The following is a 57671-nucleotide window of genomic DNA, read 5'->3' as shown; positions in this document are numbered from 1 at the left end:
CCGCTGTTCGTTGGCGCTCTGCCGGTTGTAGGCCTGGCTGACCGTGACCCCGTTGAGGCTTTCCTGCATGTCGGCGTAGAGCACGGAGATACGTTCGCGCGCCACCAGATACGTGCGTGTGGACTTGCGCCCGAACACCGTGGTGGCCACCACCAGCGGAACCAGCACCACCGACACGGCCAATGCCAGAGCGGGATTGAACACCGCCAGTACCACCGCAATGCCACCGCAGGTCAGCAGACTGACGAGCGCGGTCACCAATCCCTGTTGCAGGAGTTGGGAGAACGCCTCCACATCGGAGGTCATCCGGGTCATGATCTTGCCGGCCTGGTGCTGCTCGTAGTAGCCCAGCGAAAGCCGTTGCAGATGTGCGAAGGTGCGCACGCGCAGGCCGAACAGCATCCGTTCGGCGGTCCACTGGGTGAAGAACGTCATGTACCGCTGGTTGATCCAGATGAACAGTTGCAATGCCAGCAACGACGCCACCACGGTGTAGAGGACCGCCATCGAGTCGCGGGCGACGCCGTGGTCGACGCCGAATCGGATCAATGCCGGCCCCGCCAGCGAGGCGAGCGCGTCGATCACCACCAGCAGCACGCCCAGCGCGAGCGGCCGTGCGAACGGCCGGAACACCGCGCCCATTGTGAAATGACTGTTCGGTGCGGTCTGCTGCGCCAGGTCGACCTCGGGTTCGCCGGTCAGCGGGGGTAGCGCGGCGACGGCCGCCAGCAGTTCCGGGGATTCTGTCACCAGACTGCCGAGCCGGGCGCTGTCGCTGCCCGGTCCCCCTCCGCCCGCCGATGTCCGGGCCAGTGCGTCGCCGGCGAAACTACTGACCTTGGCCGCGCCGTCGCGGGACACATCGGTGGGCCAGGCCACCGCGTCCACCGCACTCACCCGGACCTCGCCCGGTGTGTCGAGTGCGTCGGGTCCGGTCATCAGTTCCCGGAACAGTGCCGAGCGTTCCTGCAACTCGTCCGGGGTGCCCTGGTCGACGATGCGGCCGCCGTCGAGCACCACCACCCGATCGGCCAGTTGAAGTGTCGAATAGCGTTTGGCGATCAGGATGGTAGTGCGCTGTGCCAGCACCTCGTCGAACGAACTGTGGATGGCGTGTTCGGTGCGGGCGTCGATGGCCGATGTCGCATCGTCGAGGACCAGGATGCGCGGATTGACCAGGGCGGCCCGGGCCAGCGCGATGCGTTGGCGCTGCCCACCCGACAGGGTGTAACCACGTTCGCCGACGACCGTGGCGTATCCGTCGGGCAGTCCGCAGATGAAGCCGTGGGCGTGCGCGGCGACCGCCGCCCGTTCCACCTCGTCGGCACCGGCGTCGGACCGGCCGAAGGCGATGTTGTCGCCGATGGTGGTGGAGAACAGGAATCCTTCCTCGAACACCAGCCCCACCGCACGCCGGACCGAGGCCACGGTACAGTCCCGCAGATCCTGGCCGTCGACGCGGATCTGCCCGTCGGTGGGGTCGTAGAAACGGGCCAGCAGCAGCGCGAGAGTCGATTTTCCCGACCCGGACGCACCGACGATCGCCAGCCGCTCTCCGGGTTCGACGCGCAGGGTGATGTCGGTGAGCACCGGCTCGCCGCCGGGGTAGGCGAAGTCGGCGTGCTCGATCTCGACCAGGCCTGGACCGGGGCCGATCTCGGGGGCGTCGGCGGGCTCGGACACCGCGGAGGTCGCGCCGAGCAGATCGAGCAACCGGGCCACCCCGGCGCGCGCCTGCTGGCTGGTGGTCAGGATGCTCGACAGGAAGCGGACCGGCGTGACCAGTTGCAGGATGTAGCTGGAGAACGCCAGGTACACGCCGAGCGTGATGTCGCCGTGCATCACCAGCAGCCCGCCGAGCGCGAGAACCCCGACCTGGGTCAGCCCGGGGAAGGCGTCGAGCGAGGCGGAGAACTTGGCGGTGATCCGCGCTGCCCGCAGCCGGGACCGGAACAGGGTGCGGGCCTCGGCGTTGAGTGTGGTCTGTTCCTGCTCTTCCTGGCCGAACGCCTTGACCACCCGCACGCCGGTGATCGCCTCCTCCACGACACCTGCCACCGCTCCCTTGTACACGGCGTCGGTGTAGCTGGCCGGGAACGTCCGGGAACGGAATCGCGCCGCCACCGCGAGAAACACCGGTACCGCGATCACCATCACCAGCGACAGCATCGGCGACAGGTACAGCATCACCACCAGTGCGCTGACGAGCAGGGTGACATTGCCGGCGAGCAGGCCGAGCTGTTGCAGGAACATCTGGATCAGGGTGAGGTCGCTGGTCGCCCGCGACATGACATCACCGGTACGGAATCGGCCACGGGCCCCCGCGTCGAGGTGCTGCATGTGCCGGTGGACGCGTTCTTGCAGGTCACGCTGTCCGCGTGCGGCCGCCCGGAATCCCACCGACCGGCGCAGGTATTGCAGACCGAAGCAGATCACACCCACCGTCAGCAGAATGGTTATCCAGGTGCTCAGCGACCGCTGGTCGGTGACGATGCAATCATCGACGATCCGTTGCTGGATCAGTGGAATGGCGGCCAGCGTCATCTGCGCCAGTACGGACAGCACAATTCCGGCATGAATACGGCGCAGGTTGGCCCGCCCGAGCAATGGCGCCAGCAGTGTGAGCGTTCCCCGACCGTTCTTCACCTTCAAGCTCACAGACATCAATCCCTTCGAGCGCAAGAATCTTCGATGTGTCGACCTCGATGCCCACCTTCGGAAACCGACGAGTCGGGGGTCATCGGACTATTCGACGCATTGAGAAACGTTACCCGACGCCACTACGCGTTAAACGGAATACCCACTGCCCCCATATGATTGGCAAGAACTACTCAATCGATCCGTAATGAATCTTAATCAATCATCCTTCGCCGCGATGCCCCCGGATCAGCGGACGCGATACCGGAAAGACGCGAGCTTCGGACCATCACCGGCATCGAACCGTACGGTCACCTTCCATCGACCCGGCGCGGGCACGATGAGACCATCGCTGCGCCAACTCACTACGCCGTTGTCGAGCTGCCGGGTCAAGGTCACCGGAAGCCGCGCTATGTCGGCCTCGATCGAGGACAGGTCGATACTCACCTCGGGCGCACCCTCGGCCGCAACCACACCCCCCGATGCCGGCCGGTAGCGCACCACGATCGCCTGATCGCCTCGCCGTACGGTGTCGATCTCGACGGCCAGTCGCCTGTCGACGCCGAAGTCCAACCCCGCCGTCACCTGTGTGGTGTAGCTTTCGCGGGCCGGTGTCGTCGAGGACAGCACGGCCGTGGCCGACGCGATCACCACCGCGAGCACCAGCTCACCCATGATGATCCCGTGACGCCGATCAGACCGTACATATCTGCGGTAGACCACCCACCCGAGGGCCACCGCGGCGATGACCACGGCGACCTTCACCAGCAGGAGCACCCCGTATGTGGTGGTGACCAGGGCATGCACCGGCGCGACCTGCAGCACCGCCAGAATCACCCCGGAAGTCACGACGAGCGCGACGTGCCCGGCCGCCACCCGGTGCCATCGCGCGATCCGGGCCCGCACCGGGCCGACCAGCGCCAGCACCGCGACCCCGCCGAACCACACCGACACCGCATAGACATGCACGAGGGTGTCGATGAAGGCCACCGGCCATCGGGTCGTCGATCCGCCGTGCCCACCGAGAGTGACCGCGAGCCACGCCGTTCCGGCGGCCGCGTATGCGGCCCACAGCCCCCCGCACAATCGCGTGATGCCCAGCAGCACAGCCAAGTTCGCGATGACAGCGACCGCCGTCGACCAGCCCGCCCCCGTCGCCAGAACATCGCCGACCGTACCGCTGTCGATCGTTGCGATCCCACCGCCCCGCGCGGCGCACAACAACACGAATCGACCCAGCAGACCCAGCAGCAGAACTCCGGCGCCGATCTGGTGCGTACGCGCGAATCTGTTGCCGGACAGTACTTCCGGCCACACCATCCGCGCGGCGAGCAGCAGACCGGCACTCAGTATCACACCCAGGTAGACCGCCGTCCGGGCAAACCAGCCCCAGCGCAGGTACCCACGACCGGCGGCCGGCGCCGCCGGCACCCCGCTCAGATCAGTCACCGAACCGACGGTGAACCGGATCGACAGCGACACCACGTGCGTGTCCGCCGAGACCGTCCGGACCGTCGCCAGGTAGGCGTTGTCGGCCAGCCGGTCCGCCGGGACCATCACGAGCCTGCGGTTGCCGTTCTCCAGCCGCACGCCCGACAGGCGGATCCGGTCACCGGCGGGGGTGATCACCGCCGCCGAGTCCTCGACGACGGTGACCGGTTCGCTCAGATCGACGATCAGCCTGTCGGGCGGCTTGTCGAAGTGTGCTCCGTCGGCGGGCGAGCTGGAGACGATGCTCGCGTGCGCCGCCGCGGGTGCCGCCGACGCCACCAGCAGTGCGCCGGTCAGCAGCGTCAGGATCAGCGCGGCGGTGGCCCGCAGCGCCGTGGTCATGACCGGGCCGGATCGCTCTCCCCGGCACGGGCCGACACGAGGTCGTCGTCGGTGTTGCCGCGTTCATCGGGCGCGCGATCCCCTGCGGCACCGGAGCCGGCGGCCCTGGCCCGCTGCCACAACGCCCCGCCCGCGGCCGCCGCACCGAGCGCCACGATCAGGGCCACGATGCCCAGCGCCCGCGCAGTCCAGTCCGTCGAATCCGTATCCGCAGCAACGGTACCGGCGTCGCCATGCGCGCTCTGCCCGTGTCCGTCATCATGGCCGGACGACTCGCTGAGCAGTACGGTCGGCGCGGGATGTTCGGGCTCACTGGCGTCGTCGAGAGCCTCCTCGTTCCACTGGACGACACTGCCGTCGCTGTAGCGCTGTTCGGTGGGCAACGACACCGAGTCGACACCGGTCGGCCACTTGCCTCCGGAGAAGGTGAACACACCGAATTCCGTTGCGCCCAGACCGTTGTCGGGGCTGTTTGCCGTCCACTCGATTCGGCTGACCCGTTGTGCCGCGCCGCCGGACCCGGTACCGGCCGGTTCGGTGCTGACGGTGGCGGTCCAGCCGGGTACCGGCAGCGTCCTGGCCGATGCCAGATCGATGGACTCGGGAATGGTCACCGTCACCGCCGTGGTGCGCGCGGTATCCGATTCGGTGGGCACGATCAGCCTGACCTGACCGTATCCGCCCTGCGCGGGTTGTACCGCCGAATCGGCGGACACATGTGCCGACGCGGTCCCGGCAGCACTCAGGCAGGCCAGGCCGAGCAGGCCGAGCAGGCCGAGCAGGCCGAGTGTGGCGATGGTCGTGCGCAGTCCACGACGTGCGCGCGGCCGGCGGGATGATGAGTGTTCTGTGGACATGACCGTCGACGGCCCTTTCGTTGGTGGGGAGATCGGTTATGGTGCCGCAACGCTGCTGCGGACGCGGTCGAGGTCGGCGAGCACCAGATCGCCGATGACCGCCTCCACCAGCCGCGGGATTCCTGTCGGCAGACTCGGCACGTCGCCGACGGGCAGACCGAAGCTCGCGTTGGCACCGATCGAGAAGACATGGATATCGGCGAGCCAGGGCGCCCGGCCCGGTTCGCGTTCGGTCAACTGATAGCCGGTTCCGAGATATGGGACCACACCGAGGATTTCCGATTCCTGTCCCTCGGGCGGGGTGTAGCGGTCACGCCACAACGCGATGTGTCCGGCGATCGAGGCCAGCTCGGTGCGGGTACCCGGATCCTGCTGGTATCCGGTGCCTGCGATCACGAAATCGTAGGTGGCGGCACCGTCTTCGGCCTCCACGAGCACCGCGCCGGCGCTCTCGTGCGCCGACAGCCAGGGCGCCGAGACGTGCAGTCGGTAGTTGGCGAACAGCGCCACCCGTTCCACCGAGTCCGGGGGGACGCTGGCACCGGCGGTGAGCGTCGCCGTCCGGCGCCGCCACCGCTCGTGGTCGGGCAGTCGGGAGAACACGTCCTGCACCAGACGGTTGATCGGTCCTCCGGCCGGGTCCGGTATCACCAACTCCCGGCGCCGGGTGTACACGTCGACGCTCGCCGCACCGGCCTCCAGAGCCGTTGCCGCCGCGTCGAACGCGGATGCCGCCGCACCCAGCACGGCCACCGACTTGCCCGACAGCGCCGCGAAGTCGATGGTGTCGGAGGTGTGCGCGAACACGGCCGGGGACAGACCGGCGACCACCTCTGGGATCAGCGGGCCGCCGGTGCCGGATACCCCCGTGGCCAGGATCACCTTGCGGGTGGTCTCCACCCACCGTGCCGGACCTGACGTCTGCTCAATCAGGTCGTCGACTCCACCAGCGCCGTCCACTCGGCTCAGGTGCAGCGCGAGGAGACCGTCGGCGATCGGCTCGATCGACTCCAGACGTACGCCGCGGCGTACGTCGACGGCCACCTGCTCACGAAACCAGTCCAGATAGTCGGCCCAGTCCCCGGTGGGGATCCGGCCGATCTCCTCGAAGGCCCCCGGGCCGCGGACCGCGTCGTACCAGGCCCGGAACGACAGGGCCGGTACCCCGAGTTCGGGGCCGGCGAGGGTTTTGGGGGTACGCAGGGTCCGCATTCGCGCCTTACTGCGCCAGGCGAGGCCGGCCGGCGTGGTGGCGGCATCGATCACACTGATCCGGTGCACTCCTCGCCGGCGCAGCCCGAACGCGGCGGCGACACCGGTCTGCCCCGCACCGACGATCACCACGTCGTGGTCGGCGCCCGCACGTTCGTCGATCAGGTTCACGGTGTCGTGATAGCCCAGGAGACGCAGTGATTCCTGCGCGTTCTCCGAGGCCGTCGTGTCCGAAAGTCCCGGCCCAGAGGAATCCGACCCAGAGGAATCCGGCCCAGAGGAATCCGGCCCGGAAATGTTGTCAACAGTCATGAGAATCGACAGTAGGCACAGTCGGCCGGCGAACAACCAAACTTCTTCTACGTGAATCATTTAGCGTCACAATGTTGACCGGTACCCGCCGACGACCGCACGATGAGGCCACCGCACTTGACAACAATTTCTGGAGATCATTGTGACCGACACCATCGAATCCCCTACCACATCCGAATCACCCGCCGCATCAACAGAATCGGCACAATCAGCCGGATCACGCAGCGCCCCGCCCGCGATCGATTCGCCCGAATTGGGTGAGATCATCACCGAAATCGCCGATGATGCCAAGCGGCGCAGACAGAGCGGCGGCGGGCGACCCGAACTGGCCCTGCGGCTGATCCGGTCCCATCGGCTCGGCGCGGTTCGTCTGCCCGTCGACCTCGGTGGCGCCGGCTACTCCAAGCGGGATCTGTACAGCCTGATCATCCGACTCGCCGAAGCCGATCCGGATGTACCGCACATCCTGCGTATCCATTGGGGATTCACCGAGGACCGGCTGCGGCTGCGCGGTCAGGAAAGCGACCGCCGGTGGCTGGCCGCCATCGCCGACGGCGTCGTCTACGGCGGGGTGTCCTCCGAACTCACCACCAAGACGGTCGGCACCTACAATTACGACACCACCCTCACCGTCGACGGCGACGGTTTCCGGCTCAACGGCAAAAAGTTCTACAGCACCGGCAGCCTGTACTCGGACTACCTTCGTGTCACCGCCAGCGACGATTCGGGAACGCAGCGGGCCGCACTCATCCCCGCAGACAGGGAGGGCGTCATCCATGTCGACGACTGGGACGGCATCGGCCAGGCCCAGACCGGCAGCGGCACCACCATTCTCGACAACGTCTATGTAGCCTCGGACGAACTCATCAACTTCGACAGTCCCGAGGACCCGAAACGGCCACGCGGCTCGCAACCGCAGCTGATCCTGCACGCGATCGCCGCGGGCATCCTGCGGGCGGTGGCTGCCGATGCGGCCGAATTGCTGCGCACCCGCCATCGCACTTATGTGTATGCGGCAGCAACGAAGCCGAACGAGGATCCGCAGCTGCTCGAGATTGTCGGACGGCTCTCGGCGGCCGCCTTCGTCACGAAAGCGACCGTGCTCGCCGCCGCTGACGCCCAGGACGACGCGGCGGCGTACGCCATCGAACACGGTGCCGTCTGCGACCACCGTGAACAGCGGGCCTCGCTGCTGGCCGCCAAGACGAAGGTCGGCATCGAGGACCTGGCGCTGAAGGCCGCGGGCGATCTGTTCGCGGTGGGCGGCGCATCCGCGACCCGGTCGTCGGCACACCTGGACCGGCACTGGCGCAATCTGCGGACCCTGTTCTCCCACAACCCGACTCCCTACAAGGCGCGGGTGATCGGCGATCACGTGGTCAATGCGGCCCCGATCCCGAAGGCAGGCTTCTTCTGAGCACGAACCCCGGGGTGGGACACGGCAGATGTCCCACCCCGGGGTTGTGGCGTTTGCGCGGATTTGGAGGCAGGTAAGCGGGGTTCGGCCGCAGGCGGGCCGCGGTGCATCCCTCAGGCCACCGACACCCACGACCCGGTGATCGAGGCCTCCACCTCCGCCCCGATCTCCTGCAGCACACGCACCGCGGCAACGGCGTTCGGATCCTCCAGTCGGCCGGCCCGGGTGACCACCTCGATTCGCCGGCTTTCCAGATCCAGTCCCTCGACGACGAGCGGGGCGTGGCGCTCGGAAACCGCCAGTGCCGGTGCCACCGCGACGGCGATCCCGGTGGCGGCCAGTTCGCAGATATTGGCCGATCCCACGAGTTGGTGGGTGATCCGCGGGGTGAAACCGGCCCGGTCGGCGGCCCGTAACAGCGCGATGTGCAGCCCGGAATCGGGCACGCCGGTGGCCCATTGTTCCTCAGTGAGCGCGCCGAGCCCACGGCAGCGGATGGTCGCATGCAGATGGCGGGGGGCGAGCAGCACCAACGGCTCGGTCAGCAGCGGTACGCTACGCAGGCCGGTGAGCGATTCATGGCGGCCGAAATCGTAGTCGCAGGTGATCGCCAGGTCCGCCTCCCCCTGTCGCAACTGCCGCAACGCACCGGCACGATCGACCTGCCGAAGCTGCACATCGATATCGGATTGCTCGGCCCCGAGTCGGACTGTCATGGGGGCGGCCAACAGCCGCACGCCGAGGTTGAACGAGGCCACTATCAATCTGCCCGAGGTGCGGTCGGCCGTGGCCGCGACGGCGCTCATCGCCTGGTCCACCGCCCCGAGGACCCGCCGGGCGTGCTCGGCGAGCACCAGGCCACCACGGGTGAGGCCGAGCGTACGCCCCTCCCGGCGGAACAGTGTCGCTCCGGCCTCCTCCTCGAGCACTCTGAGCTGCTGAGAGACAGCAGAACTCGTGATCGAACGGCGATCCGCGACGGCTGTCACGGTGCCCAGCTCCGCGAGGTCGCAGAGCAACATCATTCGCCGAAGGTCCAGCATGAGACGTCCTCCTCCATTGACGCGGCCAGGAGTCCCAGTATGGTGCCGATCCCGGCCCGCGCGACCGGTTCTACGCAGGGTGGAGAAATCTACCGCACTGCCTCACCGCGTATACGCGGCGTAGTGAGCCGCCCGTACGCTCGGCGCCAGTCCGCGAACCTGGAGGAATTGCGCGGCCCTCGCCCGCACCTGGGCGATGTCGGAGTCGAGCAGTGCCGCCCCACCGGCTGCCACCACCGCCGCGGTGGTGGCCCGCACCGCGAGTTCGTTGAGAGCGGCCCGCCACCGCGGATCGGGAAGCGGGGTCACCACAACCGACTCCAGTTCCGCCGACAGCGCGATCAGGTGCGCGTCGTCACCGGAGATGCGCAGTGCGTCGTCGAGGGCCGCACGGGCCAGTCCGTACGGTCCGGCCGGAGCTATCGCCGCCAGTTCGGTGTCGGCCACATCGGGGTTGAGGTGTTTGGCCCGCTGCAACTCCTGTACCCGGGTACCGTCACGGCGGCGGTATTCCTCGACGGCGACGACCTCGCTGACCAGGGCGTCGGGCAGAAAGTAGCCGTCGAGCGTCAGTTCGGCAGTGCGCGAACCGAATACGGCGGTCAACGGGAGGACCCGGCCGCTGATCGCCGGGTCGCCGAGGTAGCCGATGCCGAAGACGAAGTCCTCGCGCTGCTCGTCGACTGCGCCGAGCCAGATGATGTCGGTCAGGCCCCAGCCCGAATGCCAACCGATCGTCCCGTCGATGCGATAGCCACCGGCGACGCGGGTGGCCACGGTGCCGCGGCGTTTCGGCCAACCCCGCACATGTCCCATACCGGCGCCGCCGATCAGTTCTCCGGTGGCCAGACCCGGCAGCAGTGCGAGCGCTTCGTCGGTTCCCGCGGTGACGGCCGGCAGTACCGGCGCGCCGTGCTGGGTGACGATGGTCGCCGTCGAGGGATCGACGCCGAAAAGCAGGTTGTTCACCGCGTTCACCACTCGCGGAGGAACTTTCAGGCCACCGTATTGTTCCGGGACGAACAGTCGGTGGTATCCGAGCTCGCGCAGCCCGTCGATGTGGGAGCGTGGCACCTCGGTCCGGTCGACCTCCACGGCTCGAGGGGCGAGTACTTCATCGGCGAAACGGGCGAACTCCCGATATACGGGATGCGCGGTGGGATCGGTATCGGTTGCGGGTGAATCGATGTCGGCTGCGATGGTCATACCAGTCACCGTACGTTCGGACCGATCGGCCCGCGCGAATTCTTTTCCGGCTAATTATTTCCCATCGGCTTTGCCACCGTCAACAAGTGCTACACGTTTCGCCGGACAACACCTGAAAAGTGATTCTTCTATACGAATTGCGTAGCCGGAGAGCATATATAGCCCGGCCGTCCGTTCATTCGGCTCATCTTTCGGGACCACGGTGAGTTTATCCATAGGCCCACCCACTCCACCCCCCTTACCTTTCAATGGCAATCCGTGGCAGGGACTCCGGGCCCGTACATGTGCACCCAAGGACCTTCACGACTCACAGACCTTCACGACTCACAGACCTTCACCACACACGGACCTTCAACATTCCCCGACCTGCACCACTCACCCGAACCCACCGATACAGAGGTTGCTGATGATCTCGTCACCTACGGCAGCGCAGAAGACTCCGCGCCTGCCGCGTAACAAACTCGTGACCAGGGCGGCGCTGGCCGTCGCCGCTGTCGTCGCCGCCCCCACCGTGCTCGCGGGATGCTCCGGCATCGGCGGTTCCGACGACGGCGTGGTCACTTTCCGGTTCGCCAACTCCCCGACCGCACTGTCGCTGGTCCGGATTGCCGACGAACTGGGCTACTGGAAGGACGCCGGCGTCAAACCGGAGTACGTGGGACCGGCGACGAGTGTCCCCGCGGTGCAACTGCTCGACCAGAACAGGGTCGACATCGCCACCGGCATGTTCAGCAACGACATCGACGGAAAGGTGAAGGGCTTCAAGTTCACCGCCATCGCCTCCAGCATGCTCGACCTGCCCGACCAGCCGCACATGGCCTACTTCACCCAAGCCGGTTCGCCCATCACCAAGACGAATCTCACAGCGATCGAAGGCAAGACGGTCGGCCTGGGTCCGGGCAAGAACAGCTGCACCGATCTGGTGATCAAGCGCTACCTGAAGAAGAACGGCGTCGATCTGAACAAGGTCAAGTTCCTTGAACTCAAACCCGAGCTCGTCGCACCGGCCATCGAACGCGGCGAGGTCGATCTCGGGGTGTTCCATCCACCCCTGGTCGGCGTCCTGCTGAGCAAGCCGGACAAGTTCACCCAGGCGTTCACCTCCTACGACGACTGGGGTCCGCTCGGTGGCCAGGCGCCGTTCGTGGCCAGCAACGCGTGGCTGCAGAAGCATCCCGAAGCCGCTCGCGAGTTCGTCGGGATCATCGGCAAGACCGCCAACTGGGCCAACTCCCACCCCAAGGAGTCCGCGGAGATCGCCGGCAAGACCACCGGCTACCCGGTGGAGCAGACCACCAACTGGCACTACGCACCGAATGCCTTGCTGGACAAGGCGAGCCTGGCGCTGTGGTGGGATCTGGTCAAGGACACCGGCACCCCATTGGAGGGTTCGGAGAAGCTCAAGCCCGAGGACATCGCCACCAACGCGTTCAACCCGTACGCCACCTCGGCCGATCTGCTCGAACACCAGAATGAGAACGCCTCGGTACTTCCGGGCTTCCGCAACAACGGAGTTTTCAAGACACCGCTGGTCGACATCGCGACAGCGGAGAAATAAGCAGACCATCCGTCGTCACAGTAATCGGACATCTCTCACAGAAAGGCCACCGCCATGAGCGGACCAGTGCTGGCGGAGCAGCAGATAACCGCCGCGGGCAGCGCGATCAGCGGACCCGGGCGCGCCACACCCAAGATCGTGGCCCGCAAGGTCAGCAAGCTCTACCGCACACCCGGATCCCGGAAAGGCGTCACCACCGTCCTCGACGGATTCGACCTGACCATCCACGAAGGCGAGTTCCTGTCGCTGCTCGGACCGAGCGGCTGCGGCAAGTCCACATTTCTCAATATCCTTGCCGGACTGGATAGTTACAACGGCGGTTCGGTACGACTCGACGGAGAGCGGGTCACCGGGGTCAACAAGGACGTCGGCGTCGTCTTCCAGGGCTACGCACTGTTCCCGTGGCTCACCGCGCAGAAGAACGTCGAGGTCGGTCTCAAGATCCGGGGCGTGGGCAGGGCCGAGCGACGTGCGCGGGCCGCCGAGGTCCTCAAGACCGTCGGCCTGTCCGCGGCCGCCGATCGGCTTCCGCACCAGCTCTCCGGCGGAATGCGCCAGCGCGCCGCCATCGCGCGCGTCCTCGCCTACGACCCGGAGGTCCTGGTGTTCGACGAGCCGTTCGCCGCACTCGACGCGCAGACCCGCGAGTTTCTGCAGGGCGAGTTGCTGCGCATCTGGGAATCGGGCGAGAAGAAGAAGAAGACCATTCTGTTCGTCACCCATTCCATCGACGAGGCCATCTTCCTTTCCGATCGGATCGCGGTGATGACCAGGGCTCCGGGCTCGGTGAAAACCATCCTGGACGTCGAGCTCGATCGTCCGCGCACCCAGACACTGCGCAGCTCCGAAGAATTCGCTCACATCCGGGCCAGGGTGGCCGGGATTCTCGCCGAGGAGGTCAACGTTGGCAACGACGCTGCCTAAGCCGGATCCCACCGGCCGGTCCAGCCCGGACCGTGACCCGAACCCCGACGACCCGAATCCCGACGACCCGAACGCCGACGACCTGCTGCCACCGGATCGCCGCAACCCGTTCCTGGTCAAGTACGAGCGCTACATCTACGGCGCCGTCGGGCTGACCGGATTCCTCGTGCTGTGGTGGGGCGCGGTGGCCTCCGGCTACGTCGACGAACTGTATCTGGCGACACCGCAGGACACCGTCACCGCCCTTGTCGACGGCCTGGCCGACGGTTCACTGGCACAAGAGATCCTGCCGAGCGTGCAGCGTGCCCTCACCGGTTTCGTGATCGGACTGGTCCTGGGCATCGGTCTGGGTATCGCGGTCGGGTATGTCCGGATCGTGCAGCAGTTCCTGGAACCGGTGCTGCTGTTCTTCCGCAATCTGTCGCTGCTGGCCCTGCTGCCGGTGTTCGTGGTGTTCTTCGGTATCGGTGAGCAGTCCAAGATCGCCATCGTGGTGTGGGCGTGCTTCTGGCCCATCTTCATCACCACCGTCGGTGCGGTCAACGGCGTGGAGAAGATTCTGCTCAACGCCGCCCGTACCCTGGGCGCCGGACGGAGCTACATCTTCACCCGGGTGGTGCTGCCCGCCGCGATCCCCGGCATCTTCCCCGGGATCCGGCTCGCCAGCGCCAACGCGTTCACCGCCCTGGTGGCGGCCGAACTCGTCGGCGGCGCACACGGTATCGGCATCTACATCAACAACGCCGCGCTGCGCTATCAAACACCCCAGATGTACGCGGGCATCATCACGCTCGGTCTGATCGGCATTCTCGTCAACGCCGTGATGACCGGTGTCGAGCACAAGGCCACCGCGTGGCAGAGAGGACTGACCAACAAATGACCGGCGTTCCGATCCGCGGCCCACACCCACGCGGCATCCTTGTCACGCTGATCGCGATGCTGCTGACCGTCGTCGCGGCGGGCTGCGGATCGGAGACGGCGGTCGAGTACGGTTCCTCTGACGGCGGCGACAACCTCGTCGTCTACGCCGGCAAGGGCGCCGACCGCGACATTCTCGAATACGCTGTGAAAAATCTTCTCGGCAAACAGATCCGGGTCACCATCAAGGACGCCGGTGACGATGCCAACGCGAAGGTCGCCGGTGGCGACGGCGATCTGGTGTTCTATCAGCACGCCCCCGCCTTCGAGGCCGACACCGCCGATCGCGGCATCACCGATCTGAGCATCGTCAGCCGGGTGAATGTTGTTCCCTACGCCCTCTATTCGCACACGTGGACCGATCTGCACGACACCGAAAGCTGGGTCAACACGGGTCTGGTCGCCGACAGCGTCACCGATACGAGCCTGCCGCACGGTGCCCGGGTCGCGTTGCCGTCCACCGCCACCGGTTTCGCCCGCGGCCTGTACCTGCTGCAGTCCGCGGGGCTGGTCTCCCTCGACCGTCCATTCGGCGGCACGTCGGCGCAGGATCTGACCATCACCAAGGCCAACGTGCTCGATTCGGCCCGGCACCTCGATGTGATCGGTCTCAGCCTCGACGATTTCCTGAAGTCGACCTACGAGAGCTACGACGCCGTCGCCCTCAACCCCGATCAGGCGTCGTCGCTCGGTCTGGTCCCGGCCGACGACGCCCTGGCCATCGAACCGGGACCGGACAACCCCTACGCCCATGTCGTCGTCGCCCCGACACGACTTGCCGGTGACCCCCGCGTCCTCGAACTCACCCACGCGCTGGAGGATCCGCGACTCGCCGGGTACCTGAGCCGCACCTACCGGGGTGCGAACATCACCGTTGCGGCCGCCGGGAACCGGGGCTGACGGCCCCGACTGCCCCGCTGCCCGACTGCCCCGACGTTCCGACTGCCCGACGGTGCCGGCCGATCAGCGGTCCGTGCGCGCGGTGTGCGTGCCGAATCCCCGCCGGTGATACGTCAGGGGCCGCGCCAGCGGATCAGATTCCGCCGCAACGACCTCGCCGACGACGATCGTGTGGTCACCACCCGGCAGGAGGCCGGCGACCCGGCAGGCCAACCACACTGCCGAGCCGGTGATGCGCGGCACCGTCCCGGCCTGTTGCCAATCAATATCGCCGAACCTGTCCGGTGCCTTCGTCGCGAACCGGCCGGCGATATGGTGCTGGTCGTCGGCCAACACGTTGACGCCGAATGCCCTCGATCTCCGGATCCGGGCGAGGGTCTGCGACGTTTCGGCGAGGGCCACGGCCACCAGCGACGGGTCCATCGACAGCGACATCACCGCGCTGACGGTGGTGCCGTGCGGCCGGTCGGCATCCATCACCGTGATGATCGAAACCGGTGCGCAAAGATTAGCCATCGCCTGCCGGAACTCGGTCTGCAGGCTCTCGGTGTGCAGATCCCCAGTGTGCAGATCCCCAGTGTGCAGATCCCCGGTGTGTAAACCATGGCGGGGTGCGGACATGACGGACTCCTGTTCACGGATTCCACCGCGGTGCGGCGGAGTACTCACCCGGTGATCCCGGCGGCGGCCCAGAACTGCTCGAACGACGAGGGGACCATGTCGTTGCCGAACGTCACCTGCCCGTCGATGAAGCGGTGCACCATCACCATCGTCGTGTCGAGTTCCACCCCGCCCAGTCGCCGATAGATACGGACATTCGCGGTGACGATCTCGTCACCGACCACCGCACAACCGATCACCTCGTTGCGTGACTCGTCGAGTTTGGCGAGCACCCCGAAAGCCTCCAGGAACTCTCCCTTGGTGTAGAGCCGCACGGTGCCGTCCACGGTGAAACCGGCCCACGTCATGTCGTCGGCGTACAAGGATACGAGCAGGCTCGCATCCCCGGTGTCGGCGGCGGCGAAGGCCTTGGTCAGTGCGTCGGCGTTCTGCTGTGTCATGGTGATTCCTCGCTGAGTCATGGTGATCGCTCTCCGACGGAGAACGTGGTGGTATGTCGTCCATCACTCTGGCGGTTGGTCGGCACAGGGATAACCGGTCGACTACGTGATCTGGGCCCCGCGCCGGGCGGCCCGCACCCGTTTCGGCATGAATGCAGGTCAAGCCGCATTCCTGGGCGTGGAATCCGGCGGCCGTGCACCTGCCCGCGGTCATCGGTGACACATCTTGACCCCCGGGGTTGTCGTCATCGGCACCGCACAGCAGAGTGATCTGCATCACCGAATATGGGGAGCGCATGTCGAGAGTGCAGATGCCGGACGAGAGGCAGCACAGTGAATGGCGAGAGGCAGCATAGTGAACGCTGACGAGTGGTCCGAGATTCAGCGGTGCCACGCGGAGGGCGAGACCATCAAGGGCATCGCGGGGCGACTCCGGATGTCCCGTAACACGGTGCGGCGTGCCCTGGCGATGCCCGCACCACCCGTCGACCATCGACGCGCCAAGGGTTCGGTCGTCGACGAGGTGGACGGCGAAATCCGCAGGATGCTGGTCGCCGACCCCGATGTCACGATCGCCGCGATCGGGCGCTCGATCGGCTGGAGCCGCTCGCGGACTCTGCTGGCCCGCCGGGTGAACGCGATCCGAACGGAGAACGCGGCGCAACCGACCAGGCCGCCTGCGGCAGTATCGCCGGGACTTCCCCGTCCCGCCACCAGCTTCGTGGGGCGGCGCGGCGAGCTGGTCGATCTGCGCCGGCTCCTGGGCGACCATCGGCTCGTCTCCGTGGTCGGGCCGGGCGGAATGGGCAAGACACGCCTGGCGATCGCGGCGGCCGAGGACTTCCGCCGTGCGTTTCCCGACGGTGTCCGGTTCGTCGACTTCACCGCTGTCCGCAGTGCGTCACTGCTCGCCCAATCCGTGTGCGATGTCCTGTCGCTGGACAATCGGGAGTCCGGCGAAGGATCGGCACAGGACACCCTCGCCACTTTCCTGCGCAACCGCCGGATGCTGCTGGTACTCGACAATTGCGAGCACGTGGTGGATGGGGCCGCGGCATTGGTCGCCCACCTGCTGGAATCGACGACGCACCTTCGGATCATCGTGACCTCGCGTGAATACCTCTCCATACCGGGTGAACATGTCTTCCACCTGGGGGCCCTGTCCACCGAGGAGACCCCCGACGTGAGTCCGGCCGTCGAACTGTTCACCCGCCGCGCGTCGTCGGCGCTCGCCGGATTCGAGCTGACCGACGCCAACCACAATGCGGTACAGCGGATCTGCCGGCGCCTCGACGGCCTGCCGCTGGCCATCGAGCTGGCATGTACCCGGCTGAACGTACTCTCGGTCCACGACCTCGCCGATCTCCTCGATCGCCGGATGTCGATGCTGACCGTGGGATCGCGCGACCGCACCGCACGGCATCGGAGCCTGCAGGCCACGACCGACTGGAGCTATGAGCTCTGCACACCTTCCGAGCAGTTGCTGTGGTCGCGACTGTCCGTATTCGTCGGCGGATTCAACCTCGACACCGCCATCGACGTATGTGCCGACGACCGGCTGCCCGCCGAGTCCATCGTGGATGCGGTCGCCGGTCTGGTCGCCAAGTCCGTGGTATCCAGGGAGACCGACGACCTGCGCGCCCGCTTCCGCCTCCTCGAGTCGATCCGGGAATACGGCTGGGGCAAACTCTCCCCGCGCGAGCGCGATGCGATGAACACCGCGCTGCTCAACTGGTGCGCGGAAATCATGGTCGACTCCGCGACCCACTGGTACGGGCCCGATCAGGTGGCCAAAGCCGCCGTAGTGCAGGAAAATCGAGGAAATATCCGGGCCGCGCTGGACTTCGCCATGGCCTCTCGCGACGACGAGGCACCCACCGCCACGGCCACACACGCCCTGGGCTCGGCCCGGTTCCTCTGGGCCTGTGGGATATCCGGCCGCGAGCACCGCATGTGGCTGACCAAGGCGCTCGACCTACCGCACGCGTGCGACAGGAACAAGGCGCGGATGTTCGCGGTGCTCGCCCTGCTCCAGACGCTTCAGGGTGACCGCGAGTCGGCGGCGTTCTCGATACAGCGGGCCCGCAGCCTCGCCGACCGCGTACACGACCGGCAGACCGTGGCCCTCACCATCCACATCACCGGTCTGCGCGACTTCTTCGCCGGCGACTTCGTCTCCGCGGGAAGATACTTCGACCACGCGGAAGCGCTCTACAGCGACGACGAAGCCGACCTCCTCGCCACGCTGCGGGTACATCGAGGGATGTTGCTGAGCTCGGTGCTCGACATCGCAGGCAGCCGGGCGGTCTTCACCGAAGTGCACGAGGCTGCCGTCGCCGCGGGTGAGAGCTGGTTTCATTCCTATGCGACCTATGGACTCGGGCTCACCGCCCTGCTCGCCGGAGACCCCGGGCGGGCCGTCGAACTGGCGTCCCGAGCCCTCTGCGAACACCGGTCGTTCGGTGACATCGTGGGTATGACGCTGATGGCCGAACTTCTGGGCTGGGCCCTCGCCGCCGACGGATCCGGGGAGCGTGCCGCGGTGGTACTCGGCGCCGCGTCGTCGTCGTGGGGACTGTTCGGGCAACAACTGTACGGATCGGAGCACTGGAATGCGTTGCGCGCGGGAGCCGTTGCCGTCGTACGCGCGGACCTGGGTGAGGCCGCCTTCGAATCATGGTGGGCCCGTGGTGAAGCACTCTCTGCCGCGGAACTACTCGACTATGTGAATACGGGCGGGGCGAATACGGGCGGGGCGAATACAGGCGGGGTGGATACGGGCGGGGACGGTGCCGGATCCACGCACACAGCGAGCGGGCGAAAGTCGGCGGCGGCCCGGTACCCGTCAACAACCCACCGCCCCTCGACAACTCACGCCCCGTCGACAACTCACAGCGACTTCCTCGGCTCCCTGTCGCGGAGAGAACAGGAGGTGGCCACACTCGTCGCCGACGGCCTGACGAACAAGGAGATCGCCCAGCGGCTCGTGCTGTCCCCCCGCACCGTCGAGGGTCACGTCGAACACGCACTGCGCAAGCTCAACATCACCCGCCGGACACAGCTGGCCGCGGCGCTCGCCGGCTCACGGCCGGCGCCCTGACCCGTTCGGGACGCCGCGAGCAGTTCCAATTGGGCGCGACATGTCATGAGAGTCCGCCCCGGGCAGTCATTTTCACACTGACCGGGGCGCAGATCCCACGGTGGCGAGGAGGCCGGAGCCTACCCCTGGGCCGGTATCCCTACACCTTGCACAGCGAACCTGCATCCACCGGGAGCGCGACACCGGTGACATACCGCGAGGCGTCCGAGGCCAGCCACACCACCGCGTTGGAGATGTCACCCGCCTCGACCCACGGCGTCGGCAGCAGGTTCATGCCCGACTCGCATGCCTCCCGGAAGTCCTCGTGCGTCGGATGTTCCAGGTCCGGGCGAAACAGTCGATACATTGCCTCGTGATCGATCATGTCGGTCAGCACCGACGTCGGATGTACCGAATTGCACCGGATACCGTGGGCGCCCAGCTCATTCGCCGCGGTGCGGGCCAGACCTGTGACCCCGTGCTTGGCGGCCACATAGTGAGCGAAGTTCGGGAATCCCTGAAGCCCTCCGGTTGAGCTGATGAGAATGATCGAACCGCCCTCACCCTGCTCGATGAGGTGGGGAACGGTGGCACGCATCGTCTTCCACACACCGGTCAGATTGATATCGACCATCTCGTCCCACTGCGTTTCGGTGAGTTCGTGCAGCGGTGCCGACGAGAAGATGCCGGCGTTTGCCACCACCGCGTCGAGCCGGCCGAATTCGGCGATGCCCTCCTGAACCGCGCGCTCAAGGCCGACGAGGTCGCGGACGTCCACGATCGAGGTCAGCGCACGCCGACCGGTCTTCTCGACGAACCGGGCGGTCTCCTCCAGGTCGTCGGGCGTGGCGCCCTTGTAGTCGGTGGTTCCGACCTTGGCGCAGATATCGATCGCGATGATGTCCGCGCCTTCCTCGGCGAGTCGGATCGCATGCGAACGTCCTTGTCCACGTGCGGCTCCCGTGACGAGAGCCACCTTGTTGTCGAGTTGTCCCATGATTGCGCCTCCTTGGGCGTTCGTCGTTCGGATGCGCCGACGATGTCGGCGAAGAGTCGGCAGGTGTGCTCAGCGGTTCCGGTAACCGGGCAGGATCGCGGGCGCGGCTTCGACCAGGGTCATCCGGTCCACCAGCGCATGCTGGGTTGCCACCGCCGCGTCACGCACACAGCGCCCGAGCGCGCTGGGGTTGCGGACCGTGGCACTACCTGCCCAGCGGTGCGCGAACGTGACGACCTCACCGGCGACCTCCTGCACCCATGTGGCCGCCTGACGCATCCGGGCCCGCTGCTCGTCGGAGATCGCGATGCCCTGCGCCGCGGATTCCTCCGCATCCCCGAAGACCTGATACACGTAGGCCTCGGCGGCCCGGAACTGCGCCTCATGCCGCATGAAGTCGAGCCGGAAGAGTTCCGAGTCACCCACGGGACCGTCGTAGCCGGGCCGGATCTTGTTGTCGACGATTCCGGCGATCTCCTGCAGGGCGCGCTGCGCCAACCCCAGCGCGACGGGCGCATGGCCACCGACACCGATGCCGAGCAGGCCCAATTGATAGACGGGTTCAGCCTGGGTGGGAACGGTCGCGAAGGTTTCCATCGTGAACTTGTCGGGTACGAAGCGGTCCTTGACCTGATAGTCGTAGGAGCCGGTGCCGACCATGCCCATCACGTTCCAGTTCCCGAGGAATTCGACCTCTTCGCGGGGCAGGAAGGCGATCCGGCACTGCGGTTCACCGTCGACGAGCACCGGGTCACCGTTGTCGTCGACAACTACGAATCCGGCGCCGATCCAACTCGCATGGGCCGAGCCGCTGGCGAACTGGTACCGGCTGTTCACGCGATAGCCGCCGTCGACCCGGACCGCCTTGCCCGTGGGAACCACCATGCCCGCGGTGATCGCCTTGTCCTGACCGCCGAACATCTCGTATCCGCCGTCGGTGTTCATGAAGCCGGCGGCGACCGCGGCGCTACAGATGTTGGCCATGAACGCCCAGCCGGTCGAGCCGTCCGCGCGGGAGATCTCCTGGATCACCTTGAAGGCGGTGACGATGTCGCTGCCGCCGCCACCGTACTGCTCGGGGATCAGCATCCAGAACAGTCCGGCGTCCGAGAGTGCCTCGAACACCGGGCGGGTGATGGTCGCGGCCTCTTCGATGCGGTTCGCCTCGGCCTCGATCACCTCTGCCACCGCGCGGGCCCGCGCGATGTAGTCGGGCGCGGCCAACTCGGTTGGTGCCGGTCGGAAGTCGGTTGCGGTCATGGGGCCCTCCTGGACGGGTCTGCGTTACTGCTATGACCTGACTCACATTGCCGACGGAGGGCCGGTACCCGCAGCGGGTGGACTACGTGGTCTCTACGTGTTCACGCTCACACCGGGTCGAACGCGGAGATCAGCCATTTGCCGCCCTCGCGCTGCATACCGATGCGCACGCTGCTGGAGGTGAGTTCGGCTTCCGGCTTCTCCTTGGAGGTGGTGGACTGGTTCAGGAAGACCAGCACGGTGGCCGAATCGGCCGACAGCCTGTCCACCGCGGCCCGGCTCACCAGCGCACGGGTGGTGATCTGACTCTCCTGGACCTTGGGTTTGACGACCCTGTCGGTGAACTCCCGGTAGTACTGGAGAAATTGCCCCGTCAGGTGTGCGCGGCCCTTCGCCAGATCCGAATCGAGCGTTTGCGGGGCGTACGAGAGCAGCGCGGTCGTTCCCGCCTTGGCCTCGGTCAGCACCTCGCGTTCGGTGGCCGCGCCGGTGGCCTGGTCATCGCTGTACACGGTGAAGTACATGGCCGCCACGGTCGCGACCGCCGCCACCATCACCACCGCGGCGACCAGCAAGGTGAGATTCTTGCGCAACCGCACCCAAAGGCCCGCCGCCCCTGCCACCTTCTGCTCCGGATTCGCCGCGGCGGCCGATGTTTCGCCGCCCGACTCCTTGTCTCGCCCGGCCTGGCCGGGCGTGCCTCCGGTAGCCGGTTGGTCCGCCGGTTCGGCGGCATCGTGGGCGGTGTCGGAGCCTGTCACGTCAGTGATTGTCATGGCACAAAATCCACCTTCGAGATCTTCATCGTTCCGTCGACGTCGGTGACCGTCACCCGCAGACGCCATGTTCTGGGTTCTTCCTTCGCACCCGCGGCATTGGTGACCTCGGATGTCGCCGCCACCAGAACCGTCGCGGTGTCTCCGTCGACCGACTCCACCGCCGACGAGGTCACTTTGCCCTTGGTCGTGACCTCGGACTTCTTGATCACCGATGTGAAGTCCTTTGACCGGTCGGTGAAGTCCTTGGCGAACTCGCCGGTCGACAGATCCACGATCCGTTTGACGTCGCGTTCGGCATTGCGGTAATCGAGCGAGGTTACGGCCACCACACCGAGTTCGGCGACATCGCTGAACCGGGCCGCACGATCCTGCCGCTCACCGGCCTGGTGGTGCTGCCAGCCGATGGCCACCGCTCCGGCGACTGCCGCGAGAGTGACCATCACCATCACCGCCAGCGCCACACCCACTTTGGACGGTCGCAGCAGCTTCCGCCCGAGCGTGCGCAGCCGTCCCGGCCGGCCCGACTCGGCCGGCTCCGCGGCTGTATCCGACTCGGCCTGTTCCGCAGCGCTGTCGTCCTCGATCGCATCCCCGTCGGGCGCGTCCTCGCCGACCACGTCCTCGCCGACCGGATCCTCGCCGGGCGTCGTCGCCGGGGCGGCGATCGCCGCGTGGTCCTCGGCCGGCGAAATCGGCTCGGCCACCTCCTGACCCGGCTCGGACTCGACTCGTTTCCGCCCGCGCGCGGCCTTGACCCGGGCTTTGGCCACCTCGGCGCGGGCTCGTGCGGCGGCCGCTTCCGCCTCGGCGGCCGCGGCCTGCGCTTCGGCCAGTTCCAGTTCTGCTGTGTCGGCGTCAGCGGTTTCGCCGGTGAGCATCTGAGTCATGAGCCCTCCATCGGATCAGTCTCTTGTGCTGGTGCACGTCATCGCGGCATCATCGCTTGCCACGTGGCCGGACGGTTACCCGTGAGGTCGGTCTGCCGATATGCCTTGCCATCGGAGCCCACATAACTTCCGTCACTGGGATTGTAGGAAGCCGAGGCCACCCGCACACCGTTATCGGCGGATTGCTGCCCCGATCCGGTGTTCGAGGACGGAACGATACCCTGCCGCAAGAGGTTCGGGTCCTTGGGATACTTCCCGATCAGTGGCTGCCTCGTCGCCAGCGGCTCATACCGCTCGTCGCTGTTGCACATAGCCGCGGTGGGGGCCCGCTTACCCGGCTTGGTCTGGCACGGAAAGTTCCGGATGCCTCGCATACCGATCGGACTGTTCTGCGGCAGTTTGCAGTACAGGCCATCGGGGGTGTCGATGGTGGTGGTGTCCTCCGGCGGACGCCAGTTCGACGGATCGAGGAAGCCGACGGTGCACGCGGGCGGATCGGAGACCCCGCTGATCCGGAAAGTTCCCAGACCCCACTGTGTTCCGTTCCGATTGGGCTGCACCGTCTGGATCATCGAGATCGTCGGCGGCAGCAGCACCAGAATCTGTTCCAGACCCGCATTGTAGGTCACCGCCAGTTGCCCGACGGACGTGACGTTGGCCAACAATACCGGCAGGGTCAGCTTCACCGAGTCCAGCGTCTTTTCCACCTCGTCGGCGAATCCGGGTCCCGCCGACAGCAGATCACGGATCTGCGGCACATTGGTGGCCAGCTGTTCGGTCGTACCGTCCAGTCCCGCGGTCCACTCGCGGATCGCATCGATGCTCGACACCTGCGAGTCGACCAGCGGTACAGCATTTTTCAGCAGCGTTTTGGTGTCGTCGCCGACGCCGTCGAGTCCGTCGGCGAAGGTGGACATCGAGTTGATCAGGTTCTGCAGGTCATAGCCACGTCCACCTACACCCTTGTTGAGCTCGTCCACCAGCGTCGACAGGTCGTCCTTCGGTATCGAGGAGACCAGACCGTTGAGTTTGGCCAGCATCGGAGCCACCGGCTCGGGTATGTCCACCTGATCCGCGGTGATAGTCGCACCGTCGCGCAGGTACGGACCCTCGTCAGTGGTCGGCACCAGATCGACGTAGAGTTCACCGACCGCGGACATACTGCGGATGTTGGCCCGCAGACTCCGGGGAATCCGTTGATCACCGTCGATCGACAGCGTGGCCGCGACACCGGCGTCGGTCAGATCCACGTTGGTGACCCGCCCGACATCCACGCCCCGATAGCTGACATTGGCGAACTGGTACAGACCACCGGTGCGCGGGGCCTCCAGCTTCACCGTGATCCGGCCGATCCCCACCTGCGTCTGAACCTGCATGTAGGAGAACAACATCAACCAGCTCGCCAGGAGCCCCAGGACCACGAAGACCGCCAGCTGGATCTTGACGAATCGTGACAGAATCATCGTCCCCCTCCCTGCGAACGCGTGATCGGGAAGAACAGCGGATTGTGTGTCGGTGTGGACTTGTAGCCGGGGTCACCGGGTGCAAACGCGATCGTCTCGGTCGGATCGCCCAGCGGGGTACCCAGCAGCAGTTCCTTCTTCAGCCGCGGCACGGTGAGGTCGACGGTCGCGTGCAGGTTGATGTAGTCGCCGCGCACCGCCCGGTCGATGGTCCGCTGCCCGTACGGGTAGACCAGTCCGTAGGCGATCGCCTTGTTGATCTGCGGACCGACGTCGGCGAGCGAACGCAGCGTCGGCTCCAGATGTTCGAGGTCAGTAAGCAGGTCATCGCGCACCTGGTTGATGACGGCGGTGGTGGTGTCGCTGAAGCCTTTCAGTTTGGTCAGCGCGGTGGTGAGTTTGGGCGCCTGATCGTCGAGAACCGCCAGTGCCGGCGGAATCTTGTTCAGCGCCGTGCTGATCACCTCATCCTGGTCGGCGAACGAGGTGCTCAGCCGTTTGGTCTGGGAGAGCAACTCCACCAGATCCCCGCGCTGGCGGTCCAGGGTGCCCACGAAGACCGAAAGGCGCCGCAGCAGTTGCCGGATGTCGGCCTCATTGCCCACCAACCCGGAATTGATCGACGTGATGATCTCGCCCAGCTGACCCAGCCCGCCGCCGTTGACGACCGTCGACACCGCCGCCAGGGTCTGTTCTGTCGACGGGTACGACGACGACTTCTTCAGCGGGATCGTCGATCCGGGCGGCAACGTCCCGACCGGGGCTTCGCCGGCGGGCGGGTCGAGTGCGATGTGCATCGAACCCAGAAGGCTGGTCTGGCCCACCTTCGCCACGGCGTTGCCGGGCACCACGGTGCCCTTCTTCAGCCGCAGTTCCACCAGCGCCTGCCAGTCGCGCACCTTCATCTCACCGATGCTGCCGACCTCGACATCGTTGATCAGGACCGGCGAATTCTGCGACAGCGTGCCGACATTGGCTACCTGAACACTGATCGAATAGTCACCGGAGGAATTGCCGACGGTGCCGGGCAACGGCAGCGAGTTGACACCGTTCCAGCTGCACCCGCCCGCCAGCACCGTGATGCCCACCAGGGCCGCGGCCAGAAATGACGTGCGTGGTCCGCGCGTACTCATCGTTCACCCCGCCGACTCGGCAGCAGCAGCTCTTCCCGGTTCTTGGCCGACCTGGTGTTGTTGCCGGCTGTGTTGTTGCCGGCTGTGTTGTTGCCGGGCATCAGGCGCTTCTCGCTGTAGATGACATTCTCCGGATCGGGACCGAGTACCGGATTCAACGGCACCGGAAGGTAATTGAAACTCAGCATCGACAATACCGGCCCCAGGTACTTGCGACACTTTGCCGCCCCTTCGGCCGCGGTCAGGTTTTCGATGCTCGCGATCGACGAACATACGAACTGGACCGGGTTGGAGAAATTGTTCACCACGAACACACCTGCCTGCGTGCCGGTGTCCGGGCTGTAGATGTTGTAGAAGTTGGCCAGGTTGTTCGGGTAGGCGTGCAGCAATTGCTCCACGGTGTCGTGGTTGTCGGCGAGGATCTGAGTGACCGATGCGAGCCGCCGGACCTGTTCGGATGCGGCGTCGCGGTTGGCGGAGACGAACCGCTGGACATCGGCCACCGCGCGCGAGAGCGTGGTCAGCGCGGAGTCGATGTCCGAGCGGCTGCCGTCGAGCACCGAGCTCACGGTGGCCAACCGCTGTTCGAAGGATTCGATCTGATCGCTGCTGGAACCGACCGCCTTCACCAGCAACGCCAGGTTGCTGATGGTGGTGGAGATATTGCCGGTGTTCTCCCCCAGCACTCGCGACAGGTCGGTCAGTTCACGCAGCGCCCGGTTCATCGTGTCGCCGTTGCCGTCGAACGTGTCGGCCGCGGCCCGCACGAAGTCACCGACCACGCTCGCACCCGGAGTCTGGCCCGGCTCCACCTGCTTGTCCGGTCCCAGATCCGTTGCGAGCCTGGTCAGCTGCTTCTTGATGTCGTCCCATTCCGCCGGGACCTCGGTCCGCTCGAGCGGTATGACCGCCCCTTCGGCAAGCACCGGTCCGGTCCCGCGGTAGGACGGGGTGAGCTGGACGTACCGGTTGGCGACGAGGTTCTGCGCGACGATCACCGCATGTGCCTGCGCGGGGATCTTCACGCCCCGATCGATGTCCATGGTCATCCGCACCGTCGTGCCCCGAGGCTTTATCGCGGTGATCGTGCCGACCTTGACGCCCGCCACCCGCACATCGTCGCCCTTGTAGATTCCGGTGGTGGCCGGGAAGACGGCGGTCAACTCGCGGGGGCCGGTCAGTGCGCGGTAGCCGAACACCGCTCCGGCGAGAACGCCCACGACCAGCACCGCCGCGAGCGCCGTCATGATGGTGCGTTTCATCATCCGGCCTCTTTCTTGGTAGTCGGGGTGCGTGTGGACGACGGTGCGGGATCCAGTGGTGTTCTCGGCAGCGGTATTCCGCCGCCCAGACCGGGGATCTTCGCTTCGGGTTGCAGACCGAAGGCGCGGTCGATGAACGGCTGGAAAAGCGGTCCGGGGATGAGGTTTCCGACGAATGCCTGGTAGAAGGGCCCGCCCGAGACCGCTTCTCCCTGGGTCGTACTGACCTTCTGAAACAGCGGCAACGCCTTGTCGAGGTTGTCGCGGTTCTTTTCCAGCACCGCAACCACCGAGTTCAACTGGGCCAGGGTCGGCCCGAGTTGCTTCTCGTTGTCGGCGACCAGTCCGGACAGTTCCTGGGACACAGCCGTGACGTTCACGAGCAGCGAGGAGATCTCACGGCGGCGTTGCACCAGGACGCCGAGCAGCGAGTCGGCATTCAGGATCAGCGTGTTGACCTTCTCGGCCCGCTTACCGATCAATCCGGTGATATCGCCGGTGGCCGAAAGCAGCTCACGCAATGAGCCGTTGCGCGCGTTGATGCCGCGGGACACCTCGGCGAGCGCGTCGAGGGTGGGCCCCAGGTCGGGGCTTATGGCGGTCATCGTGTCGGTCAGCACCTGCAGCGAGTCGTTGAGCTGATCGGTATCGATGTCGGTGGCGTTGGTGGTCAGGTCGTCCACGGCCTCGTTCAACGAGTACGGCGATGCGGTCCGGCTCACCGGAATCACATCCGACGGGTTGAGTGTGCCCGCGCCCTTCGGTTCGACGGTCACCACCCGCTGCCCGAGCAACGATCCGGTCCTGATCTGGACCGCGGTGTCGCGTCCGAGTCGGGTGCCGGTGTCGACGGTGAACCGCACGCGGGCGAGGCCGTCGACGAGTTCCACCCTGGACACCGTCCCCACCCGGACCCCGGACACCGTCACGTCGGCGCCCGCGGCCAGCCCGCCAGCCTCCTCGAAATCAGCCTGGTAGGTCACCGTGGAGAACCATGCCGTCACGTTCGCCATATTCAGTCCGGCCATGACCATCAGAACGATGAGCGTCAGGCCCACCCAGCCGGCCCGGACCAGGCCGCCGCCGCGGTACTTATACATTGTCGGCGCACCTTCCGTTCGTCTGCTCGATCCATGGCAGTGTGACCACCTTGCCTGTCGGATCGGACACCCGGACGGTCACCGCACACACGTAGTACTGGATGAAGTTTCCGTATGTTCCGGTGCGTACCAGCTTGCGGAAGTTGTCCGGCGCACGCTGCAGCGACTTGTCGAGAACGTCCTTGTCGGAGTCCAGATTGGCTGCCAGTCTGGACAGTTGGTCGATGTTGCCCGACAGCGACGGACGCGCCTGCGTCAACAGGGTGGCCACGGTTGCGGTGCCCTTGTCGAGTGAGTCGATCGCAGTGTCGATCGGATCGCGCTGAGCGGCGAGCTTTCCGATCAGGCTGTCGAGCCTGTCGATGGTCTCCCCGAAGCGTTCACCGTCCTTGTTGAGGGTAACCATCACCGTCTTGAGCTGATCGATGACCTCCTGGATCACGCCCACGTTGTCGCCGAGCGTGCCCAGCAGGGACGAACTTCCCTGGAACAGGGTCTGCACGGTGGTGGTCTGCCCTTGGAAGACATCGAGAATGGCACCGCTGAGCGCGTTGACCTGTCCGGGTTGCAGACCCGCGATGACCGGTTTCAGGCCACCGAGCAACACATCCAGATCGAGCGCCGGATCGGTCCGGCTTTCGGGGATTTGTCCACCCGAGCGCAACAGCGTCGTCTGCTTGCCCTCGGTGAGTTCGAGGTAGCGGTCACCGACCAGATTGAGGTAGCGGACCGCGGCCCCCGAATCGGCCGGGACGCTCAGCCACTTGTCGACGTCGAACGAGACGTGCACCTGATTCTCGTCATCGAGCCTGACCTCACGGACCGTGCCGACCCGCACGCCCGCGATCCGCACCGTGTCGCCCGAGCGCAGTCCCGACACATCGGCGAACACCGCGCGGTACTGGGTGGTGTCGCCCGAACGCCGGTCGCTGAAGACCAGCAGCAGGAACGCGCCCAGCACCACCATCACGGTGATGAACACCGTGAATTTGATTGTGGTGGAGTCCATTCTGTGTCTCATCGCGGCGATCCGTCCGGGATCGGGCCGAACAGCGCCTGGTGCAGGCTCTGGGTGTTGAGCTGCAGCGTCTTACGTCCGGTGGCGAACATATTGGCGCCGGTGTCGGCGATCAGGAACGGTGCCCGCTGCTGATACTTGATCGGCATCCCCACGCACTGCGGGCCGCCCTTGGCCCCGACCTTCGGCCGGTCGCTGAGCTTGTACGTCTCGATACCCCACAGGAAGTTGGCCGACAGACCCAGTCCCGGAACGTCCGCCGGAGGCGACACGGCAAGATCTCCGAAACCGTTGAGCGAACACGTGAGTGCCGGATTATACTCATCGGTCAGCTCAAGGGTGGGCACCAGCAGCCGTAGCGTCTTGGCCAATGCGGGCCCGTTGTCGCCGAGCACCTGCTTGCCGGTGTCGGACAGTCCGATCACGCTGGTGAGGAAGGCGTCGAGCTTGTGCTGGTCGGTGACGATCGCGTCACTCAGGGTGCTGGTGTTTCGCACCGTATTCAGCAGTGGACCACTCGTGTCGGCATAGACCTTCACCATCTCGGGAGTCTGCCGCAGCAGTGCACGCAGCGACGGGAGTTCCGAGTTCACCTTGCCCAGATAGTGATTCATATCGACCAGAGCCTGTCCGAGCTTCTCGCCATGCCCGTTCAGACCGGTCGCTATCGCGCTGAGTGCCGCGTTGAGATCGGCCGGCCGGATCTGCGCGAGCACCTCGGTCAGATCCTGGAAGACCGTGTTGACCTCGACCGAGACGTTCTCCGTGGACAGCGTCTGACCGGCGCGCAGGTGGCTCCGTGACGGATTGTCGGGCATCACCAGTTCCACGCTCTTGGCACCGAAGACTGTGGGCGCGGCGATGCTGACCCCCACATTCTCCGGGATCTTGCCGATCCGGCCGGGATCCATCGCCAGGGTGAGAGTCGCGGTCCCGGGATCGTCGTAGGCGACGGAATCGACCCGGCCGACGGTGACACCGCGCAGCTGCACCTTGGCGTCGGCGTCCATCACGAGCCCGGCCCGGGGCGCCCGTACCGTCACGGTGTCGCTGCGGGTGGTGGCGCCGGTGAACATGGCCACCGCCAAGGTTGCCAGCCCGATCACCACCAGAAGCATTGCCAGACCGGCCAGAGGCCGGGTCAGTGCTGTACGCGTCGTCATGTCCCTAGCCCGAGAGGTTGAAGTTTCCGTTGGATCCGTAGATCGCCAGGGCCACCAGCAGTGTCACGGTGACCACCGCGACCAGCGAGGTCCGTACGGCGTCGCCCACAGCCACCCCGACACCCGAGGGACCGCCGCTGGCGAAGAATCCGAAATAGGTGTGGATCAGCAGGATCAGCAGCGCCATCACGAACGCCTGGACGAACGACCACACCAGGTCGAGCGGATTGAGGAAGGTGGTGAAGTAGTGCGCGTACAGACCCGAGGACTGCCCGAGCAGCACCACCGTGGTGAAGCGGCAGGCGGCGAACGAGGCGATCAGCGCGATGGCGTACAGCGGGGCGATCACGATCATCCCCGCGGCGATCCGGGTACCGACCACATACGCGATCGGGTTGATACCCAGCGATTCGAGGGCATCGATCTCCTCGTTGATCCGCATCGCCCCGAGTTGCGCGGTCGCACCGGCCCCGAATGTGGCGGCCAGACCGATACCGACGACCACGGGGGCCGCGATTCGTACGTTGATGAATGCCGACAGGAATCCGGTCAGCGCCTCGATGCCGATGTCGCCGAGCGAGCTGTACCCCTGCACCGCCAGCGTGCTGCCAGTTGCCAGGGTGAGGAATCCGACGATGACGACGGTACCGCCGATGAGTGCGAGATTGCCCGCACCCATGCTGGTTTCGGCGATGAGCCGGATCGTCTCGCGCCGATAGTGGATCGCCGCGTGCGGCACACTGCGCAGCGCACGCGCGTAAAAGATCGCGTGGTCTCCGAGCCGGCCGAGACCGACTATCGGCCTGCGGAGCTCACGGTTGATCCGCGGGTGGCGGACGCTCGGAATCAGTGACGGAACAACTGCCATGACCTGCTCACCTACTCAATTGCACACCGACGGCGGTGATCACGACGTTCACAACGAACAGCGCGATGAACGCGTAGACGACGGTCTCGTTGACGGCGTTGCCGACGGACTTGGCCCCACCGGTCACGATGAGGCCGCGATAGCAGGCGACGATCCCGGCGATCAGGCCGAACGACAGCGCCTTGACCGAGGAGATGATCACCTCCTGGGTGCCCGTGAGCAGGGTGATTCCGGCCGCGAAGGCACCCGGATTCACCCCCTGCACGAACACCGAGAACACATAGCCGCCACCGATACCGATCATGCACACCAGGCTGTTGAGCAGCACCGCCACCAGCCCCGAGGCCAGCACCCGTGGAGTGACCAGGCGCTGTACCGGATTGATGCCCAGCACCTCCATCGCGTCGATCTCCTCGCGGATGGTCCTCGATCCCAGGTCGGCGCACATCGCGGTGGCACCCGCCCCGGCGACGATGAGTACCGTCACCATCGGTCCCACCTGGGTAACGGCGCCGAAGGCCGCCCCGGCGCCGCTCAGGTCGGCGGCGCCGAGCTCGCGCAGCAGGATATTGAGGGTGAAGCTCACCAGCACGGTGAACGGGATCGCCACCAGCACAGTAGGAATCAGTGACACCCGGGCGACGAACCAGGACTGGTCGATGAACTCCCGGGTCTGAAACGGCCTGTGGAAAGCGAACCGGGCGGCGTCCGCGGTCATCAGGAACAAGCCGCCGATCGCCTTGAGAGGCCCCGACGAGTACCGGGCGACGATACCGCCGCCCCCCGGCGCGGTGTTGGTGCTCATGCCTCTCCCCTTACAGCGATGTGTGATTCGGTTCCCGCGACGTCTGCTCCTACTTCAGGCAGGCGCCCGCATCGACCGGAACAGTGAGACCGGTGATGTACCGGGCCTCGTCCGAGGCGAGGAACAGTGCCACGTTGGCGACGTCCTCGGGCTCGACCCACGGCACCGGCAGCACGTGCATCATCTGCGACAGCGGCGCGAAGTCCTCCGGCCCCGGGTGTTCGAGGTCGGGGCGGAACATCTTGTAGGTGGCCTCGTTCATGATCATCGCGGTATTGACCTGCGACGGGTTCACCGTGTTGACCCGGATGTTGTATTGGGCCAGCTCCAGCGCCAGGGTGCGCATGACACCGACGACACCGTGCTTGGCGGCCACGTAGTGCCCGCAGAACGGGTACGACTTGAGGCCGCCCACCGAGCTGGTCAACACGATCGAACCGCCACGCCCACCCGCGATCATGTGCGGAATCGCCGCCTTGGCGGTGTGCCACACACCGGTGAGGTTGACATCGATCATGTCCCGCCAGGTCTTCTCGTCCATGTCGGCCAGGCTGTCACCGCCGGTGGCGATTCCGGCGTTGGCCACGACGATGTCCAGACGTCCGAGCTGCTCGACACCCGACTTCACGGCCTCGGTGAGACCGTTGAGATCGCGGACGTCGACCTTGGCGGTGACGACGCGGCGGTCCTGCGCCTTGACCAGTTCGGCCGTCTCGGCCAGGTCCTCTTCGCTCGAGAGATCGAAGGGTACGCCGTCGATGGGGGCGCACACGTCGATCGCGATGATGTCGGCGCCTTCTTCCGCGAGCCGGACAGCGTGTGCCCGACCCTGGCCACGTCCCGCTCCGGTGATGAAGGCAACCTTGTCCGCTACCCGACCAGTCATGAATCCTCCTGTGTGCTTGGATATTTCATTTGATGCAACGAGTTGATACGAGATCGCGACTCAGATGGTCGCCGGCAAAGTGTCCCAGCCCCGGACCGTCGACGTCGGCGAGAGCGCTGCCTGCGACAGGTCGACCTCCCACTCGGGGAACCGTTTGAGGATCTCCTCCAGTGCGATCCGGCCTTCGAGCCGGGCCAGCGCCATACCCAGGCACAGGTGCCGCCCGGCACTGAAGGTGAGGTGCGCCTTGATATCCCGATGGATGTCGAAGGTGTCGCCGTCGGGGAACTCCCGCGAGTCACGGTTGGCGGCGGCCAGCAGCATCAGCATCACGCTGCCCTCCGGGACCGTCTGTCCGTAGTATTCCACGTCGCGGGTCACGTACCGCGCGACGTGCGGCGCGGGCGGCTCGAAACGCAGCAGTTCCTCGATCGCGTTGGGGATGAGCGACGGATCCCGCGCGAGTTCGCGGCGCTGGTCGGGATGTTCGGCCAGAACCTTTCCGGACCAGCCGATCAGCCGGGTGGTGGTCTCGGCCCCGGCCCCGGCCACCACGTTCAGGTACGTGAGCAGTTCCTCGCGGCGCAGCTTGCGGACCACCCCCTCCTCGTCCTTGAACTCCACGTTGAGCAGTTCGGTCATGATGTCGTCCGATGGATGCTCGGCCCGCCAGTCGATGTACGCCTCGAAGTTGCCCGCGGTGGTCATACCCTCCTCGGCGGCCTTCATCGGCTTGCCGTCCTCGGTGCGCATCTGATCGTTGGCGAAGTCTCGGATGATGCTCTGATCCTCTTCGGGAATGCCCAGGAGCATACCGATCACCTTCATCGGCATCTGCGAGCCCAGATCCTTGACGAAGTCGAAGTTGCCGGTGCCCACGAGCGGATCGAGGCAGGCGGCACAGTAGTCGCGGATCTGGCCTTCCAGACCCAGCACCTTCTTGGGGGTGAACATGCGCGACAACAGCTTCCGGTGGATATCGTGGATCGGCGGATCTTCGAAGATCACCACGCCGGGCGGGATCGGGATGTTCGCCTTGATCAGTTCCAGGATGGCGCCGCGCGCCGAACTGAACGTCTTGAAGTCGACGAGCGCCGCATTGACGTCGGCGTACCTGCTCAACGCGTAGAAGTCGTGATCGGCGTTGTAATAGAGCGGCTGCTCTTCGCGGATCGCGGCGAACGCCGGATACGGGTCGGCGTTCAGCGTCAGATCATAGGGATCGTACTTCACATTGCTCGCGGTGCTTGTCACGGAATGGGCCTCTCGCATGGGCTGGGGTTGATGTTTGTAAATCCTTGGGAGCGTCTACTGCTCGGAGTTCACCGGGGAGGACGTGGATGCGTCTGCGGCGACGCGCCGGGCGGCGTCCGCGGCGGCGACGTAGGAGAAGATCACCGACGGACCGATCGTCGCGCCGGCGCCGAGATACTTGCGCCCCATCACCGACGCCGTGCAGTTGCCGGCGGCGTACAGACCGCTGATCACGTTTCCGTCGGTGTTCAGCACGCGCCCGGCCTCATCACACAGCAGTCCGCCGTTGGTGCCGATGTCACCGGGGTACATCGCGACCGCGTAGAACGGGGCCTTGGCGATGGCGCCGAGGCAGGCGTTGGGCCGGTGGGTGGCGTCACCCTGATAGCGTTCGTGATCGCCTTCACCGCGGTGGAAGTCCTCGTCCACACCCGTGTGGGCGAACCCGTTGAATCGTTCGACGGTTCGCGCCAACGCCACCGGGTCGATACCGCACTGGCGAGCCAGGTCGTCGAGGGTCGCGGCCTTCTTCATCACACCATCGGCGATCCATGTGCGCGGGGTCATCCCGGGCGCGGCCGTGGCGAAGGTGTAGTGCGAACGGTGCCGGGAGTCGATGATCAGCCAGGACGGCAGCGCACCGCCGGTCTTCTTCTCGTGGGCGAACATGAGTTGCCCGGCCTCCTGGTACGCGACCGCCTCGTTGAAGTACCGATTGCCGTGGGTGTCGACGATGATCGAGTGCGGTTTGCAGCGCTCGGACAAGGTCATCGACGGGGTTCCGTCGGCGAGCAACCATGAGGGCATCCACCAGCCCTCGTCCATCATGTCGGTCGCCGCGCCGATACCCATCGCCAGCCGCAGGACCTCACCGGTGTCGCCGGGGTTCGCGCTGGTCCACGCGACCTGCCCCGGCTGATCACCCGCGAACTCGTCGCGCATCCGCTGATTGCGGGAGAATCCACCGGCGGCGAGCAAGACACCACCGCGGACACCGATCCGCAGGGTCCGGCCGCCGCCTTTCCCGTCGCCGGGCGCACCCTTGTTCAGGACCGCTCCGACCACCGTGCCGTCGGCGACGACCAGTTCGACCAGCGACGTCTCGGTCCACACCGGCACGCCGCGATTGCCGAGCGCCTTGAGCAGGTGCGCGATGAGCGCGGCACCGTTGGTGACCAACTTCTTGCCGCGCAACCGGCCGCCGATGGTGCGGCGCATCACCCGCGCCATCACCGACATGCCCTTGCGCGTACGAAGATTGGACACGTACCCGGCCTCGTAGGTGTACATGGTGAGGTCACCGGCCACCGGGGGACGCAGGAGCCCGGCCTGCTCCCCCAGCTCACGGGTATCGAATGCCACCGCTTCCACCGACCGGGACCGTGCGTGCCCGCCGACCACACCCCGGGCACCCGAGTAGTAGTCGCTGTAGCCCTCACAGCGCACGAACCGCACGCCTTCGTCCTCGAGGAAGTCGAACATCTCGTTGCCGGCGGTCAGGTAGGTTTCCCGCCGCGCCTGCGACGACGCCGGTGAGCACTCTTCGGCCTTACCCGCCACCGAGTCGAAATAGGCACGGGCATCGTCGAGCGAATCCGGCACGCCTTCGCGCTTCATCAGCGGATTGTCGGGGAGCCAGACGATTCCGCCGGACATCCCGGTCGAACCGCCGATCTTGTCGGTCTTCTCGGCCACCACGACGTCCAGGCCCAGGGCCGCGGCGCGCAGGGCGCCGACCAACCCTCCACCGGATCCGATCACCAGTAGGTCCGTGACGTGGTCCCATTCGGGCATTGCGATCCTCGTTCGTTGAAATCGTTGCGGGGCTGGATTGTCGAGCTCGGTGGCCTGCCAGGTGACAGGGACCTACCAGGTGACGGGGACCTACCAGGTGACAGGCAGCGTGTACACGCCGTAGGCGAGCCTGTCGGACTTGAACTCGATGTCTTCGATCGGGCATGCCACGGCGAGGTTCGGCGCGTGCCGGAAGATCGACTTGAAGACGATCTGCAGTTCGGCGCGGGCCAGCATCATGCCGATGCACTGGTGCGGACCGAATCCGAACCCCGTGTGCTGCACAACATTACGCCGAAGATCGAGCTTCTCGGGGTTCTCGAACGCGCGCGGATCCCAATTGGAGGAGGCCAGCTCGACGATCACACCGTCGCCGGCTTTGATGGTCTGCCCGGAGATCTCGATATCATCGGTGGCGATCCGGCGCTGCCCGTTGTGGATGATGCCCAGATACCGCATCAGTTCTTCCACGGCGTTGGCGATGACATCCTCGTCCTCGGTCTCCTTGATGATCGCGAGCTGCTCCGGATTCTGCAGGAGCGCGAGCACGCCGAGGGAGATCATGTTGGCACTGGTCTCATGGCCGGCGATCAGCAGGCCCAGACCCATCTGCGCGGCCTCGGCGGCGTCGATCTCCCCGTCCCTGGCCCGGATCGCGAAGTCACCGATCACGTCGTCGGTGGGTTCGGCCATCTTCTTTTCCACCAGCTCGTACATGAACATGAACATGGCCGCGAAGGCCTCCATGTTCTGCTCCGGCGTGGCATACCGGTCGACACTCTTGACCGCGTTCTCCTGGAAGAAGCCGTGGTGCTCGTAGCCGATGCCCAGCATCTGCGAGATCACGATCGAGGGCAACGGAAGTGCCAAGGACTCAACAAGATCCGCGGGCTTCGGGCCGGACAGCATGTCCGTGATCAGCTTGTCGGTGGTCTCCTGCAGGAACGGTCGCAGCGCGTTGACACGTTTGGGGGTGAACGCCTTGGTCATCATCCGCCGGAAGTGCGAGTGCTGTTTGCCGTCGCTGTTGAACACCGATTTGGGGCGCATCGCGACATTGGCCTTCATGCCCTCGTTCCAGTGCGGAAAGCCCTCCTTGGACTCGTCCACACTGATCCGCGGATCCTTGAGCAGCGACTTGAGTTCGGCCAGACCGGTGATCAGCCACGGCTCGGTGCCGTCCCAGATCTCGACGCGGCTCACCGGGTTCTGCTCCCGCAGCACCCGTGTGCCCTCCGGCGGAGCGAACGGGCACCGCATGTCGCGTTCCATCGGGAAGTACGGTGCCGTGTCGTTGTGGACTTCTGTCACGGTCTCGGTCATGCGGGCGTCCTCGATCCTTGATTCCTGGGCTGTACGTATCGGTGCGTGCGTCGTGTCTATGTAGGTGTCTTGTGCGGATGCCGCAACCGCGGTCCGTGGCGTTCCGTCCAGGACTCCGGACCGCGCTATGGCGGGCTCGACGGGCTCTGGTCCGGGGCCGACGGCCTGATCCCGCCGGTGCAGGTAGGGCGTCATCTGTCCAGATGCTATGGACCCGTTCCGAACGTCCGCGATCGGCGGTCCCACTCATCGGTCAGGGCCGTGCCGTGGGCGGCGCCGCGATATGTCTCACGCCACGCCGCCCACAGCGGGTCACTACTCCGGAGAGGCCGACGCGCCGACGAGTTCGGTGTCACCCTGTCCGGAACCCTGCTGTCCCGGCCCCTGCTGTCCGGAACCCTGCTGTCCGGAACCCTGCTGGGCACCGGCACCGGTCTTCAGCTTGTTGGGCGGACCTGCCACGGTACCGCCGTCCACCGGGAGCAGCGTGCCGGTGACGTACCCCGACCGATCGGAGGCGAAGAACAGCGCCGCGTCCGCCACGTCCTCGGCCGTGCCTTCGCGCTCCAGGGGCCGGTTGGCCGCCATGACGGCCCGCACCATCGCGGTGAACGCCTCGACGTCGGCGCCCATCTTGGCCGCCGAGGCGGCCAGGATCGGTGTGGGGATGTTGCCCGGAGCAATGGTGTTGACCCGGATGTTGTGCTCGGCCAGTTCGATGGCCACCGACTTGGAGAAGTGAATGATGGCGGCCTTGGAGGCACGGTAACTCATCACGCTGCCCCCCGCCTGGATGCCACCGATGGAGGAGATGTTGACGATCGATCCGCCGCCGGTCTCCACCATGCGCCGTGCGGCGGCCTGGGTGCCGGCCATCGCTCCGAGCATGTTGACGTCCATGACGCGGCGGAAGTCGGCCAGGTCGTCGTCGAGGAAACTCGGGTGCATCGCACCGGAGACGCCGGCGTTGTTGACCATGACGTCGATACGACCATGGGTGGCCACGACGTGATCGACCAGCGACGCCAGCTCGGCGGGTACGGCGACATCGACACGGACGAACTCCGCCGCGTCCCCCAGCCGTTCGGCCAGCGCGGCGCCGCCCGCCTCGTCGATGTCGGCGATGGTCACCTTCGCGCCTTCGGCAATGAATTTCTCGACAATGCCTTCACCCAGACCCGAGGCGCCGCCGGTGACGACTGCGATCTTTCCTGACAATTCATCGGCCACTTTCCGGCCACCCTTCGAAGTCGATGTAACGATAACGGGAGAAATATCGGCGTTGATACAAGCAATCGGCCATAGACCGATTTCCGGTCATGCACCGATATTCAAAGGAGCCCCGGTCCGGGTGTACTCCGCGGCGCAGCTACCCGGTCTCGCCGCATCGCCATGCGGTGTCGGCGTGCGGTAGCAGACGTCGCCGCTGATCCAAGGCCCCCCTGAACGATCGGTGCAGCACCTCACGAAGATTTCTGACTGTGGCGCATGTCTTATCTGCCCCTAGCAGGGTGGCAAGTGGCCGAAAGTTTGTCAAGCGATTGATTGAACTTGTAGAGTGGGTCGCACTCGTATCACCGAGTAGCGAAGCACGCGGCCGCAGGCCCACCCACGCGGCAGGCTCACCCACACGGAGCGGCCCTGAATCCGCCGGCGGGGTCCGGCCCAACCGGCCGCGAGGCGGACCAAGGGCCTCCCTGCCGCAGTGTCATCGCCCCGACCTCACCCGCCAGCCCGCCGAGACAAGATCAGTAAACTTTCTTCAATGACAAGAGGTACTGTCAGCGTCTCGCGCCCGCACCCTTCATCCGGCCCGAAGCGACGACCGGACCCGCAAGAGAGATAGGCAAGGTCACCGACCATGACGAGCAACCTGCGCGCCACCGGGGACACATCCCCGAGTGAGGACACCGCTGAGCCGCCGGCCACCCGGCGCAGCAAGAAGGAAGCCACCAGGGAGCTGATCCTCGACACCGCCGAGCGCCTCTTCGCCGAGCACGGCATCTACGCGGTATCGAACCGTCAGATCGCCGAAGCAGCAGGTCAGGGCAATACCGCCGCCGTCGGCTATCACTTCGGGAGCCGCACCGAACTGATCGAGGCGATGGTCTCCAGATTCCACACGAGTATCGAGCCCGCGCGAGAGACGATGCTCTCCGAGATCAGCGGTTCGCTCAATGTCCGCGACTGGCTCGACTGCCAGGTCCGCCCGATCATCGAACGTTTCGACGAACTCGGCGCACCGACCTGGTTCGCCAGAGTCGGCACCCAGATGATGACCGATCCCGAGTTGCGCACCATTTTGATGGAATCGTCATTCGCCCAATCTCCGACACTGCATGCGTCGGTGGACGGCCTGCTCAAGTGCCTGCCGTTCCTGCCCGTACAGGTCCAGCCCGAACGCATCGACTGCTCGATGTTCCTGATCATCCAGATGTGCGCTCAGCGCGAGCGCGCCCTGGCCAACGGAGAACCGACGATCCGGGCATCGTGGTCGGAGATGGCTACCGGCCTCGTCGATCTGCTCGTCGGCATCTGGACCGCGCCCGTCACTCCGGTCTGACGCCCACGCAACCCTTGGCACACCTCTGGCCTGCGGATTTCCGCAGGCCAGAGGTGTGTCCGAACCCCGATTCAGGGTAAATCAAGCAGTTGATTGACTTTTGCCCTGTGATGCGCTTCACTTGGGACATAGGTCACGGGTTATCCCAACCAACGACCCTGACACCGACAGAAGGCCGGCCCACTCCACGGGCCGAACCCGCCCCGCGCCCGACAACCGGCCAGGCACGGCCCACTACGGCCGGACGCGGCGAATACAGACCGATTCCGACATTTGTCACAGACTCCACAACCGCTTTTTTCTTTCACCAGAACCCATGCGCCACACACCCGCGGACGTATCGGCTTTCCGATTCCCCGCGGCCGACACCAGGGATACGAGCGATACATGACCGACATTTCCGCCAAGCAGGACACGAACGGTGCGAACGGAATGGGTGGTTACCAACCACCCAGCGCCGAAGAAATCATTCTTTATGCGAAGGATCCCGCGACCAAGATCGCGACGATCACGTTCAATCGGCCCGACCACCTGAACGCGCCCACCGCCGACGCCCGCCTGCGCTACGCGGACCTGCTGCACCGCGCCGAGATCGACGACGACGTCAAGGTCGTCGTCATCCGGGGCGTCGGTTCCAACCTCGGGTCGGGTGCCGACATCCCCGAGGCCATGGCGATGTCGATGGATCCCAGTGCCGAGGGCTGGCTGCGTGAGCTGCGGGTCGACGACGCATCCGCCGTCAATTTCCCGCCGATCGGGTCGTTCCGGCACGGTTCTGCCATCACCCAGTGGTATGCGAACGCGGCCGCGGGCTGCCGCAGCCTGCAGGAATTCAAGAAGATCTCCATCGTGGAGGCCAAGGGCTACTGCTACGGCTGGCACTTCTACCAGGCGGCTGACGCCGACCTCGTGATCTCCTCGGATGACACGCTTTTCGGACATCCGGCGTTCCGCTACATCGGCTTCGGGCCCCGCATGTGGACCTGGGCACAGACGATGGGCATCCGCAGGTTCCAGGAGATGGTCTTCACCGGCCGGCCGTTCACCGCCCAGGAGATGTACGACTGCGGTTTCGCCAACAAAGTTGTCACCCGCGACCAGCTTGAGGCCGAGGTGGACAAGTACGCCCAGGCCTGCGCGCGCAATCGGCCCACCGACACCATCTTCATGCAGAAGATCTTCTTCGAGATGATGAAGCAGAATCAGGGCGAGTATATGGGCAGCATGCTCACCGCACTGTTCGAGGCGGTCGGCAATCATGCCAAGCCCGATGCCTCCGAACTCACCCTCGACGAGGACACGTTGTCGGCCGGAATCAACAACGCGGTCAAGGACTTCGACGAGGGATTCCCGCCGGACTTCCGGCTCAGCAAGTCAGCCCGGCGCCGGCCGGAATGATCTGCCCCTGAGCGGCCTGCGCCGAACAGTCCGCCACACCCCGACCTCTGACCGTCAGTTACGGAAGGCTTCGCATGTCCGCCCCGGCTCCGCTTCATCAGTACCTCATCGTCGACCTGTCCGCGGGCATCGCGGGCGCCTACTGCACAAAACTCCTCGCCGACGGTGGCGCGGAGGTCGTGAAAGTGGAAACCCCACAGGGTGATTCGCTGCGTTCCTGGTCGGCATCGGGTGCCGATGTCGCCGCCGGCACAGACGGGGCCCTGTTCTCCTATCTCTCCTCCTCCAAGAAGAGCGTTGTGGTCGACACCGACGAGGCCGATCGCCTCGGTGCTCTCCTGGGTTCGGCCGACGCGGTGATCTGGTCGCGGGAATCACCGTTCGCGACGGTCGAGTCCCTGACCCCGGCGGCACTTGCGGCCGCCCACCCGCACCTGGTGGTCACCGCGATCACCCCGTTCGGCCTGGAAGGTCCGTGGAGTGACCGCGCGGCAACCGAATTCACGGTGCAGGCATGGTCGGGCGGCGTGATCGGCCTGGGCCGCGGCGCCCCCGATCGCGCACCGATCCACGTCGGTGGCCAGATCGGCGAGTGGTTCGGCGGCGCGTACGCCTCGGCCGCGACCCTGGCAGCCCTGCGCGCGGCCGGCAAGACCGGACGAGGACAGATCGTTGACCTGTCCACACTCGAGACCGCCGTCGCCGGACTGACCTACCATCCGGTCACATTCCTGGAGATGCGGAAGCGGCCCTTCCGGTCCGAGCGCTCGATCTTCGTGCCCGGCGTCGCCCAGGCCGCCGACGGCATGGTCGCCCTCGGCGCGGCCACCGCACAGCAGTGGTCGGATCTGTGCGTACTCGTCGGCCATCCCGAATGGGTGGATCCCGAAGCACCACTGGCGATCACCGCCCGCGCCGGTGAGCTCGCCCCGCAGATCTATGAATGGATCGCCGAACGCACCGTCGAGGACGTCGCCGACCAGGCCTCCGCCTTCCGTATTCCCAACTCTCCGGTGATCAACGGCGCCAACGCCGCCGACACGGCGCACTTCCGGGAACGCGGCACCTTCATCAAGAACCCCACCTCCGGTTTCAGCCAGCCGGACCGGCCCTACGCGATGTCGGCGTTCGACCTGCCCCGACCGGAGGCCGCGCCCCGGCTCGGCGAGCACACCGACATGCTCTCCGAGCACCGCGAGACCAGGGTCGCCGCCGACACCCCGGCGGTATCCGGACTGCCGTTCGAGGGTATGCGGGTGCTCGATATGACGGCGTTCTGGGCCGGGCCCTCCTGCAGCCACATCCTGGCCACCCTCGGCGCCGAGGTCATCCACCTGGAGTCGACGTCACGGCCCGACGGCACCCGGATGATCGCCGGTGTCCCGATGACCGACGAACTGTGGTGGGAGAAGTCCCCGATCTTCTCCGGTCTCAACACCAACAAGAAGAGCATCACCCTGAACTTCCAGACCGAACGTGGTCAGGAACTCCTGCGCGAGCTGATCAAGACCTGTGATGTGCTGGTGGAGAACTACACTCCACGGGTCCTCGACCAGATCGGCCTCGACTACGACGCCGTCAGGGCGCTGCGTCCCGACATCATCATGGTGCGGATGCCCGGCTTCGGCCTCGACGGACCGTGGCGGGACAAAGCCGCCTTCGCGTACGTCATCGAAGACGCCTCGGGCCTGACCTGGCTGACCGGCCACCCCGACCAGAACCCGGTGGAGCCGTACACCATCGGCGACCCCAACGCCGGCATCCATGCCCTCAACGGCCTGTTGATCGCCCTGGCCCACCGGGACCGCACCGGCGAGGGCACCCTGGTCGAGGCCAGCATGGTCGACGCCGCGCTCAACGTGGCCGCCGAGCAATTCATCGAGTACTCCGCATACGGCAACCTGCTCAACCGGCAAGGCAATCGGGGACCGGTCTCCGCGCCGCAGAACCTCTACCGGACATCGGGATTGGAAGAGCACGGGGGATTGGACGAGTTCGGCCGCGACGACAACTGGGTTGCCGTCGCCGTCGAGACCGATGCCCAGTGGGCCGCGCTGCGCCAGGCCATCGGATCGCCCGACTGGGCCACCGACCCCGCGCTGGAGACGGCGGCCGGCCGCCGGTCCGCACACGATCTCATCGACGAACGCCTGGGCGCCTGGTGCCGGGAGCGTTCCGACGACGAGGTCGTGAGCACCCTGTGGGAGGTCGGCGTCCCGGTGGCCAAGGTCATGCAACCGCATCGGCAGGCCGACCTCGAACAACTCCGGGCACGAGGATTCTTCGCCCAGGTCACCCACCCGGTCAACGGCACCGCATCGCACACCACCCTGCCGGTGCAGTTCTCCGGTGAGCCTGGTGGACACACGATGCGCCCGGCACCGCTGCTCGGTGAGCACAACACGGAGATCCTGTCCGGACTCGGACTGTCGGCCGCCGACATCGAGGCACTGGAGCAGGACCGGGTCATCGGCACCAAACTCGCCTTCTGACAACCACTTCTATTCAGCTCAGCCAACTCAACCGACTGTGAGGACGCGGATATGAAACCCACCGCAGGAAAACGGCTCTACAGCACCGTCGATACCACATCGGTGATCGTGGTGCGCTGGAGCACCGATGATCTGGACCTGACTTGCGGAGGTGCGGCCATGTCGGAAACGGCACCGGCCTCCCCCGGCACTCCACCCAAGGCCGGCAACACCGCGCTCGGCAAGCGATACGTCACCGACGACGGCGCCATCGAATTGCTGTGCACCACAGCCGGTGACGGGCAGCTCGCGGTCTCGGGCGCACCGCTGGCACCCAAGTCGGCCACACCGCTGCCTGCATCGGACTGACGCCATGACCTCGCTCATCGACAACTCGGTCACCGGCGCTGACATGAACGGACACCTCGCCCATCGCCCGCATGGCGCGGTCCCGGCCACCACCATCCCGGCCACCACCATCCCGGCCACGACGATTCCGAACGCGGCGAGTCGGCCCGATTCACCGCGCACGTGCACCGTCGCCGAGGCCGTCCGGTCCATCCGCCGCGGCGGATTCGTTCTGATCCACGACGACCCGGCCGGACCTTTCGACGTGGTGGGGGCCGCCGATCGGCTCACCACCCACCAGGCGGCCCTGCTGATCCGGCATTCCTCCGGGTTCGTTCAGGTCGCGTTCCGCGATGCCCGCGGCGACCGGCTCCGTATTCCGCCGATCGCCCCGACCACCGACCGAATGGCATCACAACAGTGTGTCGGGGTCGATGCCGCGGTAGGGATCGGCACCGGGATTTCGGCCGCCGACCGGGCCCGAACCATCCGGTTGCTCGGTGCGATCGATTCCACTCCAGACGATTTCACCAGACCCGGGCACGTCATGCCGATCCGGGTGGCCGCCGGCAAGCATGCCGACGATGCCGCCGCGGCCGCCCTGAATCTCGCCGAACGCGCCGGATCGGTGGCCGCGGTGTACGCCACGCTGGTCACCGCCACCGGCACCGGACTGCCCGACCTCACCGACGCAGCGGTATTCGCCGCGCAGCATGACATCCCGGTGCTGCATCGACATTCATTGCTGCCCAACCCGGGCCTGACCGTTTCGGAGGGAACGCTATGACCGCTCTGCTGGAGAACGACACCGACATCGCCCCCCAGTCCAACCTCCCGCTGTCGATGGTGGAGCGGATGACGCTGATCATGGAGGCCTTCGACAAGCCCCTGGCGCGACTCACGCTCGACGAGGTCACCCGCCACACCGGTCTGCCGAGGTCGACGGCGCATCGCATCCTCGACCAGTTGGTGCAGTGCCGCTGGCTGATCCACGCCAAGACCCATTACAGCCTCGGCAGCCGGGCGCTGACCCTGGGTGGACGGGAACTCGCTCAGCACGAACTGCGTTCGGCCGCCTCGGGTGTCCTACAGGCACTCGCCTATCGCACCGGCGCGTGTACCCACCTGGTCACGCTCGCCGGCACCGAGATCTATTACCTCGACATGTTCGGCGGCCGTCCCGAACACCGGCTCAGCTCCCGGGTGGGCGGCCGGGCACCGGCCCACCGCACCGCCGCCGGCAAGGCGATCATGGCCGGCATGGCTCCCGAGTACGTCGACAACCAGATCATGAACGCCGCACGCGGCACCGGTGCTGTCCAGACCATCGATGATGTCGACGCGCTCCACCGCGAACTGGCCCGTATCCGCTCGCGCAACGGCCTCGCGGTCGAACGTGGCGAGCTGATTCCCGGACTGGCCTGCGTGGGCGCGGCGGTGCGCAGCAATGACGGTCCGGTGGGCGCCATCTCCGTTGCCGCGCGCGCCGATGCCCCGCTGGAGCCGATCGCGCCGCTGGTTCTTCATGCCGCGCGCACCATCTCCGACGCACTCGCCGCCGGTACCGCGACCTGGTGACCGCATAGAAGCTCGATCATCACCGCGAATCCCCACCTCTACTCCTGCGAATTCCTCTCCTGCGAATGAGAATTCACTGATATCGACGTACACAACCGAATAGCCGCACACACGAACGCGGCTGAGGAATTCTCCTCAGCCGCGTTCATCGGTGTGCGGCTACTGAACGACCTGCAGATCGGTGGCGATGCCCTGCTCCAGGTTGACCACGATCATGCCCTTACCGCAGACCGCCTTGAACTGCGGCTGTGCGGTTCCGTCACAGGTGAAGGTAAGACCGTGTGCAGCGGGCAATTTCACGTCCTTGGCGGTTGTGATCGCCGTGATCACGGCTGCGGGCGAGGTGTCCGAACCGTCCAGCGATTCGGTGGCCCGCACCAGTCCGAGGACGCCCTGATAGCCGGAAACGGCGTATCCGTGTGCGTCGGTCTCGGGCGTGTACTTGTCCATCACGGCCCGGTACAACTGGCTTTCCGGATCGTCGGAACGGGTGTCGGCGGTGGTGAAGACCTGCGTGCCGTTGAGCGAGTCACCCACCGACTTGTACACCTGGGCGTCGGCGCAGGACTGCGGCGTCATCTTCTTGACGTCCGCCCCCAGCGTGCCCAGGGACTTGAACACGGCCGTACACATCGCGGTGTTGCCGATGACGATGACGCCGTCGGTCTTGTCCGTCAGACCCGCACTCACCTGCGGTGTCACCTCGGGGGTGCCGGCCGGGATCCGCACGATCTTGAAGTCGATGCCGGCGGCCTTGAACGCGGGGGTCGCCACCATCTGCAGTCCGGTCAGGCTCGCCGGAACGTCGATGGCGTAGGCCGTCACGCTCTTGAGATTCTCCTGGGCCGAGAACTTGGCCATGTACTGGTAGGCACCCGAGGCACCCGACCAGATGAAGGCGTTGTCCGACATGATCTCCGAACCGGCGCCCGCCACCGCGGTGTAGGGGATCCCGGCCTTGGTGATGATCGGTGCCATCACCGTGCTCATCGACGTGGCGGTCACCACCACGGCGCTCACCTTGGCCTCGACCATCTGGTTGGCGCATTCGCGGGCCGAGGCGGTGTCTTCCTTGTTCTTGCAGACCACCAGCTCGATGGGCCGGCCGCCGATACCGCCGAGGTTCTCGTTGGCGTACGTGGTCGCCGCCTCGGCCGCCGCACGGTTCTCCGGCATCGAGATCGCCGGACCGCCTTCGGGGTTGATCAGACCGATCTTCACCGGTGCGCCGGAGGCCGCCTTGCCGGGGAAGGATCCCTCCGGCGCGGTCACCGATGCCGACGACGATCCGGTCGAATCGTCGTCGTCGCTACCGCAGGCGGCCAGACCGGCGGTCGCAACCACCGCAACGGCGGCCGAGGCCACCACCGCACGCATCCTCTTAGTTCTCATCTGCTGCCCGCGTCCTATCTTGAAAAGTCCGGTGTTCCGGACTTACCCGTTATTGATCCCCCCTCTTTCAGGAATGTCCCCCGCACCCGGTCTCGGTAGCCGTGCGGTTACCGCGAGCGGGTACGGGAGACATACCCTGTCGAACCCCCGGAACGAGGTATCCCCGACCCCGCCGGTGCTCAGCGCACCGACACCCCGGCCATATCCCCCGCCTCACGCCACTGCTTGAGAATGTCGAAGAACGCGATCGGCCCGCCACCGTATCCGGCGACCAACAGGCTGTCCGGGTTCTCGTTGTCACCTTCGGAATCCAGGTAGCTGGGGGTGCAATCGAGGAAGAACTGCTTGCCCACCACGGTGCTGTCGGCCATCGCGGTGCACCACTGGTCCTCCGCGTCCTGCTCGGCCTCGATCACGCCACCGCCGAGTTCACGCCACCGTCCCAGGATGTAGGCCAGATGACCGGCCCGTTCCTCCGCGGTGTGCACGTAGTTCGGTGCGATACCGGACTGCGTGTATCCGAGGAAGAAGCAGTTGGGAAAGTCGTGGCTCTGCAGGCCGTGCAATGTCCGCGGCCCCTTGGCCCACTTGTCGCTGAGCTTGATCCCGTTGCGGCCCACGATGTCGAAGCCCGCGCGTTTGGTGTAGTTCGTGCCTACCTCGAAGCCTGTCGCGAAGATCAGCGCGTCGACCTTGTACTCGGTTCCGTTCACCACCACACCGTCGGTGGTGAGGCGTTCGATGCCCTGACCGTCGGTGTCCACGAGTGCCACATTGTCTCTGTTGAACGTCTGCAGGTAGCTGTCGTGGAAGCTGAGCCGCTTGCACATCCGCTTGTACCAGGGTGTCAGGGCCTTGGCGGTCTCCGGATCATCGATGATGTCGGCGATGTGCGCGCGCACATTCTGCATCGACTTGAAGTCCTCTTCGTAGAGGAATTCGCCGATGTCCTCCATCGTCATCGGTTCGGTGCGCCGCGCCATCTCCCGCAGCACCGCCGGTGTGGTCAGGTCGTTGGACACCTTGGTCCAGCCGTCCGAGACCAGATCCACCTCTGCACCGGTCCCGGAGGTCCAGTGGGTGAAGTTCTCGATCCGCTCCTTCTGCCAACCGGGCTTGAGACCCGCCGCGAATTCGGGAGGGGTGGGGTGATCGCCACGCACGTCGACGGCGGCCGGGGTACGTTGGAACACGTACAACTGTTTGGCGAAACGCCCGGTGTGCGGCACACACTGCAACGCGGTCGCACCGGTGCCGACGATGCCGACCGTCTTGTCGGCCAGCTTGGTCAGCTCCCAGTCCTCTTCGCCGCCGCCGGTGTAGCCGTAGTCCCACCGGCTGGTGTGGAAGGTATGTCCGGCGAACTCGTTGATTCCGGGGATACCGGGGAGTTTCGGACGGCTCAGCGGCCCCGGCGATACCACGACGATGGACGCCGTGATGGTGTCGCCGCGGTCAGTGGTGACCGTCCAGCTTCCGGCCGCCTTGCTGTCTACCGCACTGCCGTCTCCGGCCGCCCCCTCGTTCCACTCCATCCCGGTGACGGCGGTCTGGAACAGCGAATTGCGGTACAGGTCATACTTTTCGGCGATGCGCACACAGTGCTTGCGGATCTCGGGCCCGAACGCGTACTTGCGTTCGGGAATGTAATCGAGTTCCTCCAGCAACGGCATATACACGTATGCCTCGACGTCACACTGGGCACCGGGATACCGGTTCCAGTACCAGGTTCCGCCCACGTCGCCGGCCTTGTCGACCATCCGGATGTCGTCGAAGCCGGCCTCGCGCAGCCGGACCGCGGCGATCAGGCTGCCGAGTCCGGCACCGATCACCAGAACCTGCACCTGGTCGTCGACGGGTTCGCGTTCGACGCGTTCGGTGTACGGGTCGTCGGCGTAGTGCGAGAACTCCGCGGTGACCTCGACGAACTGGTCGAGGCCGTCACGGCGCAGACGCTTGGCCCGCTCGAAGGCGTACTTGGCTCGCACCCAGTCCCGGTCATAGCCGTCCGGCTGCGGCCCGGGGTCGGTGAGTTCGGCTGCTGTCACGGCGCTCACTCTCCCGCGAAACGCTCACGCAGCGGCCGGGTGTCCGGCTTGCCGCGGTAGATGCCGCGATCGATCAGACGAGGAACCACCTCGGCCACGAAGTCCCGCACACCGATCACGTTGGTGGGGAACATCAGGTTGAAGCCGCCGATCTGTCCGTCCGCGTGCCACAGCGCGAGGTCGTCGACGAACTCGTCGTAGCTGCCGACGAACTTGCGATGCTGGGCACCACCGCGCGCCAGCGACTGCGCGGTGACGTCGCGGACCGTGGCACCGGGGTTCTCGGCGATCCAGTTGTAGAGACCCAGGTAGTTGCCGTAGGTGCTCTTGATGGTGTCCTTGACCGTCTCCGGGTGCGGGATCTGATCGAGCGGGAACGGATCGTCGATACTGTCGAAGGTGAAGTCCAGCCCAAACTGCACCAGCGCGAACGGGGCGTACAACTCGTACGGCACGTTCTCGTCGAGGGCACGCATCAGTTCCTCGGCCTCGGCCCGGGTCTTGCCCAGGTAGGGAACCAGGCCTGGGATCGCCGGCACACTGCCCGCGGCACGGCCGCGGGCCACCAGGGCCGCGTCGAGTTCGGCGCGGTAGTCGGCCGCCTGTTGCCGGGTGGTGGCGTTGGTGAACACCATCTCGGCGTGCTTGGCGGCGACCGCGATGCCCGGACCCGATCCGCCGGCCTGCGCGATGAGCGGCCGACCCTGGGGGCTGGGTGCCACATTCAGCGGTCCGAGCACCTGGAAGAAGTCGCCGCGATGGTTGATCTGTTCGGAGTAGAAGCGCTTGATCTGGTCGGCGTCGATCCGGACCTCACGCTTCTCCCACAGGGCGGTCACAATGTCGAGAAACTCGTCGGCGCGCTTGTACCGGGTGATCCGGTCCAGGTGCGCCTCCATGCTGTAGTTCTGCGCCCACTCGTCACTCACGCTGGTGACGGCGTTGAATCCCGCTCTGCCGTCCGAGATCTGGTCGATCGAGGCCAGCAGCCGGGCCAGGTTGTACGGGTCGTAGAACGAGCATGACGCCGTGGCGATCAGTCCCAGGTACGAGGTTTCACGGGCCAGCGCCGCGAACGCGGTGATGGGTTCGGGCGGGCCGCCATCGGGGGCGGGCGAGCCGGCGGTACCGGCGATGTCGCCCAGGAACATCGCCGTGAAGTAACCCTCCTCGGCGGCCTTGCCCATCTCCGAGATCGGCAGATAGGCGTTCTGCCGGTCCGGCCCACCGCCGTGGTCGCGTTCGTAGGCGAGCGCGCCCTGGTGGTTGTTGATCTCGTTGCCCACGAGATTCAAATGCAAATACCGTTGTCCTGCCATCTGATTCCCTGCTTGCGTATCGGTGGTGATTGGTGTGTGAACTGGTGGGACGTCAGGCCACGGGAGCCGCGTCCTTCTGCCCGATCAGCGATGTCAGCGAAGACACCGAATCGGTGGAGGTGGCCATCTCGCCGCCCATGGTGACGTCGAGTTCCTGGCCGAACCAGGTCGAGCCGTCGCCATTGGTCATATCCCAGCCCAGCGCCTTCCAGTCCGGATCGAAGATGTGGTAGCCGCCCGAGTACAGCTCGATGCGGTGTCCCGAGCCCGGCTCACGTAGGTACAGGTACATCGCCTGGCCGACACCGTGCTTGCCCGGGCCGCAGTTGAAATGCACATCCAGGTCGCGAAGGGTGTCGGCGGCGACCAGCAGGTCGCTGTGGTTCTCCAGGTTGAACGCGATGTGGTGCAGCTGATTGTCCTTGTTGTTCAAGCTCATCGCGATCGCCAGGTCGTGCACCTGCGAGGTGACGGCCGACCACGATGCGACCAGCATCTCGGGGTGATCGGGCACGTGCACGAACTCACGCCGCTTGAAGCCCAGCGAATCCTGCAGCCACTGCTCAGCCTTGCCGATGTTGTCGAAGCCGGCCTGGATGTTGTAGTGATCGAGCCGGCGCACGCCGAGCCCGCGACGGCGTGAGGAGTTGCTCAGCAGCCTCGACCGGATTTCCTCGGGAGCCTCCGGGGCATCGATGTCGTAGTACAGCTCGAACGTGTGCCCGGCGTGCGGAACGACGAAGCGGATCGCGGTGCCGCGGCCGGCCTGATGTCCGGACGGCAGTTCCACCACCTCTACCTCTTCGGCGAGGAGCTGGTTGTAGAACAGTTCGACGTCCTCGGGCCGGGAAACCCGGAAACTGTAGGAGTCGACCGTGGCGGTGTCGCTCTGGAACAGCACCAGCGAATGGTGCTTGAGCTCCTGGTACCCCCGCAGATAGACGGTGTCGCCGACGCGCTCCACCTCCTCCATGCCCAGGGTGTCACGGAAGAAGCTCAGCGAGACCTCGAGCTGCGGGGTACCCAGCGCGACCGCACCGCATTGGGCGAGTTGGGGGCGGTACGGGGGCAATTCAATTGCCATGGTCAGATCTCCTCACACTTTCGACAACAGGTGTCCGATGTATGCCGATGACCCTAGATTTGGTCGAATATGTTGCATAAGCAGTGATCTCGCTCACCGGGAAGGCAACCGCAGGTACGGACCTTCGCCACCACACTGTGGGACACAAGGTCATCGCGGACAGGCGCGGCGACCTGGGTTCCCAGCGAGCAAAGGAGATCCGTGCCGTGAGCATTCAAGAGGCACCACCACCGGCCGAATTCGCGGTCGACAAGTCATATCTGTACAAGTTCCAGCGATTCTCAGCATGGTCGGGCTTCCTGGTGATGGCCGTCCAGGGCGGCTGCTTCTTCATGCTGTCCAAGGTTCAGCCGCCGCTGGATCCTCAGTCGACCGCGGACCAGGTCAAAGAATGGATGATCGACAACCGGGCCGGCATCCTGTGGACGACGGTGATCTGCTCGTTCGTGATCCCGCTCGAATACTTCTTCGTCGTGACCACGAGCTGGCAGATGCGCCGCATCGAGCGCGGCTGGGGCGTGCTGACGATGAACCAGGTCCTGATGGGTGTGGTCGCGCCGATCGGATTCTTCTATCCGATGTTCATACTGTCGGCCGCGGCATACCGGGTCGAAGAACGCTCGCCGGAGATCCTGCAGTTGATGACCGACATCTTCTACTTCTCGTACGTGGGCTTCGCGTTCATCTTCTGCCTGCAATGCGTGTGCCTGGGCTGGGCCACGCTCATCGACAAGCGCACCGAGCCGGTGTTCCCGCGCTGGTTCGCCTACGTCAACTTCATGCTGGCGATAGTCCTCGCGCCCGGTGCGTTCATCTACCTGTTCAAGGACGGCCCGCTCGCCTGGAACGGCCTGTTCGCCTTCTGGCTGCCCTGCCTGGCGTACGCGGTGTGGAAGATCTCGACGCCTCTGCTGCTGCTCAAGGCCGTCGACTCCGAAGAGAAGGAAGCCGCCGAGAACCAGCTGCCCGTGCTGGTCTGAGTCGGTTCGACATGATGAGGGGCGGCTCCCGATCCGGGAGCCGCCCCTCGTGTCATACACCTCGTGGCGCGTCAATCAGCCGCCGACGATGCCTGTCGGTCAGCCGCCGACGATGTCGAGGGCCGCGATGTAGGCGAAAGCCAGGGTCGAACCGATCGGGGTGCCGGCGCCCGGGTACACGGTGCCCGACATTGCGGCCATCGTGTTGCCGGTGGCGTACAGACCTTCGATCGGCGTGCCGTCGGCACGCAGAACCCGTGCGCGGGTGTCGGTCTTGAGTCCGCCCTTGGTGCCGATGTCCGACGGCAGAATGGTGGCCGCGTAGTACGGTGCGGTGTCGATCTTCACCAGCAACGGGTTGGGACCCTCGGCCTCGATCGGCTTGATAAAGGCCTGTTCGGGCAGGGCCGGGTAACCGACGATGAACGACACCATCTGGTCCCAGGCGCTCTCCCCGCGGTGGAACTGCTCGTCCACACCACCGGGCACATACCCGTTGAAGGTTTCCACCGATTCGGTGAGCGCCGCGGCGGGCACACCGATGATCTCGGCCAGTTCCTCCAGGGTGTCGGCGCGCTTGATGGTGCCGGAGGTGAACCAGTCCTCGTCGACCGGGGTTTCCGGGGAGTTGCCGCCGAAGCCGTCACGGGCGAGCTGCTTGTGGTCGAAGATCCAGTGTGTGGGCGCGTGCGAGATGCCGGTGGTGCGGTCACCGTCGCGGATCGCCCGGCCCACCTGGTCGTACGGCGCGGCCTCGTTGGTGAACCGCTTGCCCGCCGCGTTGACCCAGATGCCGCCGCGGGTCACGTTGAACAGCGGCAACCCGTCGCGCTGGACCACTCCGGAGATGTACCAGGCCTCGTCCATCAGGTCGGTGTCGGCGCCGACCGCGATACCGGCCACATGGCCATCGCCGACGTTGGATTCGACCGCGTCGGACCAGTCGCCCTTGAGCGGGTAGTTGTCGTACTTGGCACGCAGTTCGGTATTGTGCTCAAATCCGCCGGTGGCCAGCAGGACTCCGCGTCCGGCGCGCACACGCACGGACTGACCGTCGACGACCGCGTCGACACCGACGATGCGGCCGCCCTCGACCACCAGATCGGTCAGTGCCGTGTTCAGCTTCAGGGTGCCGTTGCCCGTTTTCAGGAAGGCCTTGAGCGCCCGGCCGATGAGTGCGCGGCCACCGATGAGGATTTCGTCCTCGGTGTGCCCGTATCGTTCGGTGTAGATGGACCGACGCACGACGTTCGCGTGCTCGCCCAGTTCGGCGACGGGCACCGGTGCGGGAAACACGGTGCGGCCGTGCAGGGTTGCCCCTTCGACGGCGCCGTAGTAATCGGGAACCGGCGCGGTGTCGAACTGACCGAACACCGGGTTGCCCTCCAACTCATCGATCAGTTTCGCTCCGGCGGCCAGGTAGGCATCCTGCAGGTCCTCACGGGCGGCGTCGTTGACCACCGCGCGCAGATATCCGCGAGCGGCCTCGACGTCGGAATCCTCGATACCTGACCGCTTGAGCGGCGCGCTGCCCGGATACCAGGAGCCACCGCCCGAGTACGAGGTGGTGCCGCCCACCTTGTCGGTCTTCTCGATGAGCAGGGTGCGCAGTCCGCGGGACGCGGCGGTGTACGCGCCGATCAGGCCGCCACCTCCCGATCCCACGACGATGACGTCAAAATTCTCTTCGCTCACTGACATTCACTTCCCTCTCGTTGTTGATAGTTGTTCAGAGCAGTACGGGTTCACAGCAGCACGAAAGCCCCGGACAGCGCGATCCATGTGGCCAGGCAATAGATTTCGAAGATGAGCCGCAGCTCGCGGGGCGCCGAGCGCAGTTCCATGAAGTCCAGCCCCACGAGCCGGGCCTTGTAGGCGGACAGGCCGAGCACCGCGATCGTCGCGACGGTCCCGCCGTGTCCCTGCCCGCTGAGCACGGGGATCACCACCGCCAGAACCACCAGAATCAGCCATGTCCGCACGTGACGTTGCCGCAGCGCCTCGCGAATCCCGTTGCCGGAAAGAGTGTTTTGTGCCACCGAAGTCTCCCGTCAGGCCACCAGATAAACGAGCGGGAACAGCATCATCCACAGCAGGTCCACCAGATGCCAATAGCACGCACCGCCCTCGTAGACGATTCGGCCGGTGCCGGTCGCCCGGACCCCGCGACGTGCCCGCAGCAGCAGCGCGGTCAGCACGCCGACGCCGAGCACCACATGCGCCAGATGTACTCCGGTGAGGATGAACAGCCACATGAAGTAGGCATTGCTGTCGGGCCCGTGGCCGCCGGACACCAGATGGGTGTACTCGGTGGCCTTGAACCCGATGAACGCCACCGCACACAGCAACGCCACCGCGAACGCCCGTACCGCCGGCGTGAACCGGTCCGCTCGTACATGGTTGAGGGCGATGACCACCGCCAGCGAACTGACCAGCAGGATCATCGTGTTGGTCAGCGCGATGACCAGGCTCACCGACTCGCGGGAAGTGGTGAACAGATCTGGCTCGACCGCGCGCTCGGCGAGGAAGGCGACGAACATGACGACGAACACCACCATGTCGCCGAGCAGGAACACCCACAGACCGGTCTCGCCCGGCGTGTGGGGTGTTTCGGATTGCCCGGGGGTCCGGTCGCCCTGCTCCGTCGCGGTATTGCTGACCATCGGCACAGTGTGCCGACCACGCTGCCGGCGGCGGGTGATTCTTCCGCTGAGCGAGACCCCCACCGGCCCGGCCCGCCGCGCCGGATTAGGTTCGGCCTCACCCGCGTGATGATGAAACCCGCGTGCGGACAACCCCGAATACAGCGAAGGGCGAACGCGTGACCGACGAACTCACCTATGAATCGACCAAGAAGGTCGCCACCATCGACGGCGTCGAATTCCTCTATCACGAAGCAGGTTCGGGCCGTCCCTTGATCATGCTGCACGGCTCTGGACCGGGGGTGAGCGCATGGTCGAATTTCCGGCACAACCTTCCGGTGTTCGCCGAGCACTTCCGGGTGATCATGCCCGACCTGCCCGGTTTCGGCGCCAGCTCTCTGCCCGAGGTCAAGGAGGTATATTCGCTCGATGCCGCCCGTCGCATCGCCGGCCTGATGGATCACCTCGACATCGAATCGGCGCTGTTCATCGGCAACTCGATGGGCGGTGCGGTGGCCGCGGAAATGGCCGCGAACCTGCCCGGTCGGGTCGAGCGGATGGCGATCATGGGCTCGGGCGGCCTCTCGCGCAGTCTGTTCCAGACCGAACCCAGCGAAGGCTTCCAGCGGCTGTTCGCGTTCCTGCAGGACCCGACCCGCGAGCGGATGACCGAGTGGGTCAAGACCATGGTGTATGACCAGGCGCTGGTCACCGACGAGCTGATCGACGAGCGGATGGCGAACGCGACCGCCGACGGCGTACTCGCCAGGACCGCCGCGATCTTCGGCGCGATGTTCAATCCCGCCCTCCAGGCCACCTACACCCCGCTGTGGACCAGGCCGGACAGCGTCACCACCCCCACGCTGATGATGTGGGGCCGCGAGGATCGGATGCTGCCCTACGATCAGGCGCATTTCGCCAATCGCTGGCTGCCCAACGTCGAACTGCACACGTTCTCCCAGTGCGGGCACTGGATTCAGGTCGAACGCAAGAAGGACTTCGAACGCATCGCGCTCGAATTCCTCACCCGCGAGCCGGAGTGACCGCCGGGGTTTCCCGCTCACTGGGAGCGAAAAGCTCCCCGCAGATCGCAACACCCAAGATCGGTCACAGCCGATCCCCGAAATCATCAGCATCGAAGAACCCACAAGTCGGAGGTAGCCGCGACATGGCACACGAAGTACACAAGCGCATCGAGGAGGCGAGCGCCGAGTTCGCTTCCCTCGCCGAGACGAACGAGCGCCTTGGCAAGTTGAGCGATCGGACAGCCGAACTGCTCCGGCAGACCGGTGTGATCCGGATGCTTCAGCCCACCGACTTCGGTGGTTACGCCGCCGAGCCCCGGGAATTCGCCGAGGCCGTGATGGCGATCGCCGCGGCCGACCCCGCGGCGGGCTGGGTCGCCGGTGTGGTGGGCGTGCACCCGTGGGAGCTCGCGCAGATGGATCGCAGGCTTCAGGAAGAGATCTGGGGCGAGGACCCGGACACCTGGGTGGCCTCCCCCTACATGCCCAACGGCGTCGCCGACCCGATCGACGGCGACAACTTCGTACTCAGCGGCCGCTGGCCGTTCTCCTCCGGGTCCGATCACTGCAAGTGGGACTTCCTCGGTTCGCTCAAGGGCGACGGTTCGGGCACCAATATGCCGGTGCTGCCGCCGGAGGTGATGCACGTGGTGATCCCGCGCAAGGACTACCAGCTGATCGACGATTCGTGGGACGTGGTGGGTCTGTCGGGCACCGGCAGCAAGGATGTCGTCGTCGACAAGGCGGTGGTTCCCGCCTACCGCACCGTCACCCAGGAGGACATCTCCAACGGTGTGGCGGCCGAGCGGTCCGGTCGGCCCGAGGCGCTGTACAAGCTCTCGTTCGGCGTGATGTTCCCGCTCGGTATCACCGCGGCCACCATCGGCATCTGCGAGGGAGCCCTCGCCCACCACTACGAGATCCAGAAGAACCGGGTGTCGGCCACGGGCGTGCTGGCCAAGGACGACCCGTACATCCTGCGGGCCGCCGCCGAGGCCGCGTCCGAGATCGAGTCGGCACGCATCCAGCTCATCGAGGGCATCAGCCGGATCCACGACAAGATCGCCGCCGGCGGCGAGCCGACGCTGCAGGAACGTTCCAACCAGCGCCGCAACCAGGTTCGCTGCGCATGGCGCGCGGTCTCGGCACTCGACGAGATCTTCGCGCGCTCCGGTGGCGGCGCGATCCGCAAGTCCAGCCCGATGCAGCGTCACTGGCGCGACGCCCACGTCGGCCTACAACACATGATCCACACCGAAGGTGCCGTGTTCCATGCAAACTCGCTGCACAACCTGGGCCTGGAGACACCGCAGGGGATGATCGTCGTCGTCTGATCGACACTCCAGTACACCGAGTACGCAGAAATCAAGGAAGGGATCGATGAGCGAATCAACTGTGGCACCGGAGTTCGAGGGACGCTATCTGCGGGATGTGTTCGGGCACTTCCCCACCAGTGTGGTCGCCGTCACCACCATCGACGATCAGGATATTCCTGTCGGCATGGTGGTGGGGTCGTTCACCTCGGTATCGCTGGAACCACCGCTGGTGTCGTTCCTGGTGGACAAGGGCTCATCGACCCTTCCCAAGATCCTCGAAACCGGCCGCTTCTGCGCCAACGCACTTGCCGGAGATCAGGAGTCGGTGTGCAGGCAGATGTCGAAGAAGGGCGTCGACCGCTTCGCCGGCCTGGACTGGCAGCGCTCGGTCACCGGTAACCCGATCCTGGACGGCGTGGTCGCCTGGGTCGACTGCGTCATCGACAAAACCGTCGAACTCGGTGATCACCATCTCGTCGTCGGCGCGGTCCACGAACTCACCGTGGCCTCACCGAAGTCGCCGCTGTTGTTCTTCCGAGGCGCGTTCGGGGAACACAC

General features: G+C 65.8%; 48 protein-coding genes (2 of these 48 only partly in view). 16 read left to right on the top strand and 32 right to left on the bottom strand.

Annotation, left to right across the window (positions count from 1 at the left end; genetic code table 11):
* The 4 genes from GII31_RS04450 to GII31_RS04435 form a co-directional block, all read right to left on the bottom strand.
* Window positions 1–2658: the 5' portion of an ABC transporter ATP-binding protein gene (locus GII31_RS04450; RefSeq protein ID WP_260840304.1), read on the bottom strand. It extends 1077 nt beyond the left edge of the window; only the first 2658 of its 3735 coding nucleotides appear in the window; the start codon lies at window positions 2656–2658; its stop codon lies beyond the left edge, outside the window.
* A 228-nt stretch (window positions 2659–2886) separates the two neighbouring features.
* Window positions 2887–4470 carry a copper resistance CopC/CopD family protein gene (locus GII31_RS04445; RefSeq protein WP_213247158.1) on the bottom strand — a complete coding sequence of 528 codons (1584 nt, stop codon included), beginning with the start codon at window positions 4468–4470 and terminating at the stop codon, window positions 2887–2889.
* The gene (locus GII31_RS04440; RefSeq protein WP_213247156.1) at window positions 4467–5327 is read right to left on the bottom strand and encodes a YcnI family copper-binding membrane protein; all 861 of its coding nucleotides are present in this window, start codon (window positions 5325–5327) and stop codon (window positions 4467–4469) included. The genes GII31_RS04445 and GII31_RS04440 overlap by 4 nt, the downstream gene beginning before the upstream one ends.
* 36 nt (window positions 5328–5363) lie before the next feature.
* Complete coding sequence (locus GII31_RS04435; protein WP_213247154.1) at window positions 5364–6851, bottom strand: FAD-dependent oxidoreductase; 1488 nt, start codon at window positions 6849–6851, stop codon at window positions 5364–5366.
* A 262-nt stretch (window positions 6852–7113) separates the two neighbouring features.
* On the opposite strand from GII31_RS04435, the gene GII31_RS04430 reads away from it, so the two are divergent.
* Window positions 7114–8268 (top strand): acyl-CoA dehydrogenase family protein, encoded by a 1155-nt coding sequence (locus GII31_RS04430; protein WP_246222254.1) that lies wholly within the window; start codon window positions 7114–7116, stop codon window positions 8266–8268.
* A 113-nt stretch (window positions 8269–8381) separates the two neighbouring features.
* On the opposite strand, the gene GII31_RS04425 is transcribed toward GII31_RS04430, so the two are convergent.
* Both GII31_RS04425 and GII31_RS22465 read right to left on the bottom strand, forming a co-directional pair.
* Window positions 8382–9293, bottom strand: a complete 912-nt coding sequence (locus GII31_RS04425; protein ID WP_246222107.1) for a LysR family transcriptional regulator — start codon at window positions 9291–9293, stop codon at window positions 8382–8384.
* A gap of 120 nt (window positions 9294–9413) precedes the next feature.
* Window positions 9414–10517, bottom strand: a complete 1104-nt coding sequence (locus tag GII31_RS22465) for an acyl-CoA dehydrogenase family protein (RefSeq protein WP_213247150.1) — start codon at window positions 10515–10517, stop codon at window positions 9414–9416.
* Between the two features lie 406 nt (window positions 10518–10923).
* On the opposite strand from GII31_RS22465, the gene GII31_RS04415 reads away from it, so the two are divergent.
* Genes GII31_RS04415 through GII31_RS04400 form a run of 4 tightly spaced genes read left to right on the top strand, consistent with a single transcriptional unit; the run spans window position 10924 to window position 14817 of the window.
* Window positions 10924–12075, top strand: a complete 1152-nt coding sequence (locus tag GII31_RS04415; RefSeq protein ID WP_260840303.1) for an ABC transporter substrate-binding protein — start codon at window positions 10924–10926, stop codon at window positions 12073–12075.
* 54 nt (window positions 12076–12129) lie between these two features.
* Window positions 12130–12999 (top strand): ABC transporter ATP-binding protein, encoded by an 870-nt coding sequence (locus GII31_RS04410; protein ID WP_213247148.1) that lies wholly within the window; start codon window positions 12130–12132, stop codon window positions 12997–12999.
* Complete coding sequence (locus GII31_RS04405; protein WP_213247146.1) at window positions 12980–13879, top strand: ABC transporter permease; 900 nt, start codon at window positions 12980–12982, stop codon at window positions 13877–13879. Before GII31_RS04410 ends, GII31_RS04405 begins: the two co-directional genes overlap by 20 nt.
* Window positions 13876–14817, top strand: coding sequence for a MetQ/NlpA family ABC transporter substrate-binding protein (locus GII31_RS04400; RefSeq protein ID WP_213247144.1), 942 nt, complete (start codon window positions 13876–13878; stop codon window positions 14815–14817). Before GII31_RS04405 ends, GII31_RS04400 begins: the two co-directional genes overlap by 4 nt.
* Window positions 14818–14880: 63 nt before the next feature.
* Here GII31_RS04400 and GII31_RS04395 read toward each other — a convergent pair whose 3' ends face one another.
* Together GII31_RS04395 and GII31_RS04390 are read right to left on the bottom strand one after the other, a co-directional pair.
* Window positions 14881–15333 (bottom strand): flavin reductase family protein, encoded by a 453-nt coding sequence (locus tag GII31_RS04395; protein ID WP_246222253.1) that lies wholly within the window; start codon window positions 15331–15333, stop codon window positions 14881–14883.
* A gap of 149 nt (window positions 15334–15482) precedes the next feature.
* On the bottom strand, window positions 15483–15878 hold the full coding sequence (locus GII31_RS04390; RefSeq protein WP_213247139.1) for a nuclear transport factor 2 family protein: 396 nt from the start codon (window positions 15876–15878) through the stop codon (window positions 15483–15485).
* A gap of 355 nt (window positions 15879–16233) precedes the next feature.
* On the opposite strand from GII31_RS04390, the gene GII31_RS04385 reads away from it, so the two are divergent.
* Window positions 16234–18978, top strand: coding sequence for a LuxR C-terminal-related transcriptional regulator (locus tag GII31_RS04385; protein WP_213247137.1), 2745 nt, complete (start codon window positions 16234–16236; stop codon window positions 18976–18978).
* Between the two features lie 139 nt (window positions 18979–19117).
* On the opposite strand, the gene GII31_RS04380 is transcribed toward GII31_RS04385, so the two are convergent.
* The 17 genes from GII31_RS04380 to GII31_RS04300 all read right to left on the bottom strand — a co-directional run bounded on the left by GII31_RS04380 (window position 19118) and on the right by GII31_RS04300 (window position 38179).
* A complete protein-coding gene (locus tag GII31_RS04380) occupies window positions 19118–19954 on the bottom strand; it encodes a mycofactocin-coupled SDR family oxidoreductase (RefSeq protein ID WP_213247135.1) in 837 nt (278 codons plus the stop codon).
* Between the two features lie 69 nt (window positions 19955–20023).
* Window positions 20024–21214, bottom strand: a complete 1191-nt coding sequence (locus tag GII31_RS04375; protein ID WP_213247133.1) for an acyl-CoA dehydrogenase family protein — start codon at window positions 21212–21214, stop codon at window positions 20024–20026.
* 107 nt (window positions 21215–21321) lie between these two features.
* Window positions 21322–21990: a hypothetical protein gene (locus GII31_RS04370; RefSeq protein ID WP_213247131.1), complete on the bottom strand. Its 669-nt coding sequence runs from the start codon at window positions 21988–21990 to the stop codon at window positions 21322–21324.
* Window positions 21987–22880: a hypothetical protein gene (locus tag GII31_RS04365; RefSeq protein WP_246222105.1), complete on the bottom strand. Its 894-nt coding sequence runs from the start codon at window positions 22878–22880 to the stop codon at window positions 21987–21989. The genes GII31_RS04370 and GII31_RS04365 overlap by 4 nt, the downstream gene beginning before the upstream one ends.
* Before the next feature lie 38 nt (window positions 22881–22918).
* Window positions 22919–24343, bottom strand: coding sequence for an MCE family protein (locus GII31_RS04360; RefSeq protein ID WP_213247129.1), 1425 nt, complete (start codon window positions 24341–24343; stop codon window positions 22919–22921).
* Window positions 24340–25476, bottom strand: a complete 1137-nt coding sequence (locus GII31_RS04355) for an MCE family protein (protein ID WP_213247127.1) — start codon at window positions 25474–25476, stop codon at window positions 24340–24342. The genes GII31_RS04360 and GII31_RS04355 overlap by 4 nt, the downstream gene beginning before the upstream one ends.
* A complete protein-coding gene (locus GII31_RS04350) occupies window positions 25473–26741 on the bottom strand; it encodes an MCE family protein (protein ID WP_213247125.1) in 1269 nt (422 codons plus the stop codon). Before GII31_RS04350 ends, GII31_RS04355 begins: the two co-directional genes overlap by 4 nt.
* Window positions 26738–27838 carry an MCE family protein gene (locus tag GII31_RS04345; protein ID WP_213247121.1) on the bottom strand — a complete coding sequence of 367 codons (1101 nt, stop codon included), beginning with the start codon at window positions 27836–27838 and terminating at the stop codon, window positions 26738–26740. Before GII31_RS04345 ends, GII31_RS04350 begins: the two co-directional genes overlap by 4 nt.
* Window positions 27831–28847 (bottom strand): MCE family protein, encoded by a 1017-nt coding sequence (locus GII31_RS04340; protein ID WP_246222104.1) that lies wholly within the window; start codon window positions 28845–28847, stop codon window positions 27831–27833. Before GII31_RS04340 ends, GII31_RS04345 begins: the two co-directional genes overlap by 8 nt.
* Window positions 28848–28855: 8 nt before the next feature.
* On the bottom strand, window positions 28856–30019 hold the full coding sequence (locus GII31_RS04335; protein WP_213247117.1) for an MCE family protein: 1164 nt from the start codon (window positions 30017–30019) through the stop codon (window positions 28856–28858).
* Window positions 30020–30023: 4 nt separating this feature from the next.
* Complete coding sequence (locus GII31_RS04330) at window positions 30024–30887, bottom strand: MlaE family ABC transporter permease (protein ID WP_213247115.1); 864 nt, start codon at window positions 30885–30887, stop codon at window positions 30024–30026.
* Between the two features lie 7 nt (window positions 30888–30894).
* Window positions 30895–31692: an MlaE family ABC transporter permease gene (locus GII31_RS04325; RefSeq protein WP_213247113.1), complete on the bottom strand. Its 798-nt coding sequence runs from the start codon at window positions 31690–31692 to the stop codon at window positions 30895–30897.
* Window positions 31693–31741: 49 nt separating this feature from the next.
* Window positions 31742–32578: a mycofactocin-coupled SDR family oxidoreductase gene (locus tag GII31_RS04320; protein WP_213247111.1), complete on the bottom strand. Its 837-nt coding sequence runs from the start codon at window positions 32576–32578 to the stop codon at window positions 31742–31744.
* Window positions 32579–32638: 60 nt separating this feature from the next.
* Window positions 32639–33832, bottom strand: coding sequence for a cytochrome P450 (locus GII31_RS04315; protein WP_246222103.1), 1194 nt, complete (start codon window positions 33830–33832; stop codon window positions 32639–32641).
* Window positions 33833–33886: 54 nt separating this feature from the next.
* The gene (locus GII31_RS04310; RefSeq protein ID WP_213247107.1) at window positions 33887–35626 is read right to left on the bottom strand and encodes an FAD-binding protein; all 1740 of its coding nucleotides are present in this window, start codon (window positions 35624–35626) and stop codon (window positions 33887–33889) included.
* 90 nt (window positions 35627–35716) lie between these two features.
* Window positions 35717–36949: a cytochrome P450 gene (locus GII31_RS04305; RefSeq protein ID WP_213247105.1), complete on the bottom strand. Its 1233-nt coding sequence runs from the start codon at window positions 36947–36949 to the stop codon at window positions 35717–35719.
* Window positions 36950–37264: 315 nt separating this feature from the next.
* Complete coding sequence (locus GII31_RS04300) at window positions 37265–38179, bottom strand: SDR family NAD(P)-dependent oxidoreductase (protein WP_213247103.1); 915 nt, start codon at window positions 38177–38179, stop codon at window positions 37265–37267.
* A 631-nt stretch (window positions 38180–38810) separates the two neighbouring features.
* Between GII31_RS04300 and GII31_RS04295 the strand changes: the two genes are divergently transcribed.
* From GII31_RS04295 to GII31_RS04270, 6 genes are all read left to right on the top strand, one after another.
* Window positions 38811–39512, top strand: coding sequence for a TetR/AcrR family transcriptional regulator (locus GII31_RS04295; protein WP_260840302.1), 702 nt, complete (start codon window positions 38811–38813; stop codon window positions 39510–39512).
* A 432-nt stretch (window positions 39513–39944) separates the two neighbouring features.
* Window positions 39945–40910 (top strand): enoyl-CoA hydratase/isomerase family protein, encoded by a 966-nt coding sequence (locus tag GII31_RS04290; RefSeq protein ID WP_213249827.1) that lies wholly within the window; start codon window positions 39945–39947, stop codon window positions 40908–40910.
* A gap of 74 nt (window positions 40911–40984) precedes the next feature.
* A complete protein-coding gene (locus GII31_RS04285) occupies window positions 40985–43402 on the top strand; it encodes a CaiB/BaiF CoA-transferase family protein (protein WP_260840301.1) in 2418 nt (805 codons plus the stop codon).
* 51 nt (window positions 43403–43453) lie between these two features.
* Entirely contained in the window at window positions 43454–43750 is a 297-nt protein-coding gene (locus tag GII31_RS04280; protein ID WP_213247096.1) for a hypothetical protein, read from the top strand.
* A 4-nt stretch (window positions 43751–43754) separates the two neighbouring features.
* Window positions 43755–44516 (top strand): 3,4-dihydroxy-2-butanone-4-phosphate synthase, encoded by a 762-nt coding sequence (locus tag GII31_RS04275; RefSeq protein ID WP_246222102.1) that lies wholly within the window; start codon window positions 43755–43757, stop codon window positions 44514–44516.
* Window positions 44513–45307, top strand: coding sequence for an IclR family transcriptional regulator (locus tag GII31_RS04270; RefSeq protein ID WP_213247094.1), 795 nt, complete (start codon window positions 44513–44515; stop codon window positions 45305–45307). The genes GII31_RS04275 and GII31_RS04270 overlap by 4 nt, the downstream gene beginning before the upstream one ends.
* 159 nt (window positions 45308–45466) lie before the next feature.
* Here the strand turns inward: GII31_RS04270 and GII31_RS04265 are convergent, their stop codons facing one another.
* From GII31_RS04265 to GII31_RS04250, 4 genes are all read right to left on the bottom strand, one after another.
* A complete protein-coding gene (locus GII31_RS04265; RefSeq protein WP_213247092.1) occupies window positions 45467–46699 on the bottom strand; it encodes an ABC transporter substrate-binding protein in 1233 nt (410 codons plus the stop codon).
* 179 nt (window positions 46700–46878) lie between these two features.
* A complete protein-coding gene (locus tag GII31_RS04260; RefSeq protein ID WP_260840300.1) occupies window positions 46879–48747 on the bottom strand; it encodes a flavin-containing monooxygenase in 1869 nt (622 codons plus the stop codon).
* 5 nt (window positions 48748–48752) lie between these two features.
* Window positions 48753–50066: an NtaA/DmoA family FMN-dependent monooxygenase gene (locus tag GII31_RS04255; protein WP_213247090.1), complete on the bottom strand. Its 1314-nt coding sequence runs from the start codon at window positions 50064–50066 to the stop codon at window positions 48753–48755.
* A gap of 52 nt (window positions 50067–50118) precedes the next feature.
* A complete protein-coding gene (locus GII31_RS04250) occupies window positions 50119–51150 on the bottom strand; it encodes a VOC family protein (protein WP_213247088.1) in 1032 nt (343 codons plus the stop codon).
* Between the two features lie 206 nt (window positions 51151–51356).
* Here GII31_RS04250 and GII31_RS04245 point away from each other — a divergent pair, with 206 nt between their 5' ends.
* On the top strand, window positions 51357–52130 hold the full coding sequence (locus GII31_RS04245; protein ID WP_213247086.1) for a hypothetical protein: 774 nt from the start codon (window positions 51357–51359) through the stop codon (window positions 52128–52130).
* A gap of 99 nt (window positions 52131–52229) precedes the next feature.
* Here GII31_RS04245 and GII31_RS04240 read toward each other — a convergent pair whose 3' ends face one another.
* The 3 genes from GII31_RS04240 to GII31_RS04230 are packed head-to-tail and all read right to left on the bottom strand — an operon-like array spanning window position 52230 to window position 54793.
* Window positions 52230–53831, bottom strand: a complete 1602-nt coding sequence (locus GII31_RS04240; protein WP_213247084.1) for an FAD-dependent oxidoreductase — start codon at window positions 53829–53831, stop codon at window positions 52230–52232.
* A 44-nt stretch (window positions 53832–53875) separates the two neighbouring features.
* Complete coding sequence (locus tag GII31_RS04235) at window positions 53876–54169, bottom strand: cytochrome C oxidase subunit IV family protein (protein ID WP_246222101.1); 294 nt, start codon at window positions 54167–54169, stop codon at window positions 53876–53878.
* Between the two features lie 12 nt (window positions 54170–54181).
* On the bottom strand, window positions 54182–54793 hold the full coding sequence (locus tag GII31_RS04230; protein WP_213247082.1) for a cytochrome c oxidase subunit 3: 612 nt from the start codon (window positions 54791–54793) through the stop codon (window positions 54182–54184).
* A gap of 158 nt (window positions 54794–54951) precedes the next feature.
* Here GII31_RS04230 and GII31_RS04225 point away from each other — a divergent pair, with 158 nt between their 5' ends.
* The 3 genes from GII31_RS04225 to GII31_RS04215 all read left to right on the top strand — a co-directional run.
* Window positions 54952–55815, top strand: a complete 864-nt coding sequence (locus GII31_RS04225) for an alpha/beta fold hydrolase (protein WP_213247080.1) — start codon at window positions 54952–54954, stop codon at window positions 55813–55815.
* A gap of 125 nt (window positions 55816–55940) precedes the next feature.
* On the top strand, window positions 55941–57131 hold the full coding sequence (locus tag GII31_RS04220; protein WP_213247078.1) for an acyl-CoA dehydrogenase family protein: 1191 nt from the start codon (window positions 55941–55943) through the stop codon (window positions 57129–57131).
* Between the two features lie 46 nt (window positions 57132–57177).
* Window positions 57178–57671: the 5' portion of a flavin reductase family protein gene (locus GII31_RS04215; protein WP_213247076.1), read on the top strand. The gene runs 16 nt beyond the window's last position; only the first 494 of its 510 coding nucleotides appear in the window; the start codon lies at window positions 57178–57180; the stop codon falls past the right edge of the window.

This window comes from Gordonia pseudamarae (assembly GCF_025273675.1).
Taxonomy (GTDB): domain Bacteria; phylum Actinomycetota; class Actinomycetes; order Mycobacteriales; family Mycobacteriaceae; genus Gordonia; species Gordonia pseudamarae.
Note: the sequence above shows the minus strand (reverse complement) of the source record. Positions and strands in the feature narration are given on the sequence as shown.

Coding starts and splice junctions, on each gene's coding strand:
- GII31_RS04445 (WP_213247158.1), bottom strand. CDS start 4,470: ATGACCACGGCGCTGCGGGCCACCGCCGCGCTGATCCTGACGCTGCTG.
- GII31_RS04440 (WP_213247156.1), bottom strand. CDS start 5,327: ATGTCCACAGAACACTCATCATCCCGCCGGCCGCGCGCACGTCGTGGA.
- GII31_RS04435 (WP_213247154.1), bottom strand. CDS start 6,851: ATGACTGTTGACAACATTTCCGGGCCGGATTCCTCTGGGCCGGATTCC.
- GII31_RS04425 (WP_246222107.1), bottom strand. CDS start 9,293: ATGATGTTGCTCTGCGACCTCGCGGAGCTGGGCACCGTGACAGCCGTC.
- GII31_RS22465 (WP_213247150.1), bottom strand. CDS start 10,517: ATGACCATCGCAGCCGACATCGATTCACCCGCAACCGATACCGATCCC.
- GII31_RS04415 (WP_260840303.1), top strand. CDS start 10,924: ATGATCTCGTCACCTACGGCAGCGCAGAAGACTCCGCGCCTGCCGCGT.
- GII31_RS04410 (WP_213247148.1), top strand. CDS start 12,130: ATGAGCGGACCAGTGCTGGCGGAGCAGCAGATAACCGCCGCGGGCAGC.
- GII31_RS04400 (WP_213247144.1), top strand. CDS start 13,876: ATGACCGGCGTTCCGATCCGCGGCCCACACCCACGCGGCATCCTTGTC.
- GII31_RS04395 (WP_246222253.1), bottom strand. CDS start 15,333: ATGGCTAATCTTTGCGCACCGGTTTCGATCATCACGGTGATGGATGCC.
- GII31_RS04390 (WP_213247139.1), bottom strand. CDS start 15,878: ATGACACAGCAGAACGCCGACGCACTGACCAAGGCCTTCGCCGCCGCC.
- GII31_RS04380 (WP_213247135.1), bottom strand. CDS start 19,954: ATGGGACAACTCGACAACAAGGTGGCTCTCGTCACGGGAGCCGCACGT.
- GII31_RS04375 (WP_213247133.1), bottom strand. CDS start 21,214: ATGACCGCAACCGACTTCCGACCGGCACCAACCGAGTTGGCCGCGCCC.
- GII31_RS04370 (WP_213247131.1), bottom strand. CDS start 21,990: ATGACAATCACTGACGTGACAGGCTCCGACACCGCCCACGATGCCGCC.
- GII31_RS04365 (WP_246222105.1), bottom strand. CDS start 22,880: ATGACTCAGATGCTCACCGGCGAAACCGCTGACGCCGACACAGCAGAA.
- GII31_RS04360 (WP_213247129.1), bottom strand. CDS start 24,343: ATGATTCTGTCACGATTCGTCAAGATCCAGCTGGCGGTCTTCGTGGTC.
- GII31_RS04355 (WP_213247127.1), bottom strand. CDS start 25,476: ATGAGTACGCGCGGACCACGCACGTCATTTCTGGCCGCGGCCCTGGTG.
- GII31_RS04350 (WP_213247125.1), bottom strand. CDS start 26,741: ATGATGAAACGCACCATCATGACGGCGCTCGCGGCGGTGCTGGTCGTG.
- GII31_RS04345 (WP_213247121.1), bottom strand. CDS start 27,838: ATGTATAAGTACCGCGGCGGCGGCCTGGTCCGGGCCGGCTGGGTGGGC.
- GII31_RS04340 (WP_246222104.1), bottom strand. CDS start 28,847: ATGGACTCCACCACAATCAAATTCACGGTGTTCATCACCGTGATGGTG.
- GII31_RS04335 (WP_213247117.1), bottom strand. CDS start 30,019: ATGACGACGCGTACAGCACTGACCCGGCCTCTGGCCGGTCTGGCAATG.
- GII31_RS04330 (WP_213247115.1), bottom strand. CDS start 30,887: ATGGCAGTTGTTCCGTCACTGATTCCGAGCGTCCGCCACCCGCGGATC.
- GII31_RS04325 (WP_213247113.1), bottom strand. CDS start 31,692: ATGAGCACCAACACCGCGCCGGGGGGCGGCGGTATCGTCGCCCGGTAC.
- GII31_RS04320 (WP_213247111.1), bottom strand. CDS start 32,578: ATGACTGGTCGGGTAGCGGACAAGGTTGCCTTCATCACCGGAGCGGGA.
- GII31_RS04310 (WP_213247107.1), bottom strand. CDS start 35,626: ATGCCCGAATGGGACCACGTCACGGACCTACTGGTGATCGGATCCGGT.
- GII31_RS04305 (WP_213247105.1), bottom strand. CDS start 36,949: ATGACCGAGACCGTGACAGAAGTCCACAACGACACGGCACCGTACTTC.
- GII31_RS04295 (WP_260840302.1), top strand. CDS start 38,811: ATGACGAGCAACCTGCGCGCCACCGGGGACACATCCCCGAGTGAGGAC.
- GII31_RS04290 (WP_213249827.1), top strand. CDS start 39,945: ATGGGTGGTTACCAACCACCCAGCGCCGAAGAAATCATTCTTTATGCG.
- GII31_RS04285 (WP_260840301.1), top strand. CDS start 40,985: ATGTCCGCCCCGGCTCCGCTTCATCAGTACCTCATCGTCGACCTGTCC.
- GII31_RS04280 (WP_213247096.1), top strand. CDS start 43,454: ATGAAACCCACCGCAGGAAAACGGCTCTACAGCACCGTCGATACCACA.
- GII31_RS04275 (WP_246222102.1), top strand. CDS start 43,755: ATGACCTCGCTCATCGACAACTCGGTCACCGGCGCTGACATGAACGGA.
- GII31_RS04270 (WP_213247094.1), top strand. CDS start 44,513: ATGACCGCTCTGCTGGAGAACGACACCGACATCGCCCCCCAGTCCAAC.
- GII31_RS04265 (WP_213247092.1), bottom strand. CDS start 46,699: ATGAGAACTAAGAGGATGCGTGCGGTGGTGGCCTCGGCCGCCGTTGCG.
- GII31_RS04255 (WP_213247090.1), bottom strand. CDS start 50,066: ATGGCAGGACAACGGTATTTGCATTTGAATCTCGTGGGCAACGAGATC.
- GII31_RS04250 (WP_213247088.1), bottom strand. CDS start 51,150: ATGGCAATTGAATTGCCCCCGTACCGCCCCCAACTCGCCCAATGCGGT.
- GII31_RS04240 (WP_213247084.1), bottom strand. CDS start 53,831: ATGTCAGTGAGCGAAGAGAATTTTGACGTCATCGTCGTGGGATCGGGA.
- GII31_RS04230 (WP_213247082.1), bottom strand. CDS start 54,793: ATGGTCAGCAATACCGCGACGGAGCAGGGCGACCGGACCCCCGGGCAA.
- GII31_RS04220 (WP_213247078.1), top strand. CDS start 55,941: ATGGCACACGAAGTACACAAGCGCATCGAGGAGGCGAGCGCCGAGTTC.